Source organism: Enterobacter cloacae complex sp. IR5401, assembly GCF_049238425.1.
Lineage (GTDB): Bacteria > Pseudomonadota > Gammaproteobacteria > Enterobacterales > Enterobacteriaceae > Enterobacter > Enterobacter hormaechei_C.
This window is the reverse complement of record NZ_JBMKHN010000012.1, coordinates 55,476-112,474: the sequence shown is the minus strand read 5'-3', so window position 1 is coordinate 112,474 and position 56,999 is coordinate 55,476. Positions and strand designations below refer to the sequence as shown.

Genomic DNA, 56,999 nt, shown 5'->3' with positions numbered 1-56,999 from the left:
CTCGTAATCGCTTCGCAGATTAAATTTTTGCATCATCATATATTTATGGGTAAAGACCGTTTTTTCGCTCATCTCCAGCGCCTGAGCGGTCTGCACTACCGACAGCCCTCGGTAAAAATTGACCAGAATACGAATTTGTTGCCGGGATAACCCTTTATGCTGGCAGTCGAAACAGGTCTTTTTATTCCAGGTGTAACCCGGTAATTGCGTCGTGAACCACGCAATAAACAGAACGCCGCTTATACGATCAAGCGATGCCCGCCGAGGAAGAAAAATAATGTCCTGAAAGCAGGAAGGCAGCGTCGAAAAGCGCAGCTCATCGTCGACGAGACCTATCACAATTCCTTTTTGTCGGGCCAGTAACTCCGGAAAACAGGTCAGCGTTTCCCCCTGACATAATGAAAGAACAATAATATCGGCCTGGCTGACGTTTTCATTGGTCAGCGCCAGGTGAAAAGTGATGGAGCGATGAAAGTTATGCTTAAAAAAATCTTCGAAAAAGCTCTGTAGCCCAGCCTGAAAAAACAGATCCGTTTCCTGAATCAGAATATTTAACATAGTTCACACCAACGTCTTTAAAAAAGGCTTATTACCGGCATTCAGTTGTACTGCATCGTCATCACCACAACCGCACTGATGCTTCCCGGCGTGGCGCCCCCTGCCATGGATTTTACCGAGGCCAGCATAGCCAATGTCGCGGTTCTGTCCGCGGCAATGGTCTGGGTCATGCTGGAGCCTGTTCCTTTAAGCGCACCGGTTTGGGCATCGCGCATGGCTATCGCCACATGCGTGGCCGAACCGCTGTTCATAAAATAGTCCGCGCCCGCCTCGGGATCGGGGCTGCCGGTGAAAGCGACGGTCACACTCTGCGTTCCCGTTGGGCACTGGGTAAACAGCAGACTGAAAGGCACCGGATCCGATGTTGAGCCCGGCGTCGCCATATTGGTTGCCTGAATATTGCCCAGATTGACATCGAGGCTGTTATTGCCGCCATTAAATATGCACGGCGACGCCACGATATTTCCCGTCACACCGATATTGACGCTATCAGCGGAGCATACCTTCCCGCTGAGTAAGGCAAGTAACAGCAGTGTCCTGCATCTTATTTTCATCTTCTTACCTGCTACTGATAGGTCAAATTAAGGGTAGCGGAGGCATTCGCTGAACCTGACTCCACGCGGGTTAACGTCTGGTAATATCGGGCCGTTAATGGCAACGTCTCTTGCCCCCCGGCAGACTGTCGCAAAAACAGTCGGCTGTTCATCACCAGCGGTGCACCGTTATAGATAAGCTGCACCCCCACCCCTTTCGCAGTGCCGGCATTTCCCTGCCCGGTTAAGGCCATCACGCTGGTATTGGCGCTGTCCGGATTCTGTATTCCACTGAGCGAGACCGTAATATTGGTTCCGGCGGCGCAGGTCAGGCCCAGGTTTTGCGTGTTCTGTGCTCCCGCTGGCGTGGTGCCCACCGTGGAGCCGAACGCCGAAGCGGGAATATCCCCTATAGGAAACGTCAGCTGGGCCGTATTCACCGTGCACGCCAGAGCATTGATGGTGCCGGAGGTGAGCTGCGTGGTCAGACCGTCACGGTAGAGGCCGTCGCTTCCCTGAAGCGTCACGACGCCAATCACACCCGGCGTTAATGCCCCCGATGAGACCGGACCCGTCACCACCAGCTCAATCCTCCCGCCGTACCAGTCCACATAGGAGGTCTGCGCATTGTACGAGAACGTATTGCTCGGGTTTTCAAAATAACCGTTGGAAGAAAAGCGTATTCCTATCCCGCTGACGTTCGTGTTGTAGACATGGTTGCCGTAGCTGCTCAACGTGGCGCCGTTGTAGCGCATGCTGAATCCCAGCATCAGCGGATTCGTACACCCGGTAAGATAGGAGCCTGTGGCTGACGCCGCGCCGGAAAATACTACCGTGCCGACAGGCGCATCGCGCTGCACGTTGATCGTCCCCACGGACAGGGTGGAAAGCTGCGGGGTGATGGTGGTGCAGGTACCGGCCCGAGCCATATTTGCCGCCGCGAGCAAACAGAGCAGCAGCATCGTCTTAAGACATTTCATGTTAGCGTTCCTGACGGCAGGTGGCGCGTATATCAGCGATCCCACCGTACGTTGAGTGATTCGGCAGCGTGAAATCAGCGCGGCATTGCTGGCTGGCCTGACTTCCCCATGTGGCGACTAACGTTCCCTGCTCGCGCATCCCGGTTAAATAGACCTGACCGCGATCGCCGACAATAAAACTGCCGCTGTCATCACCCACAAGGGTGACCACCGCCCCAAACGGAACGGCGCGATCGTTGTCGGTCAGGGTCATCAGCACCCGGCGTCCTGACTTCGGCAGATAATCGGCTCTCACCACCGCTCCCCGCGTCGGCGTCACCGTGCGGGTGTTGATCTCCAGCTCGACATCGTCCGGCATATTTTCCGGGTCGAGGGTGAGATCGTTTTTCCGGTAGACAGAAAGGTTGCTCACGACCGTATATCCGCGAAAATCTGTCCGTACACCGGGCTGATTGCGGATATCCACGTCGTGGGCGCCAGGGGCTTTGATTAGGACGCTGGTCTCCCCCAGCGGCTGGGAAAGCGTGATGCCATCAGCATGGGCGAGAATGCCGCCTTGCAGCCCGTAATTCAGGCGTTCACTGTTTTTGTCATAACCATAACCTGCCGTGACTTCGCCATAGGTGCCTTTGTAATCCGCGTTCACGTTGCCGGTATAGCCCACGCCCTCTGTGCCGTATCCCTGCTGGACGTTCCAGTTCAGGGCACTATTCTCAAGCGCCACTCCGTTCAGGCCGACGTTATGCGTCGTCCCGTTATTGCTGCTGGCGTTCATGCCATAGTTAGCCCATGTCTGCGGCAAAAATTTATCCAGCGGAATGCTGACGTTGAACGCCAGAAGCTGGTCGTGGTCAGCGTTTTTTTGGCTGTCGCGGGTCTCGGACGCTGAGCGGACATTTTTGCTGTAGGTCCATGTCAGGCCATAGCTGATGTTGTGCCAGTAGTTGCTATAGCCGACGCTCCACGAAGCCATCGACTTACCGTCATTCCAGTAATCTTCCCGCGCCGCACTGAGGGTAAGCGCGCCCAGATTGTCCCCCAGCGTCTGGCTCATCGTCAGCTCGGCACGGTTACGCCGCCTGTCCTGAAGCGCGCTGCTGTCGCCGTACGAACCGAGGACGTCCTGCATCCCGTAATAGCCGCGGGTCGAGTAGCGATACCCGGCAATCGAAAAGTTCGTCCCGGTAGTGATAAAATTCTTGCTGTAACGGGCCCGCCACGACTGACCGCTTGTTTTCGCGGTATGTTCCGGCGTTGACCAGCCCTGAGTGACGTCTGCGGATACTGCCCCGAGATCGCCCATGTTCTTGCCCACCCCCAGAGCCGCTGACTGGTACTTATCTGCCCCCTGAACGCCGCCATAAAGCGTGATGCCGTGCGGGAGGCCGTAAATTCCGGTCAGTTGCCCGAAGGAGGTTTTCTCCACGCTACGGTTATACGAGCGATACTGCCCGGCGGTAAGGGCATATTTCAGGCGTCCCTCCCGTTGCAGGACCGGCAGCGAAGCGTACGGCAGGGTGAAATGTTGCTCACTGCCATCAGCTTCGACGATCGTCACATCAAGATCGCCCGCGCCGCCGGTGGGATACATGTCCGCGATCTCAAACGCGCCCGGTGCCACGTAGCTTTGGTAGATTTGATAGCCATTCTGACGCACCACGACCTGCGCGTTAGTTCGCGCAATACCGCGCACCACCGGCGCATAGCCTTTCAGGGAATCCGGCAGCATATCGTCGTCGGACGCCAGCTGGACGCCGCGAAACGGCATGCTGTCAAAGACATCGGCAGGCGCGGAACTGTCCCCGAGCGTAAGCTGGGCTTGCAGGGGAATAATCGCGCGCTGCATCAAGGTGTAGACGTTATCCCACTTATCCTGGCCGGACGCATCGCGGGACCAGGTGGTGTAGTTGCGTAACCGCCAGGGACCGACGTTGATCCCCGGCCGCAGGTTTGCATACTGGCTGTCGCTGCGGGTGCCTGGCCCGCTTCTTGCCCGGCTGTTCGCCCCGCTCAGGCTGTAGTTGAGCATGGCCGCGGTAATGCCTTCATCCCACATATCCGGCGGAACGTAACCTCTCGCTGGCAGGTCTATGGCCGCCTGTGGGATGCTGATCGCCAGACGCTGAGCGCCAAACTGGAAATCCGCGCTGGCCTGTGGAATCGCCCTGAGATCGGCACATTCACCTTCCCCGGCGGCGAGCTGCGGGAAAAGCGCCGTTTTCACGCCCCACGCTTTTAACTGCCCGATACTCAGGCACGGCTGCAACGTTTCACTGCCGTTAGCATCCTTCACTGCCATGAAACGAATATCCCGCGTTTCCAGCAGCCGATCGTCAAGAATAATATCAACATGGTATGTCCCGGGCGCCTGCGAGCCGGATTCAAAGGCAGATAAATCCGCTTTCCCCATTCCGGGATTATCCAGCTCTACCAGTTCCGTATTAAACGTCTCACTGGCATACAGTGTGGGAGAGACACCAGCAAGCGCGAGGGCAATAAATATTGCCAGGCGCGCAGGCTGCATTGTATTCAATGCCGTTGTCATGACGAGCACCTGATTAACGCGTAAGGATCACAAACTGGCCCGGTGTAATTCACCAGGGCTGCCATAATCGTTAATGACTTTAAACGTCAGCGTATTGCCACTGGTTCCATTCGGTAACGGGAAACGGGCTGTGCCCGAAGGCATCACATACGTGACATCGTCAAGTTTCTTATTACCCAACGTAATTTCATTGAAATTGATAACGTACGGCGTTGGATTATTAACCAGAAGGGTATTTCCCGCACGACGCCAGGTTAATTTATTGGCCTGCTCCTCGGGGGTAGACGCACGAAGAGCCTCTGGTCGATAAATTAATTTGATGCGCGTTTTGACGGCAATTTGCAGCGAGTTCATCTGCTTAGAGGCTGACGGAATAGCTTTGATGTTCAGCCAGAATAAACTCTCCTGCCCTTGAGGCAGAGAGCCTGTCATGACAATACGCTCGAGGTTTTTTTGTCCGCCGTCCAGCCGATACAGCGGAGGAGTAATAATAAAAGGCGCTTTACCCGATTGTTCATCCTGAACATCTATCCACGACTGAATTAAATAAGGACCGTTATCAGGATTCGTAATATTTATTGACGCTTCTTTTTTAGCCCCATCAAAAATAACACGGGTGCCGCCAATAATTACTCCTGCACTGGCGGATGTTAACGTCAGCGGTAACAGCGCCATAACCAGGCCCGTTGTGGTGATAAAACGCATTTTTTTACCTCATAAAACAAGGGGCCAGGCGGCCCCCTGCTAATTACTGCCATTGACTTAGTTGTACACCACAGAGAAGTTCGCGACCGAGTTAGCCGGGCCCGCGGTAACGGATGCCGCGGTGGAAATATACTGCGCGTAGAAGCTCAACGTATTATCAGCCGTACTGCTGAGTGCGTAGGTATAGCTGTTGCTGCCGTGCAGCGGCAGATCGGCTTTATCTGCCGTCATCAGGTTAATCGCCACCCCGGTAGCCGCTCCCGCCACGGACGTATCAATCGCCAGCAGGCTGGCGTTGGTTAAATCCGGCGTGCCATCAAAACGGACTTTTGCATTGGTGACCGTTACCGGACAGTTTTTCAAAATAATATTAAACTGCGTCGCAGCCGTTCTCGCCCCGGTTGTCGGGAATTCCGTTTTATAATAATCGCCCAATACCACCACCTGATTCTGGGATGCCACATCAACGTCGCATGCAGAATCCAGAATATTTCCGTTAAAATTAACGGTACCGGCCGCTGCCAATGCATTGGTCATAGTGAGTACAGAACCTGCCGCTAACATTGCCATCATCAATTTCTTATTCATAATTTTATATCCCGTATTACTCTATTTATTACCGACATTCAGTTGCAGAAATTAAACCCCTTCCGACGAGTCAAAATTTATACAACTCCTTTTCCGCATACAATCAATTTTGAGGTCTAGCTGTAGACCCTCTTTTAACAAATAAAAAACATATTCACTCGGGAATAGCTTAAGAATAATGTCCACAGTCTACTTTTAGACCTGAACAAAAAAAGTTGCAATTTCAATTAATTAACACTTAAAAAAAGATAAGTCTATAATTAGACTCGCTGCTAACATTCCCTGACCTGCTGTTTTTTAAGATAATTCTTTATGCCGATCAAAAAATGATCGCATCAGTCAGTGAGGTCTCAAATGAATACCCGATTCGCGCCTGAGTCAGAAATTGATAAATCAACAGTGCTCGGCGCTAAGCCTTTTAAGCACATTGAAAAAATAATCGATAATGTTTTGCCGCATGCGGAGAGAGGCATTATTGCCAGAGGAGAAATTATCCATTATTGCTCCGGCGATACCCGTCAATGCTTTTTACTGTTGCATGGCAGCGTGGCGTTGCACCGTCGCGGGGACGGTATCGTCTTAAATTCTGAATCTGCGCCATTTATACTCGGCGTGAGCAGCCAGTTATCGTCTGAGCACCTGTACGTCAGAGCGCTGGAAACCTCAGAGGTGGCCAGCGTTTCGCTGGCGCGTTTCAATCATGTTGTCGCACAACAGAATTTATGGGAGCACTTCTCAAACCTGCTGATCTATACCGCATCGCGCGTTTACGAACATTGCGCCCAGATATCGCAAATGTCGGCTTATGACATTATCCGCTTTCAGCTGGTTGAGTTGATGCAGGAGCCGGAAGCCATTAGACAAAACATTACCGCCGCAGCCTATATCAAAAGCCGCACCTATCTTTCACGCAGTGGCATTATGCGGATCCTCGCGGAGTTGCGGACGGGGAAATACATCACCATGGAGCGTGGCGTTCTAGTAGAGATCCATCACTTACCCCGTAAATACTGAGGCTGTATTTATCTCTGGAGAAGGTGGAAAAGAAGAGCGACACTATAGAGAGTACAGTCTCTTTCCAGGTTAACGCTATGTCTTCTGACAAACCATCGCATCGCGGATCTCCCTATGCTCAGGAACTGATTTCTCATTTACAGCCGCACTGCACCACGCATAAAACCGATCCCGGCGAGCAACTTAATCTCCAGGTAAACGGGCAGAGCATGTGTTATTTAATTCTTGACGGCACGGTCGCAATATACAGAAGAAGCGACGACATGATGCTTTCGACGGCGCGCAGTCCCGCCCTGTTTGGCCTCGCTAACCTGACGGACATCTATTTTACCGACTACCTTCGAACGGTAACGCCTTGCCTGGTTGGTGTGCTCACGACCGAGCGGGTGGCTGAAATTATCAAAGAGAAGGCGCTGTGGGGGCTGCTTTCTAATCATCTGATGTTTGTCTATAACCGGCTTTATCACAACGTCATGCCGAAAGGCGCGCCAACCGCGTACGAGATGATTCGCCAGCAGCTCGTGCTGCTGATGCAGGAAGATGACAGCTACCGACGTAGCGTGACGGCGGAAAGGTATATCAGGGATAAAACCCAGCTTTCCCGCAGCGGCGTAATGCGGATCCTGGCTGACCTGAAAACGGGCGGGTTCATCGAAATGGAAGAAGGCCGGCTGATTAAAATTAACAAACTGCCTGCCAGATACTGACTGTCAGACACAAAAAAGGCCGCGCTTGCGGCCTTTTCTTCACTGCTTAATGGACGTGAACGCCCAACCGCCAGGCAAAGTAGATCTCTTCTTTCAGTTCGTTTGAAGAGAGCGCCAGCAAATCCGTAAATTCCAGCTCAAGCTGTTTCAGCTTTTTCAGGTACTGCGCGGGAGACAGATTGCTTTTATCGCGACGTAAATATTCAATTGCCAGCTGTGTTGGGGTTATTTCAGTATCCATGATGTCCTCGCTTATGTTCAAAACGTGACCAGTATATCACAATCAGGCGGCTAATTTTTGACCAAAAGCAAGACATCCGGAAACTTTACACAACGGCCGTCGTCAGCCTTGATGAACAACACAGGCGATCCTGCTCGTCCAGGATATCAATCTGCCACACCTGATGGCGGCTTCCAGCATGCAGCGCCCGGCAGACGCCGCGCACGCGCCCGCTGCGAACGGAGCGGATGTGGTTGGCATTGACCTCCAGACCCACCACCTTCTGCTCTCCTTCCGTACACAGGTAGCCCGCCACCGATCCCAGCGTTTCGGCCAGCACGACGGACGCGCCGCCGTGTAACAGGCCAAACGGTTGATGAGTACGGCAGTCTACCGGCATCGTCGCTTCCAGTTCGTTGTCGCCAATGCGCGTGAACTGGATGTCCAGCAAACCGACCATGTTCTCCGCGCCCATGGCATTTAAGGCCTCCAGCGTGACCGCACGTTTCCAGATCATCCGATAATCTCCAGTAAAGCCTGCAATGGATGGCGGACGCCGTTACCTTCCACCCGTTTCACCTGGCTGCGGCAGGAGTAGCCCGTCGCCAGACAGCGGTTGCGTGGCAGGCGCTGCATCGCCTGATGCCATGACAGCTCGTAAATGCCGAGCGAATTAGCGTGGTTTTTGACTTCATGGCCGTAGGTTCCGGCCATACCGCAGCAGCCCACGTTGACGCTTTCCAGCTTCGCGCCAAACCGGGAGAAGATAGAAGCCCACTGGGCAGGCGCCGTCGGCAGCGCCGTCACTTCGGTGCAGTGCCCAAACAGGTACCAGGATTCTCCGCTGACCTCCTGAGGGGGCGTTTGCGTCAGCACCGCAGGCAGCCACTCGTGTACCAGTAAGACCTGAAAATCACCGCGCTTATCGCCGAGCGTCTGCTTATATTCGTCCCGGTAACAGAGCACCAGCGCCGGATCGACGCCCACCATCGGCATGCCGAGCTGCGCCACGCGATTCAGAAAATCTGAAGTTTTCTGCGCGGTTTTCGCAAAGCGGGTGAGGAAGCCTTTAATGTGCTGCGCCTTGCCGTTCGGCGAGAACGGCAGCACCACCGGCTGGTAGCCGATTTTCTCGGCCAGTCGGACAAAATCGGTCACCACCTGCGCATCGTAATAGCTGGTAAACGGATCCTGCACCACCAGCACCACCTTCGCTTTCTGCTCAGGGCTTAATGCTTCCAGTTGTTCCAGGGTCATATTCGCCGAGCGGTGCCCCACCAGCCGACGCTGGAGCGATGGCACCGACAGCAGCGGCAGATCCACCATGCCGATATGTTTTTCAGACAGTTTTCGCACCAGTGGCTGGTTGATAAAGAAGTTAAAGGTTTTTGGCGCACGGGCCATCAGCGGCGCGTAACTCTCCACCGTCGCTACCAGATGATCGCGCATCGGGCGTAGATAACGCGTGTGGTACAGCTGGAGGAAGCGGGAACGGAATTCCGGTACGTCAATTTTAATTGGGCACTGGGTTGAACACGCCTTACACGCCAGGCAGCCGGACATCGCCTCTTTCACCTCATGCGAGAAATCGTATTCGCCTTTGTTCGCATGCCAGCTGTTGCGGGTGCGTTCGATAAGCCCGCGCAGGCTGGCGCGTTTTTCCGGCAGCTCCTGTTCCAGCTTGAGCGGGTCAACGCCGCGGTCGGCCAGCAGGCGCAGCCATTCGCGCACCAGCGTGGCACGCCCTTTTGGGGAGTGGATGCGGTTGCTGGTGATTTTCATCGACGGACACATCGGGCTTTTCACATCGAAGTTAAAGCACAGCCCGTTGCCGTTACACTCCATCGCGCCGCGCCAGGAAGCGCGTACCGCAATCGGAATTTGGCGGTCATAGGTGCCGCGCTTAACGGCATCCACCTGCAACATCGGCGCATCAACGCCCTCCGGCGGGCAGATTTTTCCCGGATTGAGGCGGTTATCAGGATCGAACGCGGCCTTCACCTTACGCAGCTCGGCGTAGAGCTGTTCGCCAAAAAAGGCCGGGCTGTACTCGGCGCGGAACCCCTTGCCGTGCTCGCCCCACAGCAAACCGCCGTATTTGGCCGTCAGGGCCACAACCTCGTCGGAGATCTCCTTCATCAGGATCTCCTGCTGCGGATCGCACATGTCCAGCGCCGGGCGCACGTGCAGCACGCCCGCGTCAACGTGCCCGAACATGCCATAGCTCAGACCATGGCTGTCGAGCAGCGCGCGAAACTCCACGATATAATCCGCCAGATGTTCCGGTGGCACGCAGGTATCTTCCGCAAACGGAATCGGCTTCGCCGCCCCTTTCGCGTTGCCGAGCAGCCCCACCGCCTTTTTACGCATCGCGTAGATTCGCTCGATGCCGGAGAGATCGTTACACAGCTGCCAGCCAATGACGCCGCCTTCCCCCTGCGCAATCAGCTCGTCCAGACGCTGGCAGAGCGTGTTTACCTGGCTCTCAATCAGCTCTGCGTCATCCCCGGCGAACTCGACGATGTTCAGGCCGAGCATCTCTTTATCCGGCACGTCGGTAATCAGTTCGCTCACCGAATGCCAGACAATATCCTCCCGGGCCAGGTTCAGGACTTTTGAATCGACGGTTTCCACCGACAGCGCCCGCGCCTCCACCATAAACGGTGCATTACGCAGCGCGGAGTCAAAGGAGTTGTATTTGACGTTCACCAGACGGCGCACCTTTGGCAACCGGGTGATATCCAGACGCGCTTCGGTGATGAAGGCCAGCGTCCCTTCTGACCCGGTCAGTACGCGGGTAAGATCAAACTGGCTCATATCGTCATTGAAGACATGTCGCAGATCGTAGCCCGTCAGGAAGCGGTTTAGCTTCGGGAATTTGTCAAGGATCAGCTCGCGATTTTCGCGGCAGCGCTCCAGCACGGTGCGATAAATCCGTCCGCTGGTGGTGCTCTCTGCTGCCAGCGTTTCGGCCAGTTCGATCGGCATCGGTTGGGTATCGAGGATATCGCCCCCCAGCAGCACCGCCCGCACACCCATAACGTGGTCGGAGGTTTTGCCGTAGACCAGTGAGCCCTGCCCCGAGGCATCGGTGTTGATCATCCCGCCAATGGTCGCGCGGTTACTGGTGGAAAGCTCCGGCGCAAAAAAATAGCCGTAAGGTTTCAAAAACTGATTCAACTGATCTTTGATCACCCCCGCTTCCACACGCACCCACCCCTCTTCCGGGTTGATCTCAATGATGCGGTTCATATAGCGGGACATATCAATGATGATGCCCTGGTTCAGCGCCTGCCCATTGGTACCCGTCCCGCCGCCACGCGGGGTGAAGACCAGGGAGCTGAAACGCTCCTGCGATGCCAGACGGGCGATGAGCGCCACATCGGCGGTAGAGCGCGGGAAAACGACGGCATCGGGAAGAAGCTGGTAAATACTGTTATCGGTCGCCATCGTCAGCCTGTCGGCATAATCGGTAGCGGTGTCACCTGTAAAACCCTGTTGCTCCAGTGCCTGCAAAAAATTAAGCACCAGCTGAACGACGCCCGGTGCCTGAGAAATCTGTGGGATCATTGCTGTCGACCCTAATGAGAATAGTGTGAAATCGTTTGCGTTGTGTCTGGAAAGTTTTATCACATTTTTTTCTTATGTGCTTCGTAGAATTACGGGCAAAATCCGCCTGTCAAAAATCGCTGAAATCACTAATGATTAGAGAGATGCGGTTTATATTCCCATCAGCCTTGCTGGTGTTCATTTAAGGAAAGTTTCGTTTATGGTCAATCTTCGTCAGCCCAGGGATGTCGCGCAGATACTGCTGTCGGTGCTGTTCTTAGCCATTATGATTATTGCGTGTCTGTGGATCGTTCGTCCTTTCGTGCTCGGATTTGCCTGGGCCGCGACCGTCGTCGTCGCCACCTGGCCTTTACTCTTGCGTTTGCAGAAACTGCTGTTTGGTCGCCGCGGCCTGGCCGTGCTGGTGATGACGTTGCTGTTGTTCCTGCTGTTTATTATTCCCATTGCACTACTGGTTAACAGCCTGGTTGACAGTAGCGGCCCGGTTATTCGCGCGGTCACCAGCGGTGATATGACGCTGCCGGATCTCGCGTGGCTGAACAGTATTCCTGTTGTGGGCGCAAAACTGTACAGCGGCTGGCACAGCCTGCTGGAGATGGGCGGTAGCGCCCTGATGGCCAAAGTGCGTCCGTACATCGGCACAACCACCACCTGGTTTGTGGGGCAGGCTGCGCACATCGGTCGCTTCATGATGCACTGTACGTTGATGCTGGTCTTCAGCGCCCTGCTGTACTGGCGCGGCGAGCAGGTTGCGCTGGGGGTACGTCATTTCGCCACCCGACTGGCAGGTAAACGCGGCGATGCGGCCGTGCTGCTGGCAGCCCAGGCCGTCCGCGCGGTAGCGCTCGGTGTGGTGGTCACAGCGCTGGTGCAGGCTGTACTTGGCGGAATCGGGCTGGCGATTTCCGGCGTACCTTATGCCACCATTTTCACCGTTGTCATGCTGATGACCTGTCTGGCGCAGCTCGGTCCGCTGCTGGTGCTGGTTCCCTGCATTATCTGGCTTTACTGGACGGGGGATACGACCTGGGGCACGGTACTGCTGGTCTGGAGTTGCGTGGTGGGCACCATGGATAACGTGATCCGTCCCCTCCTCATCCGCATGGGCGCTGACCTGCCGCTGATTCTGATCCTGTCCGGGGTAATCGGAGGGTTAATTGCCTTCGGCATGATTGGCCTGTTCATCGGTCCGGTGCTGCTTGCGGTGACCTGGCGACTCTTCTCCGCCTGGGTGCATGAAGTACCGCCGCCGGGAACCGATCCGGACGTCATCTTAAGCGAACTTGAAGAGCTGGAAGATAAGAACGCGCAGTAAGAACGGATGCCGGGTGGCGCTAACGCTTACCCGGCCTACACTCTCCACAGCAATACTTAAACGTTGCTAAACTATTTATTCTCTGCACACTGGTCAGACCCGCCTTTTCCTGCCTAAAACCGTCATTCTCTTCAAGAAATCTTTACCTGCCTTTAACTATTGAGACGAATCCGATCGACTCAAAATCCTGGCATGCCTACTATTAAGACACGGTTATAAATCAACATCTTGATTTATAAGCATGGAAATCCCCTGAGTGAAACAACGAATTGCTGTGTGTAGTCTTTGCCCATCTCCCACGATGGGCTTTTTTTTATCCTTTTTACGCCAGTGTAATGTCACAGCGACTAAGCATCCGCCAATCCCCCGCCAGCACCCGCGTTTCCCCGGTCACCAGCACGTTCACCACCTCGCGAATATCCGCCGAGGACGCGCCAACCTGTAGCTCAAACTCCCCTGGCTCGACAATTCGCTTTCCGTCCCGGCGGGTGAAATTAAACATCTCCACCGGCAGGGTAAAGGTCAGCGTGGCGGTTTCTCCCGGTGAAAGCGTAACGCGCTGGAACGCTTTCAGCTCCTGAAGCGGACGCACCTGCGTGGCGACCTTATCGCGTACGTACACCTGTACCACTTCGCTGCCGCTGCGCTCGCCGGTGTTGGTGATATCGACGCTTAACGCCACCTCTCCGTCGATCGGGACGCGGCTTTCAGCCAGGCGGGCCGCGCCCCAGCGAAACTGCGTCCAGCCGAGACCGTAACCGAACGGGTAAAGTGCGCCGAAATGGAACGCAAACGGCGTGCCGCCGCTTTTCAGCTTGTGGTTATAGTAGTACGGCATCGCCCCGGCGTTTTTCGGCACGCTCACTACCAGCCTGCCCTGCGGCTCCGCGCGGCCGGTTAAGACATCTGCAATCGCCCAGCCCCCTTCCTGCCCCGGCGCCCAGGCCATCATCAGCGCGGCCACCTTCTCTTCCAGCCCCTGAAGGTTATAAGGACGCCCGCCCGTCATGACGACAATCACCGGCTTACCGGTTGCCACCAGCGCCTCCAGCAGCTGTTGCTGCACTCCTGGCAGATCCAGCGAGTCGGTATCAGATCCTTCCCCCACGGTGCCGCTCTGGAACAGCCCGGCAAGGTCGCCCACGCAGGCCACCACCACGTCACTCTCTTTTGCCGCGCTCACGGCGTCGGGGATCAGATCCATACGTTGTGAAACCGGCGATTGCTGCATCGGTTTACCGCCGCTGTCGCCCGGAAATACCGGCGCCCCCGCCATCCGTTTTTCGATAATGTGGCACCCTTTCGCGTAACGAACCTGCGATGCGCCAAGATACTGCTCCAGCGCCGCGCGCGGCGTCGTTACCTGTGAGGTCTCTTCAACCATATCGCTGATGATCAGGTGAACCGGGAAGCTGTAGCCGCTCAGCAGCGCCAGCGGATCGTCAGCCGTCGGCCCCACCACCGCTACACGGGGTTTTCCGCCGAGAGGTAATATGCCGTTGTTTTCCAGCAGCGTGATCGATTTTGTTGCCACCTCGCGCGCCACCTGCCGGGTCGCCTCACTCTGCAAATCGATGCCGTCTTCGGCGGCGTACGGTTTTTCAAACAGCCCGAGACGGAATTTTTCACTTAGCACGCGCGCCACAATCTCATCCACTTTCGCCATTGAGATAAGCCCACGCTCTACCGCTTCCGCCAGATTACGCGCGCAGTCATCCTTCGGCAATTCCACGTCCAGCCCGGCGTTAAACGCCAGCGCCGCCGATTCCGCTGGATCGTGAGAAATTCCGTGGTGCTGGTGCAGCAGGCTGACGCCGCCGTAATCCGCCACGATAATGCCGTCGAAGCCCCACTGTTCACGCAGCACGGTAGTGAGCAGGAAATGGTCGCTGTGCCCTGGCTGATTATCAATGTCGTGATAGGCTGGCATCACCGAACCGGCGTTGGCCAGCTTCACCGCCATCTCAAACGGCAGCAGGAAGGTATCGTTTAGCTCGCTGAAACCGAGATGGACCGGCGCATGGTTGCGCGCCCCTTCGCTGAAGGAGTGGCCGACGTAATGTTTCAGGGTCGCCAGCAGATCGCGCTTATCGCCCTGCAACCCCTTCACGTACGCCGTCGCCATCACCCCTACCAGCCAAGGATCTTCCCCAAATGTCTCTTCCGTCCGTCCCCAGCGCACATCGCGCGAGACATCCAGCACCGGGGCCAGCCCCTGCTGGCACCCGACGGATCGGGCCTCTTTGCCAATCTGCTCCGCTGCGCGCTGTACCAGCTCCGGGTCCCAGGTGGAACCGTAGTTTAGCGACGACGGGAACAGGGTTGCATCTTTGCACAGCAGCCCCACCAGACACTCCTCATGAAACAGCGCCGGAATGCCGAGCCGGGTCTCCTCCATCATCATGCGTTGCAGGCGGTTGGCGGCACGCACGCCGGTTTTTGCATTAACAATGTGCGTGCCGAGCGGACGGGTGATCTGCCCGACGCCGAGCTTCAGCCTTTCGTTGAGGGACGCCTGTTCGCTCACGCCAGCGAATTCATCGCTCAGATCGCTGCGCTCGCGGTGGTTGCCGTGTTCATCGAGGATCAGCCAGTACGCGTGCATCTGGGCAAATTTCTCTTCCGGCGTCATACGCGCCAGTAAATCAGCGACACGCTCGTGTACGGGACGTCCCGCGTCCTTGTAGATCGCAGTCATGGTTTACTCCTGTAGTGCGGATTGGGTTGCCGGGCTGAGCTGCCCCGCATCGTTTCGACTATCGCGTTTGCTGGCCAGCTCGCGGGCGATGCTGTCCACCAGCCGGCTGTTAAGTTTGTAGATGGCAAGGAGCGCCACCATGCAGAGGAACAGCGCGCAGGGGATCAGGGTGAACAGGGCATTGATGGTTGCAAGAACATGAGGCGCCTGGTTTGCCTGACCCGGAGCGTAATCCACCATGCCAAGCACCCAACCGACCACCGCCCCACCCAGCGCCAGCCCAAACTTGATGGCAAACAGGGCGGTTGAAAAGACCAGCCCGTCCAGGCGGCGGCCGCTACGGTGTTCTTCGTAGTCCACCACATCGGAGAACATGGTCCATTGCAGCGGCGTGGTCAGGTTCTGAATAAAGCTAAACACAATATTCAGACCGAATATCAGCCACACCTGCGAAGGCGGAATGAAGAAAATCAGCGCGCCAAAAATAACGAAAGAAATAATGGTCCACTGATAGGCACGCACCCGGTCAAATTTCCCCAGCAGGCGTTCAGATAATAATGCGCCGCTTAAGGAGGCCACCATGCCGGAAACAATAAAGGCAAAAACCAGTTCCGGACGTAACAGAACATAGTTAACGTAATACATGGTCGCAGAGCCACGCGTCACGACGGCGGTTAACAGTAAAATATTAAACAGAAAAACTATTCGCCACTGGCTATTGGCGGCCAGCAGTTTTAAATCCGTCAGCATCGAACCGGAGGTGTCATTGCGCGGCGAGTAACGCTCCCGGGTCATAAAGAAGCAGCAGAAGAATAAAACAATACCCAGCAGCCCCATCAGGCTCATGGCATAGAAATAGCCTTTTTGCACATTCCCCTGGCCTAATAATGAGACCAGCGGCAGCGCGATGACCGTTACAATCAACCCGCCGATAAACGACAGGCCAAAGCGCCAGGATTGCAGCGAGTGGCGTTCTCGCGGGTCGAGCGTCAGCGCGCCGGGCATGGCACAGTAAGGGACATTAATCGCGGAATAGATCAGGCTCAGGATGGCATAGGTTACGCAGGCATAGACAATTTTCGCCGTCTGCCCAGCATCCGGTACGTAGAAGGTAATCAGGCAGCTCACGCCAAACGGAATGGCAAACCAGAGCAGCCAGGGACGAAAACGACCGTGGCGGGTCTGAGTGCGGTCCACCAGCGCGCCAATGCACGGGTCGACAAACGCATCGACCACGCGCACCACTAAAAACATGGTGCCCATAATGGCGGCAGGCAAACCGAATACGTCCGTATAGAAATAAGCGAGAAATAAAGTTGCCGTTTGCCAGACCAGCGCGCTGGCCATATCGCCGAGGCCATAACCTATTTTATCTTTGGTACGTAATACAGAGGAGATTGTCATTGTTATTTGCCTTTTTATCAGGTTAAAACGTATTTCAACCAGTCGCGCATCATCCCGACGGATGTACGCGGTAAGGCTCAAGTATTAGCAACGCCCTGCCCGCTAACAATTGTCTAAATTAACAGATAAATTATGATATTTGGTTTTTTGCTTTATTTGTGATGGTGAGCATATTCGCAGGAAAATAAAAAAGGCGAGGACAGATATCCTCGCCTTTTTCAGATTATGCAGGTTTTACTTGTTCAGCTCTGCCAGGCTCAGCCAGGTCTGCACCACGGTGTCCGGGTTCAGGGAGAGGCTATCAATTCCCTCGTCCATCAGCCAGGCCGCAAAGTCTTCATGGTCAGAAGGACCCTGGCCGCAAATCCCGACATATTTACCCTGTTTCTTCGCCGCGCGGATGGCCATGGAGAGCAGCGCTTTCACCGCCTCGTTACGCTCATCGAACAGCTCAGAGACAACGCCGGAGTCGCGGTCCAGGCCGAGCGCCAGCTGCGTCATGTCATTCGAGCCAATGGAGAAGCCGTCGAAGTGCTCCAGGAACTGCTCTGCCAGCAGGGCGTTAGACGGAATTTCACACATCATGATGATCTTCAGCCCGTTCTCGCCGCGCTTCAGCCCCTGACGCGCCAGCTCATCTACCACCGCCTTCGCCTGATCCACGGTACGGACGAACGGGATCATGATTTCCACGTTGGTCAGCCCCATGTCGTTGCGCACGCGTTTTACCGCCTCGCACTCCAGCGCGAAGCAGTCGCGGAAGCTTTCCGACACGTAGCGTCCGGCGCCGCGGAAGCCCAGCATCGGGTTCTCTTCTTCCGGCTCGTAGCGTTCGCCGCCCACCAGGTTGGCGTATTCGTTGGACTTAAAGTCCGACAGACGCACGATCACGCGTTTCGGGTAGAAGGCCGCGCCGAGCGTGGCGATCCCTTCCGTCAGACGACCAACATAGAACTCTCTCGGCGAGTCGTAACCCTTCATCATCTCGCGGATTTCGTTTTGCAGTTTTGCGTCCTGGTCGTCGAACTCCAGCAGCGCACGCGGGTGCACCCCGATCATACGGTTAATAATAAATTCCAGACGCGCCAGGCCCACGCCTTCGTTCGGCAGGCAGGCGAAGTCAAACGCGCGGTCCGGGTTGCCGACGTTCATCATGATCTTCAGCGGCAGATCCGGCATGGTATCCACGCTGGAGCTTTTCACGCTGAAGTCGAGGATATCAGCATACACGTAACCGGTATCGCCTTCGGCACAGGAGACCGTCACGTTCTGGTCGTCCTTCATGCGTTCGGTCGCGTCACCACAGCCGACTACCGCCGGGATCCCCAGCTCACGGGCAATGATTGCCGCGTGACAGGTACGGCCACCGCGGTTGGTGACGATGGCAGCCGCTTTTTTCATGATCGGTTCCCAGTCCGGGTCGGTCATGTCGGTCACCAGCACGTCGCCTGGCTGAATGCGGTTCATCTCGCTAATGTCGTGGATCACTTTCACCGGACCGGCACCGATGCGGTGGCCGATTGCGCGGCCTTCCGCGACAATTTTGCCCTGCGCGTGCAGGGTGTAGCGCTCCATGACCTGACCGCGTGAACGGACGGTTTCCGGACGCGCCTGCACGATAAACAGCTTGCCGGTGTGTCCGTCTTTGGCCCACTCGATGTCCATCGGACGGCCATAGTGTTTTTCAATCTGCACCGCCTGCTTCGCCAGCTCTTCCACTTCGGCGTCGGTCAGGGAGAAGCGATCCCGCTGCTCCTGCGGCACATCTTCAATGGTGACCTGCTTGCCATGTTCTTGCGTCGGGGCATAGATCATGCGGATTTTTTTCGAGCCCATGGTGCGGCGTACCACTGCCGGACGGTTAGCCGCCAGCGTAGGCTTGTGCACATAGAATTCGTCAGGGTTCACCGCCCCCTGCACCACCATCTCGCCCAGACCCCATGCGGAGGTGATAAACACCACCTGGTCGAAGCCGGATTCAGTGTCGATAGAGAACATCACGCCGGAAGAGCCCACGTCGGAGCGCACCATGCGCTGTACGCCTGCGGAGAGCGCGACGCCGCGGTGGTCATAGCCCTGATGGACGCGATAGGAGATGGCGCGGTCGTTGAACAGGGAAGCAAACACATGCTTCACCGCCACCAGTACCGCCTCGTAACCCTGGACGTTGAGGAAGGTTTCCTGCTGCCCGGCGAAAGAGGCATCCGGCATATCTTCTGCGGTAGCGGAAGAGCGCACGGCAAAGGAGGCCTGCGCGTCGTCAGCGGAGAGCTGGTTGTAGGCGTCATGGATGGCTTTTTCCAGTTCCGGCTGGAAAGGTGTGTCGATAATCCACTGGCGGATTTGCGCGCCGGCTTTGGCAAGCTCGGTGACATCATCAATATCCGTTTTATCCAGCAGGTCGTAAATGCGCTGGTTTACACCGCTCTGGTCTAAAAACAGGTTAAACGCATCGGCGGTTGTGGCAAACCCGTTAGGTACGGAGACACCCATACCGGACAGATTTGTAATCATTTCACCCAGGGAGGCATTTTTGCCCCCAACTCTGTCTACATCATTCATGCCGAGTTGGTTATACCAAAGCACCAGCGGTGACGAGCCATTGTTGGACATCGAAACAATCCTTTTGTGATATTTGATCGGAGTAAGAAACACCTGACTACGTATTTATACTGGCATATTTATTTCCGCTAAAAAAACGGTGAATCGTGTAAGCAATTTAAATTTTCAACTTTTCGGACAGTTTCCCGCCATTCGCTAACCCGATGATTCCTATAGATTCCGGCAAAAACCTTAGAAATAAAGCCGCTAATCGAAAAATGAAATCCACTTTTCAGGAAAATCAAAAACACCATTTCATTTTAAATTCAGATAAGTTCTTTGCTGTGAAATTAACTTTTTTAATTTATGCTTTCAGGCAATTACGTACGCTATTCAGGGTGGATAAAATGGATAATGCTGTCGATCGCCACGTTTTTTATATTTCTGATGGGACGGCGATTACCGCCGAGGTGCTGGGACACGCGGTGATGTCGCAGTTTCCGGTATCGATAAACAGCATCACGCTGCCGTTCGTGGAAAATGAGAGCCGGGCCAAAGCGGTCAAGGATCAGATCGACGCCATTTACCAGCAGACCGGCGTTCGTCCGCTGGTGTTCTATTCCATTGTGATCCCTGAGATCCGCAATATCATTCTGCAAAGCGAGGGCTTCTGTCAGGACATCGTGCAGGCGCTGGTTGCCCCCTTGCAAAGCGAGCTGAAGCTCGATCCGACGCCGATCGCCCACCGTACCCACGGGCTGAACCCCGGTAACCTGACCAAATACGATGCGCGTATTGCCGCTATTGACTACACCCTGGCGCACGACGACGGGATCTCGCTGCGCAATCTCGACCAGGCGCAGGTGATTTTGCTCGGCGTGTCGCGCTGCGGTAAAACTCCCACCAGCCTATACCTGGCAATGCAGTTTGGCATTCGCGCCGCCAACTACCCCTTTATTGCCGATGATATGGATAACCTGGTGCTGCCCGCCGCGCTCAAGCCGCTCCAGCATAAGCTGTTTGGGCTGACCATCAACCCGGAACGACTGGCGGCGATCCGCGAAGAACGTCGCGAGAACAGCCGCTACGCCTCGATGCGCCAGTGCCGAATGGAAGTCTCTGAAGTCGAAGCGCTGTACCGGAAAAATCAAATTCCCTGGCTGAACAGTACCAACTATTCAGTAGAAGAAATTGCCACCAAGATCCTCGATATCATGGGGCTAAATCGCCGCATGTACTAATACGCTAGTGCATTAATTCAGTTTCAGTTATTATCATGCCATCCTCGGGGCGACGTGCCCCGAACTTGAAATCAGCAGGGATTGGTTTAAGGTGATGCCCATCACTTCCCGGTAGTCTGCCGATGAAGCAAAAAATTTCTGAGACATTCCATGAACAAAACCGACGAACTGCGCACCGCGCGCATTGATAGCCTGGTCACACCGGCTGAACTGGCCAGGCTGCATCCCGTTTCCGCCGAGGTGGCGGACCATGTGACGGCCTCCCGTCGCCGCATCGAAAAAATTCTCAATGGTGAAGACAAACGTCTTCTGGTGGTGATTGGCCCCTGCTCCATCCACGACCTGGACGCGGCAATGGATTATGCACAACGCCTTCAGACGCTGCGCGGCACGTATCAGGATCGCCTGGAGATCGTGATGCGTACCTACTTTGAAAAGCCGCGTACCGTCGTGGGCTGGAAAGGATTGATTTCCGATCCGGATCTGAACGGTAGCTACCGGGTGAATCACGGTATTGCGCTGGCGCGCAAGCTGCTGTTACAGGTTAACGAGCTGGGCGTGCCGACTGCCACCGAATTTCTGGATATGGTGACCGGACAGTTTATTGCCGACCTCATAAGCTGGGGCGCGATTGGCGCGCGTACCACCGAAAGTCAGATCCACCGTGAAATGGCGTCGGCGCTCTCCTGTCCGGTGGGCTTCAAAAACGGAACGGACGGTAATACCCGAATTGCCGTAGATGCCATCCGCGCGTCACGCGCCAGCCATATGTTCCTCTCGCCGGATAAAAATGGCCAGATGACCATCTACCAGACCAGCGGCAACCCGTTCGGACATATCATTATGCGTGGCGGTAAAAAACCGAATTACCATGCAGAAGATATTGCCGCCGCTTGCGAAACGCTGGCGGAATTTGACCTGCCGGAGCATCTGGTGGTGGATTTCAGCCACGGCAATTGTCAGAAACAGCACCGCCGCCAGCTGGACGTCTGCGAGGAAGTTTGCCAGCAGATCCGCAGCGGCTCGACCGCCATTGCAGGAATTATGGCGGAGAGCTTTATCAAAGAAGGCACGCAGAAGATCGTCGCCGGACAGCAAATGGTCTACGGCCAGTCAATCACCGACCCGTGCCTGAGCTGGGAAGACAGCGAACGGCTGCTGGAGATGCTGGCGTCTGCGGTAGATTCGCGCTTCTAACCCCTTGCCGGGTGGCGGCTTTGCCTTACCCGGCCTACGATTCGTGCCCTTCTCCCTCTCCCCGTGGGAGAGGGTCGGGGTGAGGGCGTCAGACCGCATCTCTCCCCCAAATTTGATCTCGTCACACAATTTTCACAAAAACGCTTGCTGTGAATTTGCAGTTTATTGATAATGATTATCATTGTTACATTGATTGTTATTTATAAACATTATGTCACCGACCGATAACAGCGCGGCAACGCCAACAAAAACACACACAGCGCCGTCCCCTGCTCCCACCGATCGCCGAATCGACAGTAAAAGCCTGTTGGGTGAGGAGGGACGGGTCATTATCGAGCATGACGGCCAGCACTACCTGCTGCGCCAGACCAATGCCGGAAAACTGATCCTGACTAAATAAACCAGACAACACATTCGCCAGCCACCCAGGTGATCCCCAGGCAGCCAGCGCTTTTCAATTCTTATGGAGAGTTGCTATGCCACACCTGCAATCCGCGTCTTTACGCCCGTCTCTTCTGGCGCTGGCGATTGTCAGCACCCTGCCGGGCGTTACGGTTGCCGCTGCAGACGAGATCACCGTCACCGCCACCGGCAATGCCCGCAGCGCCTTTGAAGCCCCCATGATGGTGAGCGTGATTGACGCCACCGCGCCGGAAAACCAGACCGCCAGCTCCGCTGCCGACCTGCTGCGCAAGGTGCCCGGTCTGACGCTGGACGGCACCGGGCGCACCAACGGTCAGGACGTTAACCTCCGTGGCTATGACCGCCGTGGCGTGCTGGTGCTGGTGGATGGCGTGCGCCAGGGCACCGATACCGGACACCTGAACAGCACGTTCCTCGATCCGGCACTGATCAAACGTATCGAAGTGGTACGTGGCCCTTCCGCCTTGCTGTACGGCAGCGGCGCGCTGGGCGGCGTAATTTCGTATGACACCGTCGACGCCAGCGATCTATTGGATGCAGGTAAAAACAGCGGCTATCGCGTATTTGCTACCGGTGCAACGGGCGATCACAGCATCGGGATGGGCGCCAGCGCCTATGGCCGCACCGATACCCTGGACGGCCTGGTCTCATGGTCCAGCCGCGATCGCGGCGACATTCGCCAGAGTGACGGCGCGAGGGCGCCAAACGACGAATCCATCAACAATATGCTGGCGAAAGGCAGCTGGAAAATCGATCCGGCGCAGACGCTGAGCGGCTCCCTGCGCTACTACAACAACGACGCGCAGGAGCCGAAAAATCCGCAGACCACGGATGCCAGCAGCAGTAACCCGATGACCGATCGTTCCACCATTCAGCGCGATGCCCAGCTTGGCTACCGCATTGCGCCAGCCGGAAACAACTGGCTGAACGCCGATGCGAAAATTTACTGGTCCGAAGCGAGGATCAACGCCCAGAACATCGACGCCAGCGGTGAGTTCCGTAAGCAGACCACCAAAGGCGGAAAAGTCGAAAACCGCACCCGCCTGTTCAGCGACTCCTTCGCCTCGCACCTGCTGACCTACGGCGGGGAATACTATCGTCAGGAGCAACACCCTGGCGGCGCGACCACCGGCTTCCCGGACGCTAAAATCGACTTCAGCTCCGGCTGGTTGCAGGATGAGATTACCCTGCGCGACCTGCCGGTAACGCTTCTCGGCGGGACGCGTTACGACAACTACCGCGGCAGCAGCAGCGGTTACGATGACGTGGATGCGGATAAGTGGTCATCACGCGCCGGGTTAACCGTGAGTCCAGCCGACTGGCTGATGCTGTTCGGCTCTTACGCCCAGGCCTTCCGCGCGCCAACGATGGGCGAGATGTATAACGACTCGAAGCACTTCTCTATCGGCAGCTTCTACACCAACTACTGGGTGCCGAACCCGAACCTGCGTCCGGAAACTAACGAAACCCAGGAGTTCGGTTTTGGGCTACGTTTTGACGATCTGCTGCTCGCCAACGACGCGCTGGAGTTCAAAGCCAGCTACTTCGACACCAAAGCGAAAGATTACATCTCCACTAACGTCGATTTTGCGGCGGCCACCACCATGTCCTATAACGTACCAAATGCCAAAATCTGGGGCTGGGACATGATGGCGACCTACGCGACCAGCCTGTTCAACCTGGACGTGGCCTACAACCGCACGCGCGGGAAAGATACCGACACGGGCGAATACATCTCCAGCATCAACCCGGACACCGTCACCAGCAAGCTGGATATCCCGGTGGCGCAAAGCGGATTCTCCGTGGGCTGGATCGGCACCTTCGTCGAACGTTCAACGCACATCAGCAGCAGCTACAGCGAGCAGCCTGGGTACGCAGTGAATGATTTCTACGTCAGCTATAAAGGTCAGCAGCAGTTCAAAGGCATCACCACCACCCTCGTGCTGGGGAACGCCTTCGACAAAGCCTACTGGTCACCGCAGGGCATCCCGCAGGATGGCCGCAACGGCAAGATCTTCGTCAGTTATCAATGGTAATTCCCTTCGGGGCAACGATTCAGAAGGATAAGATTATGGGTCACTACACACGCTGGCTTGAGCTTAAAGAAGAACATCCGGGTAAGTACGCCCGTGATATCGCCGGATTAATGCACATCAGCGAAGCAGAGCTGGCATTTGCGCGTGTTGGACACGACGCCTGGCGGCTGCGCGGTGAAATCCGTGAGATTCTGGCGGCGCTGGAGTCGGTGGGGGAAACCAAATGCATCTGCCGTAACGAATACGCCGTTCATGAACAGATCGGAGCGTTTACTAACCAGCACCTCGGCGGCCACGCCGGGCTGGTGCTAAATCCGCGTGCGCTGGATCTGCGTTTGTTCCTCAACCAGTGGGCGAGCGCGTTTCACATAAGTGAAACGACCTCCCGCGGCGAACGTCAGAGCATTCAGTTCTTCGATCATCAGGGCGACGCTTTACTTAAGGTCTACACCACGGATCACACCGACGTTGCCGCCTGGGGCGACGTGCTGACCCGTTTTATCATTGCCGATAACCCCGCTCTGGCGCTAAAGGCTGTCGAGTCCCCTGCGCATTCCGACGGTGCTGATGCAGGCTCGGTGGAGAAAGAGTGGCGCGCCATGACCGACGTGCATCAGTTCTTTAGCTTACTGAAGCGCCATAACCTGAGCCGCCAGCAGGCGTTTCGTCTGGTGAGTGACGATCTGGCCTGTAAGGTGGATAACAGCGCGCTGGCACAGCTGCTGGAGACGGCGCGACAGGACAGAAACGAAATCATGATCTTCGTCGGCAACCGCGGCTGCGTGCAGATTTTCACCGGTGTGGTGGAAAAACTGACGCCCATGAAAGGCTGGCTGAACATCTTCAACCCAACCTTTACCCTGCATCTGCTGGAGGAGACTATCGCCGAGACGTGGGTAACGCGTAAACCTACGGCGGACGGACACGTTACCAGCCTGGAGCTGTTTGCTGCGGATGGCACTCAGATCGCCCAGCTCTATGGGCAGCGTACCGAAGGCGAGCCTGAGCAGAGCCAGTGGCGTCGCCAGATTGACGCCCTGACGCCGGAAGGGCTGGCGGCATGAAAAACTGGTTTGCCCTGCTCTGTGCCCTGCCGCTGGTCGCCGTCGCCGCGCCGGAGAGAATTGTCGCCCTCGGCGGCGATGTGACGGAGATCGTCTACGCCCTCGGCGCGGAGTCTTCTCTGGTTGCGCGCGACAGTACCAGCCAGTGGCCGCAGGCGACAAACGCGCTGCCTGACGTGGGGTATCTTCGCCAGCTGAATGCGGAGGGGATTTTGTCCGTACGCCCGACGCTGGTGCTGGCAAGCGACCAGGCGCAGCCCTCTCTGGCGCTGAAGCAGGTTGAACAGAGCCACGTCCGGGTGGTTACCGTTCCCGGCACGCCTGACCTGCGCGCGATTGACGAAAAAGTACGGGTGATAGCTCAGGCGACGCATCATGAGGCGCAAGGGGAAACCCTGCGCAACTCGCTGCGTCAGGCGCTGGCGGCACTGCCCTCAACACCGCTCAACAAGCGGGTGCTGTTTATCCTCAGCCACGGCGGAATGACCGCAATGGCGGCCGGGCAACAGACCGGTGCGGATGCGGCAATACGCGCCGCCGGGTTGCAGAACGCCATGCAGGGCTTTACCCGCTATCAGCCGCTTTCCCAGGAGGGGGTGATGGCCAGCCAGCCGGATCTGGTGGTGATTTCGCAGGAGGGCCTTAACGCGCTGGGCGGCGAAGAAAATCTGTGGAAACTGCCCGGTCTGGCGCAAACGCCAGCGGGACGAAGCAAGCAGGTGCTGGCTATTGATGACATGGCCCTGCTGGGCTTCAGCGTCCGCACGCCGAAAGCCATACAACAGCTGCGTGCCAGAGCGGAGCAACTGCCCTGATGTCCCGGCGCATCACGTTATCGTTATGGCTTCTGGCGGGGTCGCTTATCGTCATGACGATCATGGCTACCGGTTTTGGGGCGTTACGCCTGCCGGTGAACGTGCTGTGGAGCGGCAGCGATGAGACGCTACGCCAGATCTGGCTCACCATCCGTCTGCCCCGCGTGCTGCTGGCGCTGGTGATTGGCGGGTCGCTGGCGCTCGCCGGCTGCGTCATGCAGGGGCTGTTCCGCAATTCGCTTGCCGACCCGGGCCTGCTCGGGATCAGCAGCGGTGCGGCGCTGGCCGTCGCCCTGTGGGTGGTGCTCCCGCTTGCGCTGCCCGCGCTGGTGATGCTTTACGCCCCTATGCTGGCGGCATTTTTTGGAGCGCTGGCAGCCACAGGCGTGATCTTCCTGCTCAGCAAGCAGCATGACACCTCTCTGTCACGTCTGTTGCTGGTGGGTATCGCCATCAATGCCCTGTGCGGTGCGGCAGTAGGTGTGCTTTCGTGGGTCAGCAATGACGCCCAGCTGCGTCAGCTTTCACTCTGGGGAATGGGAAGTCTTGGTCAGGCGCAGTGGTCCACGCTGCTCGCCGTGACCTCGCTGATGGTGCCTGCCGCTCTGGCGATCTGGCGCTGTGCCAGTGCGTTAAATTTACTGCAACTGGGTGAAGAGGAAGCGCATTACCTTGGCGTGGACGTTGCCCTTGTACAGCGAATATTACTGTTATGCAGCGCCCTGCTGGTCGCTGCGGCTGTCGCCGTCAGCGGCGTGATTGGCTTTGTCGGACTCGTGGTGCCGCACCTGATGCGCATGTGGTTGGGCGCCGATCACCGGGCAACCCTCCCCGGCACGGTACTCGCGGGCGCTTTACTGCTGCTGGTGGCGGATACGGTCGCGCGCACCCTGGTCGCCCCGGCAGAAATGCCGGTCGGCCTGCTCACCAGTATCCTTGGCGCTCCCTGGTTCTTATGGCTCATTTTTCGTCGTGGAGAACAGCATGGCTGAACGTTATACGGCTGAAAATCTGACTTTTACCCGGTCTGGCCGCACGCTGACAGATAATGTTTCGGTGTCACTGTCGCAGGGAGAGCTGGTTACATTGATCGGCCCCAACGGCGCGGGGAAATCCACGCTGCTGCGGCTGCTGACCGGCTATCTGAAACCCGACAGCGGAGGCTGTTCGCTGGCGGGAAAAGCGCTGGATGAATGGCATCCGCAGGTGCTGTCGCGCTATCGGGCGGTGATGCGCCAGCAATCTCAGCCTGAATTTGACTGGCAGGTGGAGGAGATCGTTGGAATGGGGCGTGCGCCCTGGACGCGTCACCCGGAACCGTCAATTGTGCGTGAGGTATTGCAGCTGACCGGTTGCCTGCCGCTGGCCGGCAGGCGCTATCATGCCCTCTCGGGGGGCGAGCAGCAGCGCGTCCAGCTCGCCCGCGCGCTCGCGCAGCTGTGGCGTGACGGAACGCCACGCGGCTGGCTGTTTCTCGACGAACCCACTTCCGCGCTGGATCTCTACCACCAGCAGCATCTGCTGCGCCTGTTGAAATCGCTGACCCGTCAGGGCCATCTTCACGCCTGCGTGGTGCTGCACGATCTCAATCTTGCCGCATTATGGTCGGACCGGATCCTACTGTTACACAACGGCAGGATTGTTTCTCAGGGCATACCGGAGACGGTTTTGCAGGCCGACGCGCTGGCACGCTGGTACGGTGCGCAGGTGCACGTCGGCAGACATCCGGCGCACGCCGCGCCGCAGGTTTTTCTCGCCCCTTAGCTTGAGCAGCTCACTTCCAGCCGCTTGCCCCAGTCCGGCGGGCGGCTGACATAGTCATCCTCCCGGTCGGCAAACGGCGTGCGCAGGGCGATATGTAGCCGATGCAGCTCGGTATAGTCCCCCTGCTCTGCCTGCTCAATGGCCCGCTGCGCCAGCCAGTTGCGCAATACCATCGCCGGGTTAACCGCCTTCATCCGCGCCTGGCGGGTATCGTCATCAATTTGTTCCTGCTGTAAACGCGCCCGGTAAGCGGCAAACCAGTCATCAAACGCCTGTCGATCGACGAACTCGTCGCGCAGCGGTGACGCGGCGCTCTGCTGCGCGGTCTGGCTCAGCATACGGAAGGTTCGGGTATAGTCGCTGCCTTCACGCGCCATGATGGCAAACAGCCCATTCAGCAGCGCGTTATCGCCTTTTTCCTGCGTCATCAGCCCCAGCCTGGTGCGCATTAACACACCGTATTCCCGCAGCAGGACCTCCTGATAGCTGTCCAGCGCATCGTTCAGGGCATCGACGTCGATAAACGGCGACAGGCTTTGTGCAAGCCGCTGAAGGTTCCACAGCCCCACCGCAGGCTGGTTGTCGAAACGGTAACGCCCCTGATAGTCCGAATGGTTACAGATGTAACCCGGCTGATAGTCATCAAGGAAGCCGTACGGACCGTAGTCAAACGTCAGCCCTAACAGGGACATGTTGTCGGTGTTCATCACCCCATGGGCAAAGCCGACGGCCTGCCAGCGGGCAATCATTGCGGCGGTGCGCGCAACAATATCACGGAACCAGAGAACATAGCGGTCCGGCTCGTTTTGCAGGTGCGGCCAGTGACGACGAAGAGCGTAATCGGCAAGCTGGCGGACTTTATCCGGCTCGCGGCGATAGTAGAAGTGTTCAAAATGACCGAAACGCAGATGGCTTTCCGCCACGCGGACCAGCATCGCTCCCTGCTCCATCGTTTCGCGGGCCACCGGCGTGTCGCTGGTGACAATGGACAGCGCACGTGAGGTAGGGATCCCCAGAGCGTGCATCGCCTCGGAAGCCAGACCTTCACGTATGGTTGAACGCAGCACCGCGCGGCCATCTCCCATGCGTGAGTATGGGGTTAGCCCTGCCCCTTTCAGGTGCCAGTCGAGCGTTTCGCCATTCGGCAGAACTTGTTCACCCAGCAGGATACCGCGGCCATCGCCGAGCTGTCCCGCCCAGACGCCAAACTGATGTCCGCTGTAGACCTGAGCCAGCGGCTTCATGCCCGGAAGCAGCGTTTCGCCGCCCCAGACGCCGGCGCCTTTTTCTGGCTGAAAAAGCGTCGAAGGGATGCCAAGCGAATCCGCTAATGCATCGTTATGCCAGATAAGACGCGCGTTTTGTAAAGGCGTTGGCTTAAGCGCGGTGTAAAAGCCGGGTAATTCATCGTGCCAGTGAGCAGTAAAAGACAGGGTCATAAGTCCTCCTGCTTTAAGTGTAGAGGGTTTCCCTGGACGTAAACACGGGCGAAGAAAGGGGTTATTGCTGTACGAGAGTCGTGACCCGCTCTGCCGGGACGGCAGGCCACAGGCTTCCCTGCATTGCACCAAAATTGAAGGGCAGCACGCGTTGTAAGATGCCGTGATCGTCAATTCCCGAGACCATGACCGACTGACAGTGCGGCGCGATCTGCCAGAGAATAGCGCGCATAAAAGGCTCAAACGAGAGTGCCGAGACACGCTGCTGGATAAAGTTTTTATCCAGAACCACCCGTTTGAACAGACCATCATAAACCGGCTTAAGGGACGCAGCCCCTGCACCGAAGTTAGCCAGCACTAGGGGGAAATGGATCGCCATTCTTGCCAGACAGGGATCGTCTTTCCCGTTATTTAAACCTGGATAGTTCTCATTAACAGTAAACTCAAGAAACGGATATCGTTCAAGGATTGAAACAGCGTTCTCATTAGTTAATAAAAACTCAACAATTGCAGGTGTAATATTGATCCATGCAATTAACTGATGCTGAATAAAAAATAGCTTACAGGTATCGAGTAATTGTAGTTTCTCCTGAAACAGCGCTAATTCATCTTCCTGAGAAAGATGTGGGATAACCAGTTCAGTCGGGATCCGTACGTCCGCACCCACGCCAGTAAAGTTAACCAAAATCTCTAAACCTTTAAGCAAACCTGCACTATCACGCGCCGGAAGGAGTAAAAGTTCAGACTGGTAAGCATTATCTAGCGTAATAATCATCGCGCTTGTCCTGCATTAAAGATGAGAGAGAACATCCTGGAGCAATTGCAGGCACAATTCCACTGTCTTGATTTTAATAAGGTTAATTTCATTCTTTCCGTATTAATTTTCAGATTTTTCCCTGAATCTTAATTAATTTTATCCTGGTTATTGAATAATAGCCAGTTTTAGATAAAACAGGCACATGCGGACATAAATAATTGGGCAAAAAATTTAACTTTAATCAACCCGCAAGAAAAGCCTGACGTCTATTTTCACCGCCAGGCCCTCCGCACTGCATTTTTATGCAGCGGTTAAATACGTCTGGCCTGCCAGAAGTTTTTACGCCAGTAAACATTATCCAGAGAGGAGCGCATCACGCCACGGCTGGTCGAGGCATGAATGAACTGATTATCGGTGTCATAAATGCCGACATGAAGGCCGCTTTCACCGGAGCCCGTTTTAAAAAAGACCAGATCGCCGGGCAGGAGTTCGTCTTTATCAATTTCAGTGCCGATTTTCGCCTGCATACGCGTTTCTCGCGGAAGCTGGAGGTCAAATTTATCGCGGAAGGTCATCAGCACGAATCCTGAGCAATCCACCCCGCCCCGGCTCATGCCGCCGTAGCGATAAGGGGTGCCGCGCCAGTTGCTGAGCTGATCGTTCAGGCTGGCAATGACCGTAATGGAATCGGAAAGCCGTGGGTTGGGCGGAGGTGCACGATGGCTGCTGCATCCTGCAAGAAATAGCGCCGCAACAAGGAGAAACCAGAATCGCATTTCAGACGAATCCTCTGCTTTTTTTGTTCTTTCGGTAATTTAGCGTGCATCTATGCGACTGTGCAAGAAAGGTTATTCCTGCGCCGTGGAAATGAGCATCTTGTGGCCTTCAATATCCAGCCTCCGGAACGACATGTGGTAAGCGCTCGCAAGATTGGCGGCCGTCAGCACGTTGTCGCGCGTTCCGCTGGCAATCAGTTTGCCACGCGCCAGCAACCACACCCGATGCGCGTGGCGCAACGTATGGTTTAAATCATGGCTGCTCATCACAATGGCGATCCCCTTGCGACATAGCGCGCTGAGCAGGGTATCCAGCGCTGCCTGTTGGGCAACGTCCAGCCCGCTCATCGGCTCGTCCAGCAGCAGCATCCGCCCGTGAGGATTTCCCGCCGGATGGATCTGAAGGATAACGGCGGCCAGACGCACGCGCTGCCACTCGCCGCCGGAAAGCTGATTTGCCTGCCGGGTGAGCTTATCGTCTAACCCGAGCGCCGCAGCAACCTCGTTGAGCAAGCCCACCTGATTTTTATCAGGCAGATGCAGCGTCAGGTAGTGCCAGACGGGCATCGCAAAGGGCGGAACCTGCTGCTGAACCAGGTAGCTTCGACGGGAGGCAAGTGTAGCGGGTAGCCAGTCGACGAGCGATTGCCCGAGAAAGGTTATCTCTCCTTCCCCGGTGGTCAGCCCCGCCATGCGAGCCAGCAGCGTGCTTTTTCCGGCGCCGTTTGGCCCAACCAGGTGAAGGATTTCACCTGCGTTGACTGCGGCAGTCACAGGCTCAAGACGTCCCTTCCCGGCAACGTCCGTGAGCTGCATCACCAGCGTCATTATTTCGCCAGCGCCAGCTTGATTGATTCCATCACGATAGGATCTTCAGGCGTCATGTCAGGCGAAAAACGCTGCACGACCTGACCGTCACGTCCAATCAGGAATTTTTCGAAGTTCCACAGAATATCGTCCGGATAGAGCGGCGCGCGGCCTTTACTCGCCATACGCTCATAGAAACCACTCTCTTCAGGCGCAACGGCGGTCGGCGCCGCGGCCACCAGTTTGGCATACAGCGGATGACGATTTTCCCCGTTCACGTCAATTTTGCTGAACATCGGGAACGTCACGCCATAGGTTGTGCTGCAAAAGGTCTTAATTTCCTCTTCGCTGCCCGGCTCCTGGCCCAGGAACTGGTTGCACGGGAAGCCGAGTACGGTAAAGCCGTCTTTTTCCCAGGCTTTATGAATGTTTTCCAGCTGTTCATACTGCGGCGTAAGGCCACATTTCGACGCCACGTTCACGATGAGCAGCACCTTGCCCTTGTAGCCTTCCAGCGTGGTTTTCTCGCCGTCAATGGTCGTCACTTCGGTATTCAGAATATCAGGCTGCATAGCATTCCCTCAGGTTGACTTACAGGTTGTGTTTTAACGTCCAGCTTTTAATAGTAGCCAGATAAAGACCGGCGCGCCCAGCGTTGCGGTCACCACGCCTATGGGCAACTCAGCGGCCGTCAGGGCGAGTCGGGCGATGATATCGGCAACCAGCAGCGTTGCCGCCCCGGCAACCGCCGAGGCCGGGAGCAGGGTTCGGTGGTCCGTCATGCCGCACAGACGCAGCATATGCGGGATCACCAGCCCAATAAAGCCAATCGCCCCCGCCAGCGCCACGCTTACGCCCACCATCCAGCCGATGGCGATAACCAGCACGTTGCGCCAGAATCCAATCGGCATCCCGAGCTGGCGAGCAGACGTTTCGCCCAGCGCGAGAATATTCAGCGGCTGCGCCTGGAAAACCATCCACAGGATAGCCGGGATCAGGAGCACCATCAGCCACCCCTGACGCCAGTCGACGCCACCAAATCCCCCCATCATCCAGTACATTAACTGGCGCAGATCGAAGGAGGTGGAGAAGTAGACGGCCCAGGTCATCAGCGCACTACAGATGATCCCCAACGCTACCCCGGCAAGTAGCAGCCGGCTGGTGGATAAATGGCGACGAGCAAAGCGCAGAAGGATAAGGGTTATCAACAGCGCGCCAAGGATGGCGCTGAGGCTAATCCCCCAGCCGGAGAGCTCGCCTCCCCCCAACATCACGGCGGCGATAAGCCCGACGCCTGCACCATTCGAGACCCCGAGAAGCCCGGGTTCCGCCAGAGGGTTTTCAAATAATGCCTGCATGATCGTACCGCACAGCGCCAGCGCAGCGCCGACTAAAAGGACAGCCAGCGTCCGCGGCAGGCGGATCTGCCAGACAAAGAGCTGCCCTTCAGGCGTAAACCAGCTTTCCGGCCCCAGCCACCGATCGCCCGCGCACAGGCTGACGGTGGTGGAGACAATCAACAGCACCCCGAGCAGACACAGGCGGCGGAGATCGGAGCGGTGCTGAAGACGGGCAAGATCAAGCATAGACGATAGGTTATCCGGTTGAGATATCATTGATTTTACGGCGGGTTTAGCAAATAGCGCAAAGAAAAAAGGCCGCGTGAGCGGCCTTTTTAGTTAGTTCATATTACTCTGCTTTGGGCGTTGCGTTTTCGACACGGCTTTTTAACTTCTGTCCGGGTCTGAAGGTCACCACGCGGCGGGCTGTAATGGGAATATCTTCCCCCGTCTTCGGGTTACGGCCCGGACGTTGGTTTTTGTCTCGCAAATCAAAATTGCCAAAGCCGGAGAGTTTAACCTGCTCACCATTTTCCAGAGCACGACGGATCTCTTCGAAAAACAGCTCTACCAGCTCTTTGGCATCCCGTTTGCTAAGCCCAAGCTTATCAAACAGATATTCTGACATTTCAGCTTTTGTAAGCGCCATAGGTTCAATCCCTCAATGATGCCTGGAATCGCTCTTTTAATGCCTCTACACATTTGGCGACGGTAGCGGCAATCTCCTCTTCTTCGAGTGTACGGCTGGTATCCTGAAGGATAAGGCTAATAGCGAGGCTCTTGAAACCTTCTGCTACGCCCTTGCCGCGGTACACGTCAAATAAGTTTACGCCAACTACCTGATTTACGCCAACTTTCTTACATTCGGCCAAAATATCTGCTGCGGGCACATTTTCAGCGACCACAACCGCGATATCACGGCGGTTTGCCGGGAAGCGTGAGACGTCCTGCGCCTGAGGAATGACGCGGTCTGCAACCGGGTTCCACTCCAGTTCGAATACGATGGTACGGCCATTCAGATCCAGCTTACGTTCCAGTTCCGGGTGAACAACCCCAATGAAACCAACACGTTTGCCGTCTAAATAGATCGCCGCACTCTGACCCGGATGCAGGGCTGGAATCGCTTCTGCGCGGAATTCAATTTCGGATAATTTACCGGTCAGATCGAGAATCGCTTCCAGATCGCCCTTCATATCGTAGAAATCAACCGTCCCTTTTGCCAGGTCCCAGTGCTCTTCATAGCGGTTACCGCTGATGGCGCCGGCCAGCATGAGATCCTGACGGATGCCTAAATTCGCCTGAGTATCCGGTACAAAGCGCAAACCGCTTTCGAAAATACGCACGCGGTTTTGCTGACGGTTCTGGTTATAAACGATAGTGCCCAGCAGTCCCGTCCACAGGGACAGACGCATCGCTGACATCTCGCTGGAAATCGGGCTTGGCAGGATCAGCACTTCCTGACCCGGGTGGATCAGCTGTTGCAGCTTAGGATCAACGAAGCTGTAGGTGATCACTTCCTGGTAGCCTTTGTCGTTCAGCATGGTTTTCACACGCTTCAGAGACAGATCGGCCTCGCGATGGCTGCCCATCACCAGACCCGCCTGCACCGGCTCGTCAGGGATGTTGTTGTAGCCGTAAACGCGGGCCACTTCTTCCACCAGATCTTCTTCGATCTCCATGTCGAAACGCCAGGATGGCGCAACGGCTTTCCACTCGTCCTGACCTTCTGTGACTTCGCAGCCCAGGCGCGTCAGAATGTCGGTCACCTGCGCATCGGCAACGTGGTGACCAATCAGGCGATCCAGCTTGCTGCGGCGCAGGGTAATGGTCGCACGCTTCGGCAGTGTCGCTTCGTTGGTCACATCAATTACCGGACCCGCTTCACCGCCGCAGATATCGATCAGCAGGCGAGTTGCACGCTCCATCGCTTTGTATTGCAGCGCAGGATCCACGCCACGCTCGTAGCGATGAGAAGCATCAGTGTGCAGACCGTGACGGCGTGCGCGGCCAGTGATGGAGAGCGGGCTGAAGAACGCGCATTCCAGCAGGACGTTTTGCGTCTCGTCGTTAACGCCAGAGTGCTCGCCGCCGAAGATACCGCCCATCGCCAGCGCTTTGTTGTGATCGGCAATCACAAGGGTGTCGGCGTTCAGTTTCGCTTCGCTGCCGTCCAGCAGAACCAGGGTTTCGCCCTCTTTCGCCATGCGCACGACGATCCCACCTTCGATACGATCTTTATCAAAGGCGTGCATTGGCTGGCCCAGCTCCAGCAGAACATAGTTGGTGACGTCAACCACGGCGTCGATAGAACGGATACCGCAGCGACGCAGTTTCTCTTTCATCCACAGCGGGGTTGGCGCTTTAACGTTAATACCTTTCACCACACGACCGAGGTAGCGTGGGCAGGCCTCAGGCGCGTCTACCTGAATCGGCAGCACGTCACTGATGGTTGCCTCAACCGGTGCGATCTCCGGCACGTTCAGTTCGGTCTGGTTTAGCACGGCCACGTCGCGGGCCACACCGATGATGCCTAAGCAGTCGGCACGGTTTGGCGTTACGCTGATTTCGATGGTGTTGTCATCAAGCTTCAGGTATTCGCGGATATCGGTACCGACTGGCGCATCCTGCGGCAGTTCAATAATGCCGGAGTGATCGTCGGAAATACCCAGTTCGGAGAAGGAGCACAGCATACCTTCAGACGGCTCACCGCGCAGCTTAGCCGCTTTGATTTTGAAATCGCCCGGCAGTACCGCACCGACGGTCGCCACGGCCACTTTCAGGCCCTGACGGCAGTTTGGCGCACCGCAGACGATATCCAGCAGACGATCACCGCCCACATTGACTTTTGTTACGCGCAGTTTGTCAGCGTTAGGGTGCTGACCGCATTCAACCACTTCGCCCACGACCACGCCGGTGAAGGCGCCAGAAACCGGCTCTACACCGTCAACTTCCAGACCCGCCATGGTGATCTGGTTGGAAAGCGCGTCGCTGTCCAGCGTGGTGTTCACCCATTCGCGTAACCACAGTTCACTGAATTTCATTGTTCTGTCCTGCCCTTATTTAAACTGTTTGAGGAAACGCAGATCGTTTTCGAAGAACGCACGTAAATCGGTTACGCCGTAGCGCAGCATGGTCAGACGCTCCATGCCCATACCGAACGCAAAGCCGGAATACACTTCTGGATCGATACCCACGTTGCGCAGCACGTTTGGATGCACCATGCCGCAGCCCAGCACTTCCAGCCATTTACCGTTTTTACCCATCACGTCAACTTCCGCAGACGGTTCGGTGAACGGGAAGTAGGACGGACGGAAGCGAACCTGCAAATCTTCCTCAAAAAAGTTGTTCAGGAAATCGTGCAGCGTGCCTTTCAGGTTGGTGAAGCTGATGTTTTTATCAACAATCAGACCTTCCATCTGGTGGAACATTGGGGTGTGGGTCTGATCGTAGTCGTTACGGTATACGCGACCCGGCGCGATGATGCGGATAGGCGGTTCCTGTTCCTTCATGGTACGGATCTGAACGCCGGAAGTCTGGGTACGCAGCAGACGGGTAGCGTCAAACCAGAAAGTGTCGTGGTCAGCACGTGCCGGATGATGGCCAGGAATGTTGAGGGCATCGAAGTTATGGTAATCATCTTCAATTTCCGGGCCAGTCGCCACGGTAAAGCCGAGCTCACCGAAGAAACTTTCAATACGATCGATAGTACGGGTAACCGGATGCAGACCGCCGTTTTCAATACGACGACCCGGCAGAGAAACGTCAATCGTTTCTGCCGCCAGACGCGCATTCAGTACTGCGCTTTCCAGCTCGGCTTTACGCGCGTTCAGCGCTTGCTGTACCTGCTCTTTGGCTTCGTTAATCACTGCACCGGCTGCAGGGCGCTCCTCTGCTGGCAGTTCACGCAGGGTAGTCATCTGAAGGGTCAAATGCCCTTTCTTGCCCAGATATTCGACGCGGACATTGTCTAACGCGGCAACATCTGAGGCCTGGTTAATGGCGGCCGTTGCACTGGCAACCAGCTCTGCGAGATGTGACATGGTTTTCCTCATTATGTCGGTGCAGACACCGAATTGTTGGACGTATTCTCTTAACTTCAGGCACAAAAAAAGCCTCCATCGGGAGGCTTATCTGGCGCTGTTTTTCGTTTCATCTTTCACGCGCTAGCCTCCTGAAGTCAGGTGCTAAAGTAAAAGAAGAAGCGGAAAATAGCAGCATTCATGCTTGCGTTACCTTGTAGGGTAAAAACCGTTAAGACCTTATTGAAAAGCCTGCACGGATAAATGTCAATCTTCTGATGGTGTTAAATGAAAAGAGGAGGCAAAGCCCCCTCTCTCAACTGGCTTATGCCAGTGCTGCTTTCGCTTTTTCGACCAGAGCGGTGAACGCTACTTTGTCGAATACTGCGATGTCAGCCAGGATCTTACGGTCGATTTCAACAGAGGCTTTTTTCAGGCCGTTGATGAATTTGCTGTAAGAAATACCGTTCTGACGTGCTGCTGCGTTGATACGCGCAATCCACAGTTGACGGAACTGACGCTTACGCTGACGACGGTCACGGTAAGCGTACTGACCTGCTTTGATAACAGCCTGGAAGGCAACGCGGTATACGCGTGAACGCGCACCGTAGTAGCCTTTAGCTTGTTTCAAAATTTTCTTGTGACGTGCACGTGCAATTACACCACGTTTTACGCGAGCCATGTGTGCTCTCCTGTATCTATTCTAAGTTAAAAAAGTTAAACGTTAACGACTTATGCGTACGGCAGGCACGCGATGACCAGGCCCAGATCGCCTTTAGAAACCATGGCTTTTGGACGCAGGTGACGTTTACGCTTGGTAGCTTTCTTAGTCAGAATGTGACGCAGGTTAGCGTGCTTGTGCTTAAAACCACCTTTACCGGTTTTTTTGAAGCGCTTAGCAGCACCGCGTACGGTCTTAATTTTTGGCATTTTAATAACTTCCACTTCGCATTGTTAAATAAACGAAACATAGGCGAACAAAACCTATGAAACCCGAAGGCTCCACAGATTTTGCTGCTTGAAGGCCTTACTGTTTCTTCTTAGGAGCGAGCACCATGATCATCTGGCGGCCTTCGATCTTCGTAGGGAAGGATTCGACTACTGCCAGTTCACTCAGATCGTCACGGACGCGGTTAAGCACTTCCATACCAATCTGTTGGTGGGCCATCTCACGACCGCGGAAACGCAGCGTGATCTTGGCCTTATCGCCATCTTCCAGAAAGCGAATCAGGCTGCGGAGTTTTACCTGATAATCGCCATCGTCGGTACCAGGACGGAATTTGATTTCCTTAACCTGGATAACTTTTTGCTTCTTCTTCTGTTCCTTAGAAGACTTACTCTTTTCATAAAGGAACTTGCCGTAGTCCATGATACGACAAACTGGCGGTTCGGCGTTAGGGCTGATTTCAACTAAATCTACTCCAGCTTCTTCAGCCTTTTCGATCGCTTCTCTCAGACTCACAATCCCCAGCTGCTCGCCTTCCAGACCTGTTAAGCGAACTTCCTGGGCGCGAATCTCGCCATTGATACGATTCGGACGTGCCGTTTGAACTCGTTTTCCGCCTTTAATACCTTATTCCTCCAGTTGTTGAAGACTGCGGCTGCGAATCTCTTGTTGCAGCTTCTCAATCACTTCACTTACGTCCAGGCTCCCCAGGTCTTTACCACGGCGGGTGCGAACGGCAACTTTGCCTGCTTCCACCTCTTTATCACCACAGACCAACATATACGGGACACGACGTAAAGTGTGCTCGCGGATTTTAAAGCCAATCTTCTCATTTCTCAAGTCTGCTTTTACGCGAATGCCCGCATTTTGTAGTTTCTGCGTCAATTCTTTAACGTAATCCGCCTGAGAATCGGTAATGTTCATCACCACGACCTGCACTGGCGCAAGCCAGGTTGGGAAGAAGCCTGCGAACTCTTCGGTCAGGATGCCGATGAAGCGCTCCAGTGAACCGAGAATCGCACGGTGAATCATAACCGGCACCTGACGCTCGTTGTCTTCGCCAACATAAGAGGCGCTTAAACGCTGCGGCAGGGAGAAGTCCAGCTGTACCGTTCCGCACTGCCATGCGCGATCGAGGCAGTCATACAGGGTAAATTCAATTTTCGGACCGTAGAATGCGCCCTCGCCCAGCTGGTATTCGAACGGAATACCGTTCTCTTCCAGCGCTACGGCGAGATCCGCCTCTGCGCGATCCCATGTCTCATCGCTGCCGATACGTTTTTCCGGACGCGTTGAGAGTTTGACCACGATCTTCTCGAAGCCAAAGGTGCTGTACATATCGTAGACCATACGAATACAGGCGTTAACTTCTTCACGGACCTGATCTTCAGTACAGAAGATATGCGCATCATCCTGAGTAAAGCCACGAACACGCATCAGACCGTGCAGCGCACCTGATGGCTCGTTACGGTGGCAGCTACCGAACTCCGCCATACGCAGCGGCAGATCGCGGTAGGATTTCAGACCCTGGTTGAAGATCTGAACGTGGCCCGGGCAGTTCATTGGCTTGATGCAGTATTCACGGTTCTCAGACGAAGTGGTGAACATCGCATCTTTGTAGTTGTCCCAGTGGCCGGTTTTTTCCCACAGCACACGGTCCATCATGAACGGGCCCTTCACTTCCTGATACTGGTACTCTTTCAGCTTGGAGCGCACGAACGTTTCCAGTTCACGGAAGATAGTCCAGCCGTCGTTATGCCAGAACACCATCCCCGGCGCTTCTTCCTGCATATGATACAGGTCAAGCTGCTTACCGATTTTACGGTGGTCACGCTTAGCCGCCTCTTCCAGGCGTTGCAGGTATGCGTTCAGGGCTTTCTTATCGGCCCACGCGGTACCATAGATACGCTGCAACATCTTGTTGTTGCTATCGCCACGCCAGTAAGCGCCTGCGATTTTCATCAGTTTGAAGTGATGACAGAAGCGCATATTCGGCACGTGCGGACCACGGCACATGTCGACGTATTCCTGGTGATGGTACAAGCCTGGCTTGTCATCATGAGCGATGTTTTCATCAAGAATCGAGACTTTGTAGCTCTCGCCGCGCTTCACGAAGGTTTCACGCGCTTCGTGCCAGCTGACTTTCTTCTTAATGACGTCATAGTTGGTTTCGGCGAGCTCGTGCATACGTTTTTCGAGCGCGTCGATATCTTCCTGGGTCAGGGTGTGGTCAAGGTCAACGTCGTAGTAGAAACCGTTGTCGATAACCGGGCCGATCGCCATTTTGGTGTTTGGCCACAGCTGCTTGATAGCATGGCCTAACAGGTGCGCGCAGGAGTGACGAATGATCTCCAGACCTTCTTCGTCTTTCGCGGTGATGATCGCAAGCGTTGCATCGCTTTCAATCAGATCGGACGCGTCTACCAGCTCGCCGTTTACGCGGCCTGCAACGGTTGCTTTTGCAAGTCCAGGACCGATATCCAGGGCAACATCCATTGGGCTAACAGCGTGGTCGAAATGGCGTTGGCTGCCATCAGGAAGAGTAATTACAGGCATTTTATATCCTTATTTGCAGTGATGCCCCACACATAAGAGCATATACAAAGAAAATAATCGTGATTAAACAGTAGATTACGAAACCATCTGACCAACAATCGTCAAATTGGTTCGTCATCATTCACCGGCCGATTTCAGAATAATGCGGGTTTACGACAGGCGACGTAATGGTAACACTATTGACAGGGCGAATGCACCTTCCAGCGACCGTTTTGAACCGCACATCCTGTTGTCTGCATTAATGAACTTTTGTTGACGGGTGCTCGCAATCCGAAAGTGCTGAGCTATTCTTGATCTGGTCCTTAAACATCGAAGGGGTATCACATGAACGTATCGAGTAGAACCGTTGTGATATTAAATCTACTTTCCGCTGCTGGCCTGGTATTGATTCTGGCTGACAGATTCCATTGGTTTTAAGCCGAACCGGTGTTCCGGCATAACCTGTTCTCCCTTGTTGAGCGCTTTCTGGCGCAGACTTTGGTAGACTAAGGGTATCAACTGACAAGGATTAGGTTATGCCAACAAAAAGATTTGCCGTGAAGCACTGGAAAATGGTCGTGGTGTTAATTGCTATTTGCGGCGCGATGTTGCTGCTGCGCTGGGCCGCTATGATCTGGGGCTGATATTTTGTCAGCGAAAACCTGCCGTGAATTTACTGAATAAATCTTAACTATCTTTACGATAATTTATGGTCCAAAACCGTTACGTCATAAGCCGGTTTTCGACAGGCTGTGGCAGCGTATATATTCCGTCACACGTGGCAGTTGAAATATCAGGACCACTCACCCGCCACCAGCTTATGTACATCAAATGCATCATTCATTGACTGGCCGGTAGACTGAGTGCCAGGGGCAATGTTGGAGCCTGCTTCTACATCAGAGGCTTTAGCGATCCCGATTGGGCTGTTAACGTCATTGGCAGGTTGCGTATTATCAGCAGCAAATACGCCAAATGAAAGTGCGGAAAGCACCATCGCTGCTGTAGCGGTTTTGATTTTTTTCATAAATTTATTCTCATACTTATTTAATGCGATATGCCTGAGGCAAGTTTTCCGCCTGTGCCGTAAGTGTAGATCTGGATCACATTCTTGCCTAGTCAAATTATTTATCAATTCGTGTCAAATAAACTGAATAAGCCCTGGCCAGCTAATTATGGAGAAATTATGAAGATGAAACCAGACACATTATTTTAAAACGCCGTTTAATATAAATAAGCACAGTTTCAGAAAATAAAAAACGGGCCGGGATTATTCTCGGCCCGACGATATTACATTTTATAACCTAATGAAATCGTGGTTCGGCGATCGGTATGTTCCGGTGCAGAATCAGGTGGGGATGAGTTCCAGGTTACGTTGTACGCCACCTTGAGTCCAAAGTGTTCATTGATCGCCACGTTCAACGCACTTTCTGAGTTCAGCGTTGTATCTTCAGCACCAAACACCGACACACCCTGGGTGAATTTTGCGTTGTCGGTCATCTGCCATGCATAGGTGCCCGATGCATAACCCAGCGGCTGGGTTTCATCTTCGCCGTTGGTGTACTCGTCGTAACGGACACCCGGACCGAATTCAAAACGCAGGCTGTGCACCGGCCCATTGAGGAACTGACGACCATAACCCGCAGTTACGACATCACGCTGGCGATAGCCGTTGTAGCGGTCAGTCAGCCAACTCGCCTGCCCGAACAGGTAGTCATAATCGGTCATGTTGTATCGGCTACGTCCGCCTACCGCGTATTTCTCCGATGAGCGTTGATCGTTAGCAGAGGTGTTGCTGGCATTTCCCCACAGCGACCAGGCCGTGGTGTTGCCGTACCAGGTCAGGGTGCTGTCTGCGGTCAGGGAGGAGCTTTTCGTATTACCGGATTGCGCCAGATACCCGGCATTCACGTTACCTTCAAAGGGTTTTTTGGCAGTGGAGGGATCGTCCATGACAGTAAAAACGGTATCATCGGCGGTTGCATTCAGTGACGCAAATACGCCACCCGCCAGCATCAGTGCTGCGGGTACTGTCTTCAAAAGCTTCATTTTATTTAAGGAGTCCGTACAACATAAAAAGAGACCGTCACGGTCTCGGAAACTTTCTTGCGGATCAATGACAAGGCGACCATAGAAAGGTAACAAATTATAAAAAGCCGCAAATAACATAGCAATATTTTCTTCTTTCATTTTTTGAATAAGAACGATCCCAAAACGCGTTTTATTTTATATGCCCGGCGCAGCTTATTTGTCAGCATTCATATTTAAAATCATACTGTTATTTACGTTGCCTTCCTGCCAAACGGTGCCAGGCTTAAAAGAACCCATGATAAAAGGAGGTCATGATGGCTTCGATTTATACGCTGACACTCTCCCCTTCCCTCGACTCCGCGACCATGACGCCGCAAATCTACCCGGAAGGTAAGCTGCGCTGTAGCGCGCCGGCGTTTGAGCCGGGCGGCGGCGGCATCAACGTGGCGCGCGCTATTACCCATCTCGGCGGAAAAGCCACCGCCATCTTCCCCGCTGGCGGCGCCACGGGAGAACATCTGGTGGCGTTGCTGGCAGATGAACAGGTGGCCGTAGACACCGTCGACGCTAAAGACTGGACCCGGCAGAATCTGCATGTCCATGTTGAATCCAGCGGCGAGCAATATCGCTTTGTGATGCCGGGGGCGATATTGACCGATGATGAGTTTCGTCAACTGGAAGAGAAAGTGCTGACCATTGAAAGCGGCTCATTACTGGTGATCAGCGGTAGCCTGCCGCCGGGCGTCAAAACAGAGAAACTGACGGCGCTGGTTCAGGCTGCGCTCCAGCGCGGCATCCGCTGCGTTGTCGATAGCTCGGGCGAAGCCCTGAAGGCGGCGTTAGAACCCGGACAACTTGAACTCGTTAAACCTAACCAGAAAGAGCTCAGTGCCCTGGTTAATCGAGAACTCAGCCAGCCTGATGACGTTCGTACTGCCGCAGAAGAGCTGGTACGTACGGGCAAAGCGCATCGCGTTGTTGTTTCTCTCGGTCCTCAGGGGGCGCTGGCCGTCGATAAGACGGGCTTTGTGCAGGTTGTGCCACCGCCGATGAAAAGCCAGAGCACCGTGGGTGCCGGTGACAGTATGGTTGGCGCGATGGTGCTGAAGCTGGCGCAGGGCGCTTCGCTTCTGGAGATGGCACGCTATGGCGTCGCGGCAGGGAGTGCAGCCACCATAAACCAGGGAACGCGTCTGTGTTCGCTTGCGGATACCCAGAAAATTGTCGATTACCTCGAGAGAAGCTGAACCTGCTTCCCCTTCCCATGGAAGGGGAAGTCGCTAAACAGAGCTTATCGACTATGCTAAGAAAACTTTCAGGATAACAACGAGGTGAATTATGAGCAGTGGTGATATCACCCGCTACGTCGTAACCGTGAATATTCATGAGGCGTCGCTGACCGAACTGAATGAACTCAACAACGCGTTCACGCGCGCCAATTTTCTGCTTACGCTGACGGACGATGAGGGCAATATTCACGATCTCGGCTCACTGGCATTTGGCCTGATAAGCCCGCTGAGTCAGGAAGAGGTGAAGGCGCTGGCCAGTAGCCTGGTGGAAAGCGTGACTGACAAAGCCACGGAAATTGATGTGGATAGCTGGGAAAACTGGCATAAAAAAGAACAATAAGTGCCCTGTATAAAATTAAACCGCTCAGTTGTGCGTTAGTTCCTGTTTTTTTATAGCCGTTTTGCGCTAACTTTATGATCTGGCAGACAACATGGGAGAGACATCATGTGGCAGGCTATCAGTCATCTTTTAAGTGAGCAGCTGGGTGAAGGTGAAATTGAACTGCGTAACGAACTGCCAGGCGGAGAGATCCATGCCGCATGGCATTTACGTTACGCCGGGCGCGATCTTTTCGTTAAATGTGATGAGCGCGAATTGCTCCCCATTTTTACTGCCGAAGCCGATCAGCTTGAGCTGTTATCGCGCAGTAAAACAGTCACCGTTCCGCAGGTTTTAGCCGTCGGCAGCGATCGTGACTATAGCTTTCTGGTGATGAACTATCTTCCCGCGCGTCCTCTGGATGCGCATAACGCCTTTATTCTCGGGCAACAGATCGCCCGTTTGCACCAGTGGAGCGATCAACCTCAGTTTGGGCTCGATTTCGATAACGACCTCTCCACCACCCCACAGCCAAACGCATGGCAGCGCCGCTGGTCGACTTTTTTCGCCGAACAGCGCATCGGCTGGCAGCTGGAGCTGGCCGCTGAAAAGGGATTAGCGTTCGGCAACATCGACGCGATTGTTGAACATATTCAGCAGCGTCTGGCTTCGCATCAGCCTCAGGCTTCCCTTCTGCACGGTGATTTATGGTCAAACAACTGCGCGCTTGGGCCTGATGGTCCCTATATATATGACCCGGCCTGCTACTGGGGCGACAGAGAGTGTGACCTCGCGATGCTGCCGTTGCACCCTGAACAGCCGCCGCAAATTTATGATGGCTATCAGTCTGTCTCGCCGTTACCTGCGGGTTTCCTTGATCGTCAGCCGGTTTATCAGCTGTACACCTTGCTAAACCGGGCTATTTTGTTTGGCGGGAGTCATCTGGTAAATGCCCAGCGGGCGCTGGACCGTATTCTGGCGGCATAGCGGGAAGGGGCAGCATCACGCCCCTTCCCTTAGGATTTACAGGAAGCCAAGCAGCGTAAAGAAGAAATACCCGGCCACAATGATGATGACCGGCAGGATGTAGAGCGGGAAAAACTGCACAAAAATGGTATGACGCGGAACGACAATGCGCGATTCGATCTGCTCGCGGCTCATCCCGTCAGGGCCTTTCGCCTTCTCAAGTATCAGCTGATCTTCCACCCCTTCGCGTAAAAAGCGGGTCTGGCGACTCATGCGCGCGCCGGAGGCCTGCAACGCCATCGCGATAAATATCAACGCATAGATTATCCAGAAACCGACATTCAGCTGGTGGTGAAAATCCGGCGTGGGGGAGTTGAACCAGAAGACGTTCAGGAACGGAGTGTTAAACCGCATCATCTCAATCATGACGTGGGCAAAATCAAGCATAACGGCATTGATGCCCGGCTGTTTTTCGCTGTGATCGTACATAAATTTGAGTACGGAGATCAGCGTTGAAATCAGGGCGGGAATAAAAATAACCCAACCAGCAACACGTTTTAAGACCGCGATGCGTCCAGCTTGTTGATACGTCATTAGTTCCTCTTCATAAAGACGCGTTATTTGTGCCTAAGTCTACCTGCTGTCGGTCAATTTCGCCCGCTCTTTGCATGCAATATGCTAAATTGCTTGTGCTTAGCACCGTTCGTCTTACCCCAAGATAAGGAGATGTTGTAATGTCGACACCGCGCCAGATACTTGCCGCTATTTTTGACATGGATGGATTGCTGATTGATTCCGAACCCCTGTGGGATCGGGCTGAACTGGACGTGATGGCCAGCCTCGGCGTCGATATCAGTCGTCGTAACGAGCTTCCCGATACCCTGGGGCTGCGCATCGATATGGTGGTTGACCTTTGGTATGCCCACCAGCCATGGGTTGGCCCGGATCGCGACGAAGTTACGGCGCGCATTATCAACCGCGCCATCTCCCTCGTAGAAGAGTATAAGCCTCTGTTACCGGGCGTACGCGACGCTATCGCCCTGTGCAAGGCGCAAGGGCTGAAAGTGGGACTGGCCTCCGCCTCACCGCTGCATATGCTGGAAAAAGTGCTGACGATGTTCGGGCTGCGCGACAGCTTCGACGCGCTGGCCTCGGCCGAAAAGCTTCCGTACAGCAAGCCACATCCGCAGGTGTATATGGACTGCGCCGCGAAACTGGGGCTGGATCCGCTTACCTGTGTGGCGCTGGAAGATTCGGTTAACGGCATGGTGGCGTCCAAAGCCGCACGTATGCGCTCCATCGTTGTGCCGGCTGAAGAAGGCCGACACGATCCCCGTTTTGCCCTGGCGGATGTCAGGCTGACGTCTCTTGAAGAATTGACTGCCCGCCATCTGCGTGGGGAGTAACGCTCTTTCAGGCAGCTTCGGCTGCCTGTCCCGCAAAATCAAAACAACGTTTTACTTTATTTGCTTTTCTCATTCCAGACTCCTATTCTTACGTGCAGAATGACAATAACCTGACTTCTGAGGCGCGTATGATACTGGATGCTTTTACTCTGGCAGGAAAAGTGGCGATGGTGACCGGGTGCGATACCGGTCTGGGGCAAGGCATGGCCATTGCCCTCGCCGAAGCAGGATGCGATATCGTGGGGGTTAACCGCAAGGTTCCTGACGAAACGGCAGCGCGCGTTACGGCGCTGGGACGACGCTTTATCGCGATTCGCGCCGATCTTGGCAAGCAGGAGAGTATTCAGAGCGTGGTGGATACCGCAGTCGCTGAGATGGGCCGCATCGATATTCTGGTTAACAATGCCGGCACCATCCGCCGTGCCGATGCGCTGGAATTTAGTGAGAAGGACTGGGACGAGGTCATCGATCTCAATCTGAAATCAGTCTTTTTCCTCTCTCAGGCAGTGGCGAAACAGTTTATCGCGCAGGGTCAGGGCGGCAAGATCATTAACATTGCTTCCATGCTCTCCTTCCAGGGCGGCATCCGGGTGCCCTCCTATACGGCGTCCAAAAGCGGCGTGCTGGGCCTCACCCGCCTGCTGGCGAACGAATGGGCGCCGCTAGGTATTAACGTGAACGCTATCGCGCCAGGTTATATGGCGACCAATAACACCCGGCAGCTTCGCGATGATGAGCAGCGTAGCCAGGCGATCCTCGACCGGATTCCGGCGGGCCGCTGGGGTCTCCCGAAGGATTTACAGGGTCCGGTGGTGTTTCTGGCTTCAAGAGCATCTGATTACGTTAACGGTCATACTCTCGCCGTAGACGGTGGCTGGCTGGCGCGCTAACCGCGCGTTTGTGACAAAGAGTTACACCGTCACCTCTTTCACACACTGTATAAAAACCCTATACTGTATGAATCGACAGTTTACTGGGTTTTATCATGACGGCGGAAGGCCACCTGCTTTTTTCACTTGCCTGTGCAGTGTTTGCCAAAAACGCTGAACTGACCCCTGTGCTGGCACAGGGGGACTGGTGGCATATTGTCCCTTCCGCCGTACTTACCTGCCTGCTGCCGGACATAGATCATCCAAAGTCATTCCTTGGCCAGCGGCTAAAGTGGATTTCAAAGCCCATCGCCAGAGCCTTTGGTCATCGCGGGTTTACCCACAGCCTGCTGGCCGTATTTGGCCTGCTTACACTCTTCTATTTAAAGGTTCCGGAGAGCTGGATCGTCCCGGCGGATGCCATTCAGGGCATGGTGCTTGGCTACTTAAGCCATATCCTCGCCGATATGCTGACGCCAGCGGGCGTACCGCTGCTCTGGCCCTGCCGCTGGCGTTTCCGCCTGCCAATCCTCGTGCCGCAAAAAGGCAACCAGCTGGAGCGCGTTCTGTGCATGGCGCTGTTTGCGTATGCCGTCTGGATGCCGCAGACATTGCCCGAAAATGGTGCAGTGCGCTGGTCATCGCAGATGATCAACTCGCTGCAATTTCAGTTCAATCGTTTTATTAATCACCAGATTGAACATTAAACCGACAATATAATCACTTTTGTCATAAACCATTCCATATGGATATAAGCGTGACATCACACTTCTGATAACCTTGCGCCAACAGGTTCGGTAAAAACCGACCGTATAATAAATCAGGAGAACGGGGATGAATTTTCCACTCATCGCGAACATTGTTGTGTTCGTCGTATTGCTATTGCTTCTCGCCCAGGCTCGCCACAAACAGTGGAGCCTGGCGAAAAAGGTACTGGTCGGTCTGGTCATGGGCGTGGTGTTTGGCCTGGCCTTACACGCTATTTACGGCTCCGACAGCCCGGTACTGAAAGACTCCATTCAGTGGTTCAACATTGTCGGTAACGGCTATGTACAGCTGCTGCAAATGATCGTTATGCCGCTGGTATTCGCCTCTATTCTGAGCGCCGTAGCCCGCCTGCACAATGCCTCTCAACTGGGTAAAATTAGCTTCCTGACCATTGGTACCCTGCTCTTCACCACGCTGATTGCGGCGCTGGTGGGTGTGCTGGTAACCAATCTGTTTGGCCTGACTGCTGAAGGTCTGGTGCAGGGTAGCGCTGAAACCGCGCGTCTGACGGCGATTGAGACCAACTACGTGGGTAAAGTGGCCGATCTGACCGTTCCGCAGATGGTGCTCTCCTTCATTCCGAAGAACCCGTTTGCTGACCTGACCGGCGCAAGCCCAACCTCCATTATCAGCGTGGTGATCTTCGCGGCATTCCTGGGCGTGGCTGCGCTGAAGCTGCTGAAGGACGATGCGCCGAAAGGCGAGCGCGTTCTGACGGCCATCGATACCCTGCAAAGCTGGGTGATGAAGCTGGTGCGTCTGGTCATGCAACTGACGCCGTACGGTGTCCTGGCTCTGATGACCAAAGTCGTTGCAGGTTCTAACCTGCAAGACATCATTAAGCTTGGCAGCTTTGTGATTGCCTCGTACCTCGGTCTGGGCATCATGTTTGTTGTGCACGGCATTCTGCTGGCGGTGAACGGCGTTGGCCCGCTGAAATACTTCCGTAAAGTCTGGCCGGTGCTGACCTTCGCCTTTACCAGCCGTTCCAGCGCGGCATCTATCCCGCTGAACGTGGAAGCACAGACCCGTCGTCTGGGCGTACCGGAGTCTATCGCCAGCTTCTCGGCCTCCTTTGGCGCCACCATCGGGCAGAACGGCTGTGCGGGTCTCTACCCGGCGATGCTGGCTGTGATGGTTGCCCCAACCGTGGGGATTAATCCGCTGGATCCGGTCTGGATTGCGACGCTGGTCGGTATCGTGACCATTAGCTCCGCCGGTGTTGCGGGCGTGGGCGGCGGCGCGACCTTCGCTGCGCTGATCGTTCTGCCTGCGCTTGGACTGCCGGTGACGCTGGTTGCCCTGCTGATCTCTGTTGAACCGCTGATCGACATGGGTCGTACCGCCCTGAACGTGAGTGGCTCAATGACCGCCGGTACCCTGACCAGCCAGTGGCTGAAGCAGACCGACAAAACAATTCTCGACAGTGAAGATGATGCCGAACTGGCCCATCGTTAATCACTGCCGAAATAAAAAAACCGCCTGAGGGCGGTTTTTTTATGGCTGTTATTCTTCAACCTCTTCATCCTGGCGGGTCTGCATAGCCCATCGCTGCGCCGATTCTGGCACAGTAAACGCAGGGGAGCGACGGAAGTGCTCGCCAATCAGCACGAAGGCAACGTATTTACCCCGTAACATCCAGACATCGCGAAAACCATCCACTTTCAGGGCATGGTCAGGCGGCGCGGGTTCAACGCGGGGCACATAGCTAATAACCTGGCGGTTTTGTTGACGAAGAGGTTTCATAAGCGACGGGTTCACTAAAGCAAATTCTTAAAGCAGGAAATTTCTATCATAGCCGATTCTCCCCCCACCCGTCGCGCCTGACATGTGGCAGATGGCTCCTTTCGCTAATCACTTCCTCTGAAAACGCTTAGTTCGCCTGCTAATTCATCACATTGTTCTATCCTTAATAGGGTTTTCAGGAACGAACAAAGGAGAATCGTGCAATGTCGAACAATGATAAACCCCATCAATCCCCTATTCATGGCACCGAAGAATCTCAACCGGGAATGGACTCACTCGCCCCTGCGGATGGCTCTCATAAACCGTCGCCGGGCCTCTCCGCGCCGGGCGAGCAACCTACTGCACCGGGAAGCATGAAGTCACCCGATGCGGACAACGAAAAGTTAAAATCTCTCGACCCGCACCGCAAAGGGGGTGAAGGCTATGCGCTGACCACCAATCAGGGCGTGCGCATCGCCGATGATCAGAACTCCTTGCGCGCCGGAACGCGCGGCCCAACGCTGCTGGAAGATTTCATCCTGCGGGAAAAAATCACCCATTTCGACCATGAGCGTATTCCTGAACGTATCGTTCACGCTCGCGGCTCTGCGGCGCACGGCTATTTCCAGCCGTACAAGAGCCTGAAGGAGATCACGAAGGCGGATTTCCTTTCCGATCCGAACAAAATTACACCGGTATTTGTGCGCTTCTCTACCGTACAGGGCGGCGCGGGTTCGGCCGACACGGTGCGTGATATCCGCGGCTTCGCCACCAAATTCTATACCGAAGAGGGCATTTTCGACCTCGTCGGGAATAACACCCCGGTTTTCTTCATTCAGGATGCGCATAAATTCCCTGACTTTGTCCATGCGGTAAAACCAGATCCACACTGGGCCATACCGCAGGGACAAAGTGCGCATGACACCTTCTGGGACTACGTCTCCCTGCAACCGGAAACCCTTCACAACGTGATGTGGGCGATGTCTGACCGGGGGATCCCACGCAGCTATCGCACCATGGAAGGCTTTGGTATTCATACCTTCCGTCTGATTAACGCTGAAGGTAAAGCGACGTTTGTGCGTTTCCACTGGAAACCGGTCGCGGGGAAAGCGTCCCTGGTGTGGGATGAAGCACAGAAGCTGACCGGGCGCGATCCGGACTTCCACCGTCGCGAACTGTGGGAATCCATTGAAGCCGGTGATTTCCCGGAATACGAGCTGGGGTTACAGCTGATCCCGGAAGAGGACGAGTTCAAATTCGACTTCGACCTGCTCGACCCGACCAAGCTTATTCCCGAAGAGCTGGTGCCGGTTCAGCTGGTGGGCAAAATGGTGCTTAATCGTAACCCGGATAACTTCTTCGCGGAGAATGAGCAGGCTGCGTTCCACCCGGGCCATATTGTGCCGGGGCTGGATTTCACCAACGATCCGCTGCTCCAGGGCCGTCTGTTCTCTTATACCGATACGCAGATCAGCCGTCTCGGCGGACCGAACTTCCACGAAATTCCTATCAACCGTCCGACCTGCCCGTACCATAATTTCCAGCGTGACGGGATGCATCGCCAGGATATCGATACCAACCCGGCGAACTACGAGCCAAACTCCATTAACGATAACTGGCCGCGTGAAACCCCGCCGGGGCCAAAACGTGGCGGATTCGAGTCGTATCAGGAGCGCGTGGACGGAACAAAAATTCGCGAGCGCAGCCCGTCATTCGGCGAATATTACGCTCAGCCTCGCCTGTTCTGGAACAGCCAGACCCCGATTGAACAGCAGCACATTATCGGCGGTTTCAGCTTTGAGCTGAGCAAAGTGGTGCGTACCTACATTCGCGAGCGCGTGGTCGACCATCTGGCGCATATTGATATCCAGCTTGCTCAGGGCGTGGCGAATAATCTCGGCATCACGCTCACCGATGAGCAATGCCATGCCGCACCGCCAAAAGACGTGAACGGGCTGAAGAAGGATCCGTCCCTGAGCCTGTACGCGGTACCTGGCGGGTCAATTAAAGGCCGCGTAGTGGCTATTCTGCTGAACGATAAACCGCGCGCCAGCGACGTACTGGGGATCATGCGGGCGCTCAAAACCCAGGGCGTACATGCCAAACTGCTCTACTCTCGCATGGGTGAAGTGACGGCCGATGATAGCTCCGTCCTGCCGATTGCCGCGACCTTCGCCGGAGCACCGTCGCTGACGGTTGATGCGGTGATTATGCCGTGCGGCGACGTTGAGAGCCTGCTCGGTAACGGTGATGCCGCCTATTATCTGCTGGAAGCCTATAAGCACCTGAAGCCAATCGCTCTGGCAGGCGATGCGCGGAAGTTTAAAACTCTGCTGAAGGTACCGGATCAAGGGGAAGAAGGCATTGTCGAAGGTGATAACGTCGATGATGCGTTTATGACCCGGTTGTTTGACCTGCTCGCCGCGCACCGCGTGTGGTCGCGCAGCAGTAAGATTGACCAGATACCGGCGTAAAAAACCTGAAGCCCTCACCCCGGCCCTCTCCCCTGGGAGAGGGAGAAAACAATAAAAACGGTAACCAAAAGGTTACCGTTTTGCTTTTACCTCGCCACCGGGCTTTGCCTCAAAGATCCCTGAACGTCCCCAGACGATACCCACGCTCGGCAATCGCATACTTTAACGACGCCGATGTCAGCACATCCAGTTCTGCCAGACGCGGCCAGCAGTAGGCGCTCTTACGTACTATCTCATCGACAAACGCCGGGTGCGCCATTACCTCAAGCGAGCGCTCCCCTTTTGCGGCGGAGTCATCCAGCACCTTCAGGAACAGCGCTTCGTCGATCTCGTCGCCATAAAATGCGCTGCTGAACCCCTCCGTTGACGTCACCGCGACGTCCGGCAACCCGCGCACCTCACGATCCACGCGCATCGCCACGCCTTTACGTTGCGCAAACTCTGCCACAAGCGGGAAAATCGCCGGGATCATATGCACATGATGATGGCTGTCAATATGGGTAGGTTCGCGGCCAAACACATCCACAAAGCGGTTAAACTGGCACTCCAGCTCGCGGGCAATCTCATCGAGCGGCAGAGCGTCCTGCTCCGCCATTTCCCAAATCCATTTCCCCAGTTGTCCCTCGCGCGTCAGACCCGGCATCGGTGAAAGGGGCAACCCAAGCGTCAGCACAAAGTGCATGCCCACGCCCAGCTCGGGCAGCTCACGGCTTAACTGCGCCGCATGTTCCACCGCCTCACCGTTGATGAGCGCTGTTGTAGAGGTCACGACGCCCCGGCGACAGGCTTCAATAATGCCGTAGTTCTGCCCTTTTGACAGGCCAAAATCATCGGCATTGACGATCAGCAGGTTTTCCATCGCGCCTCCTCTTAACGGTGTGTGAGTTTCAGTTTCTCAACCGTTGCAGCAAAGTTTGGTAGCCATTTTTCATGCGCCAGGATCATCTCACTCGCGAGTTTTTCAGCGTCACGGTCAGAATGCACCAGCGGGCTGAGATTCAGCGCCAGCAGCACGTCATTCAGTTCGCCGCTCAGGGCAGCATTGCTCGCCGCCACTTCAAAGCCTTTGATGGTGTGAATCAGCCCCATCACCTTATCGTCGAAGTGGGTAATGCGGGGATGCGGTTTTGCACCCTCGCGTCCAAGGATGCAGGTCATCTCAACGGCCCAGTCTGCCGGGATATTGTCGATGTGCCCGTGATGGGGAACGTTCACATAGTGCTCGGCCTGCTTGTCATTGTAAATGGCGTTAATCACTTCACACGCCGCATCCGAATAGTATGCCCCGCCGCGCTGCTCCAGCTCTTTCGGTTTGACGTTCAGGTTCGGATCTTTATACAAATCAAACAGCTGCTTCTCTACTTTCTGCACAACCTGAGCGCGTGCGCCACCTTTGTAGTATTCGCCCATTTCAATGGCCAGCATCTCTTTCTGCTTGAAGTAGTAAAGCAGATACGAGCACGGCAGCAGATTCAGGGAGCGGATCAGCCCTTCGCTGAACGGCAGATCGAAGATGTTTTTCACCGAGGCCGCAGTCAGGCGACCAGAGGCGACGCCGTCGAGCAGTTCCGCAAAGCGCGATTGCCCGTTCACAATCACATCTTTGATAAAGACCATGTGATTCAGGCCGAACAGGTCAATGGACAGATCATCGTGCTCGGTCAGTTCCAGTACATCGCGGATGAACATCTTCATGCCAATCGGAATATTGCAGACGCCGATAAAGCGTTTGAAACCGGTATGGCGATAGACTGCCTCGGTGACCATCCCGGCCGGGTTGGTAAAGTTGATCACCCAGGCGTTCGGGCAGATCTCCTCCACGTCTTTAATGATGTCAAAAATGACCGGAATAGTACGCAGGCCTTTAAACAGGCCACCTGCCCCGTTGGTTTCCTGGCCCAGATAACCGTGGCTCAGCGGAATGCGCTCGTCCAGCTCACGCGCCTTCAGCTGGCCGACGCGCAGCTGCGTGGTCACGAAGTCAGCATCTTTCAGTGCCAGGCGACGATCCAGCGTTTTATGCACGGTTAAGGGCACGCCCGCTTTTTCAACCATGCGTTTGCACAGTTCAAAAATAATATTCAGCTTCTCCTGACCTTCTTCAACATCCACCAGCCATAATTCGCTGACCGGTAATTCATGATACCGTTTCAGGAAACCTTCAAGTAATTCCGGGGTATAGCTGCTGCCGCCACCAATGGTTACGACTTTTAATTTCTGTTGCATAATATCTCCCTTAGCGTATCAGGTTAATCGCCTGCAAGGTATAGCGTGCTCTTCCCGCTATTTGGGCAAGCCATTACGTCACTGTTCCTGGCGGATAAACCGCCGAAAGTTAATTAATTACCGTTAAATTTTTGCGGTAACTGTTCGGTGTGAATGAAGTCAATTTTTTAAAGGTTTTAATAAACAGACTGGGACTGCTGTAACCCGATTCGTAAGCGATATCGGTGACAGAGTAATTAGTAATTTCCAGCTGTTTTTTGGCAAAGTTAATGCGGATTTCATTAATAATTTGCACAGGCGTTTTACGGTAATAACGCTGCGTGGCGCGCGTCAAATATTCCTGCGATTTACCCGACAGCGCCACCATATTCTCCAGGGCGTTATCGCTGAACTGTCCTTTGTCGTGCATCAGCTCCACGGTACTACGCAGCCACTGAGGAATATCATCCACCACCTGCTGTTCTTCACGGTGATGGCGGAGGCGATTCATGACGTAGAACGTCACGGTTTCAATAAATTCATCAAATTCATTGTCGCGGAAATTCAGCGAGGCGATAACCGTTTCAATCCAGGTCATAAACTCATTTTTAACGCGATACACCTGTGACGCCACAAAGCAGAACGGCACCAGCGGCAGATAATGCTTCTCGAAGAAACGCCTGCTCACGCCTACGTTCAGAATGCGCGTCGCACCAAACTCATAAAAGCTCTGGTGATAAGATCCCATCGGCAGGAAGACGAAATCGCCACGCTCAAGCAGGACGCGCTTACCGTTGATCTCCTGATAGTAGCGGCCGGTCAGAACAATCGTGAACTCGTAGTAGTCATGCTGGTGCAGACCGCTGGCGCTCTCCGTTTTGTTGTAAATCACCACGTGAAAATTCTTGCCATTAAACAGCTGCTGCTCATGTGCGGTTTTGATTTCCATCGTGCTGACCTCCTGCTACTTCATCCTGACTTATTGCATCTTCTCGTGAAGCTCGATGAGCTCCGCTACCAGCTCGCGTGCCAGCATGGAGGTCATCAGATGATCCTGCGCATGTTCCAGCACCAGACTCACTTTCATCTTCCCTTCGCCCTGGTCGCTTTCGATAAGCTTCGTCTGCACCAGATGCGCTTCGTTTAACGCCGTACGGGACTGCTCCATCATGGTTTTCGCGGCAACGAAGTCGCCCTGCTTAGCCTGCTTAAGCGCCGCATACGCCAGGCTGCGTGCCTGCCCGGAGTTGATGATGAGGCCCATCACCACCTCTTCCAGATCGTTCTCTGCGGTTTCTTCGGCAACGATACTCTCTAAATCTAACATTTTTTAAGCTCCTTTCCGCTGGCGCGGGTTGCCCCGCGCCGTGCAATTTTAGAATTTCAGTGCGAGGGCGATATCCTCTTCGCTCTCTTCTTCATCGATAACCGTTGCGGCCTTGTTCGCAATCGCCACGAACGGCATGTAGAGCAGGGTTGCAATCCCGAGGTTGAATATCGCCAGCAGGAAGGCGGCCACGCTACCATTGGTGTTGAAGAACGCGCCCAGACCAGCCGGCATCGTCCACGGCGCAATGTTGGTCACCGGCGGGATAATGCCCAGGTAGTACGCCGTCAGCGTAATCGCGGCCAGCAGCGGCTGAACCAGGATGAAGGGAATGAACATCACCGGGTTCATGATAATTGGCAGACCAAACAGGATCGGCTCGTTAATCTGAAAGATGCCTGACGGCAGGGCCAACTTCGCAACCTGACGATGGTCAGCGCGGCGAGAGACAATAAAGACCGCGATGATCAGACCCAACGTCGCCCCGGTACCGCCCAGGAAGATATAGGAGTCAAGCATCGGCTTCGCCCACACATGGAAGGTTTTACCGGCCGCCAGCGCCGCATCGACGGAGCCGTACTGCTGGTAAAGCGCGACGTTTTCCAGTGCCCATGGGGTCATAATACCGCTGTCCAGCGCCGCCAGTGCCAGTGAACCATGCACGCCGAAGAACCACAGCAGGGAGGTAAAGATGACATACGCCCAACCGACCACGCTACCCATCGACGCCAGCGGCGTTGAGATAGAGTCCATAATGATCTGGTGGAAGTTAGTTCCCCAGTGAGAGAGCGCCCAGGCAATAATCCCCATGATGGAGAGAATAATGAAGCCCGGAATCAACGCGGAAAATGAACGAGAAACAGAGGCCGGAACGCTATCCGGCAAGCGGATAACCCAGTTACGGCGAATAATGAAGGTGAACATTTCGGCCACCACCAGCCCGATAATAATACCGGAAATGATGTTTGCCCCACCCAGCCAGTTGGCGCCAACGGCATAAGCGTCGCCCACGCTGTACGGTGTGACGGTCATGAACGCGGCAATGGACAGTAAGCCTGCCGCCAGCGGATCCACTTTACGCTCTTC

Annotated in this window: 56 protein-coding genes, 1 other RNA gene and 1 other annotated feature (2 of these 58 cut by a window edge); of the genes, 22 read left to right on the top strand and 35 right to left on the bottom strand. The window is 55.1% G+C overall.

The window, feature by feature from the left end; all coding sequences use genetic code 11:
* The 6 genes in view from ACOTX1_RS17285 to ACOTX1_RS17260 are tightly spaced (at most 57 nt apart) and all read right to left on the bottom strand, a layout consistent with a single transcriptional unit that may run on beyond the window.
* A protein-coding gene (locus ACOTX1_RS17285; protein WP_023315943.1) for a helix-turn-helix transcriptional regulator crosses the window boundary here: on the bottom strand, nt 1–558 show its 5' portion. The gene continues 96 nt to the left of window position 1, outside the view; only the first 558 of its 654 coding nucleotides appear in the window; the start codon lies at nt 556–558; the stop codon falls past the left edge of the window.
* 41 nt (nt 559–599) lie between these two features.
* Entirely contained in the window at nt 600–1,112 is a 513-nt protein-coding gene (locus ACOTX1_RS17280) for a fimbrial protein (protein ID WP_023315942.1), read from the bottom strand.
* Nucleotides 1,113–1,123: 11 nt separating this feature from the next.
* Nucleotides 1,124–2,071, bottom strand: a complete 948-nt coding sequence (locus ACOTX1_RS17275) for a fimbrial protein (RefSeq protein ID WP_023315941.1) — start codon at nt 2,069–2,071, stop codon at nt 1,124–1,126.
* A 1-nt stretch (nt 2,072) separates the two neighbouring features.
* Nucleotides 2,073–4,616: a fimbria/pilus outer membrane usher protein gene (locus ACOTX1_RS17270; protein WP_263522437.1), complete on the bottom strand. Its 2,544-nt coding sequence runs from the start codon at nt 4,614–4,616 to the stop codon at nt 2,073–2,075.
* Between the two features lie 27 nt (nt 4,617–4,643).
* The gene (locus tag ACOTX1_RS17265) at nt 4,644–5,321 is read right to left on the bottom strand and encodes a fimbrial biogenesis chaperone (RefSeq protein WP_023315939.1); all 678 of its coding nucleotides are present in this window, start codon (nt 5,319–5,321) and stop codon (nt 4,644–4,646) included.
* A gap of 57 nt (nt 5,322–5,378) precedes the next feature.
* Nucleotides 5,379–5,909, bottom strand: a complete 531-nt coding sequence (locus tag ACOTX1_RS17260; RefSeq protein ID WP_022650915.1) for a fimbrial protein — start codon at nt 5,907–5,909, stop codon at nt 5,379–5,381.
* Nucleotides 5,910–6,263: 354 nt separating this feature from the next.
* On the opposite strand from ACOTX1_RS17260, the gene ACOTX1_RS17255 reads away from it, so the two are divergent.
* Together ACOTX1_RS17255 and ACOTX1_RS17250 are read left to right on the top strand one after the other, a co-directional pair.
* A complete protein-coding gene (locus tag ACOTX1_RS17255; RefSeq protein WP_003857763.1) occupies nt 6,264–6,923 on the top strand; it encodes a winged helix-turn-helix transcriptional regulator in 660 nt (219 codons plus the stop codon).
* A 77-nt stretch (nt 6,924–7,000) separates the two neighbouring features.
* On the top strand, nt 7,001–7,630 hold the full coding sequence (locus ACOTX1_RS17250; RefSeq protein ID WP_023315938.1) for a helix-turn-helix domain-containing protein: 630 nt from the start codon (nt 7,001–7,003) through the stop codon (nt 7,628–7,630).
* Nucleotides 7,631–7,676: 46 nt separating this feature from the next.
* Here the strand turns inward: ACOTX1_RS17250 and ACOTX1_RS17245 are convergent, their stop codons facing one another.
* The 3 genes from ACOTX1_RS17245 to ydiJ all read right to left on the bottom strand — a co-directional run bounded on the left by ACOTX1_RS17245 (nt 7,677) and on the right by ydiJ (nt 11,420).
* Complete coding sequence (locus ACOTX1_RS17245) at nt 7,677–7,871, bottom strand: YdiH family protein (protein WP_003857766.1); 195 nt, start codon at nt 7,869–7,871, stop codon at nt 7,677–7,679.
* A gap of 85 nt (nt 7,872–7,956) precedes the next feature.
* Entirely contained in the window at nt 7,957–8,367 is a 411-nt protein-coding gene (gene menI, locus ACOTX1_RS17240) for a 1,4-dihydroxy-2-naphthoyl-CoA hydrolase (protein ID WP_003857767.1), read from the bottom strand.
* Complete coding sequence (ydiJ, locus tag ACOTX1_RS17235; RefSeq protein ID WP_023315937.1) at nt 8,364–11,420, bottom strand: D-2-hydroxyglutarate dehydrogenase YdiJ; 3,057 nt, start codon at nt 11,418–11,420, stop codon at nt 8,364–8,366. Before ydiJ ends, menI begins: the two co-directional genes overlap by 4 nt.
* 199 nt (nt 11,421–11,619) lie before the next feature.
* Here ydiJ and ydiK point away from each other — a divergent pair, with 199 nt between their 5' ends.
* Both ydiK and rprA read left to right on the top strand, forming a co-directional pair.
* Nucleotides 11,620–12,735 (top strand): AI-2E family transporter YdiK, encoded by a 1,116-nt coding sequence (gene ydiK, locus ACOTX1_RS17230; RefSeq protein WP_015570721.1) that lies wholly within the window; start codon nt 11,620–11,622, stop codon nt 12,733–12,735.
* 209 nt (nt 12,736–12,944) lie between these two features.
* Nucleotides 12,945–13,052, top strand: an RNA gene (rprA, locus tag ACOTX1_RS17225) — antisense sRNA RprA.
* A gap of 5 nt (nt 13,053–13,057) precedes the next feature.
* Here the strand turns inward: rprA and ACOTX1_RS17220 are convergent.
* The 3 genes from ACOTX1_RS17220 to ppsA form a co-directional block, all read right to left on the bottom strand.
* Nucleotides 13,058–15,433 (bottom strand): glycoside hydrolase family 3 N-terminal domain-containing protein, encoded by a 2,376-nt coding sequence (locus tag ACOTX1_RS17220; protein WP_023315936.1) that lies wholly within the window; start codon nt 15,431–15,433, stop codon nt 13,058–13,060.
* 3 nt (nt 15,434–15,436) lie between these two features.
* Nucleotides 15,437–16,837 (bottom strand): MFS transporter, encoded by a 1,401-nt coding sequence (locus ACOTX1_RS17215; RefSeq protein ID WP_003857776.1) that lies wholly within the window; start codon nt 16,835–16,837, stop codon nt 15,437–15,439.
* Nucleotides 16,838–17,071: 234 nt separating this feature from the next.
* Nucleotides 17,072–19,450: a phosphoenolpyruvate synthase gene (gene ppsA / locus ACOTX1_RS17210; protein WP_023305974.1), complete on the bottom strand. Its 2,379-nt coding sequence runs from the start codon at nt 19,448–19,450 to the stop codon at nt 17,072–17,074.
* Between the two features lie 335 nt (nt 19,451–19,785).
* Between ppsA and ppsR the strand changes: the two genes are divergently transcribed.
* The 8 genes from ppsR to ACOTX1_RS17170 all read left to right on the top strand — a co-directional run bounded on the left by ppsR (nt 19,786) and on the right by ACOTX1_RS17170 (nt 27,918).
* On the top strand, nt 19,786–20,619 hold the full coding sequence (gene ppsR, locus ACOTX1_RS17205; protein WP_017384644.1) for a posphoenolpyruvate synthetase regulatory kinase/phosphorylase PpsR: 834 nt from the start codon (nt 19,786–19,788) through the stop codon (nt 20,617–20,619).
* A 150-nt stretch (nt 20,620–20,769) separates the two neighbouring features.
* Complete coding sequence (gene aroH, locus ACOTX1_RS17200) at nt 20,770–21,816, top strand: 3-deoxy-7-phosphoheptulonate synthase AroH (protein WP_023315935.1); 1,047 nt, start codon at nt 20,770–20,772, stop codon at nt 21,814–21,816.
* A 211-nt stretch (nt 21,817–22,027) separates the two neighbouring features.
* Nucleotides 22,028–22,216: a hemin uptake protein HemP gene (hemP, locus tag ACOTX1_RS17195; RefSeq protein ID WP_015570723.1), complete on the top strand. Its 189-nt coding sequence runs from the start codon at nt 22,028–22,030 to the stop codon at nt 22,214–22,216.
* A gap of 76 nt (nt 22,217–22,292) precedes the next feature.
* Nucleotides 22,293–24,275, top strand: a complete 1,983-nt coding sequence (locus ACOTX1_RS17190; protein ID WP_032667093.1) for a TonB-dependent hemoglobin/transferrin/lactoferrin family receptor — start codon at nt 22,293–22,295, stop codon at nt 24,273–24,275.
* A gap of 35 nt (nt 24,276–24,310) precedes the next feature.
* Complete coding sequence (gene chuS, locus ACOTX1_RS17185) at nt 24,311–25,339, top strand: hematinate-forming heme oxygenase ChuS (protein ID WP_023315933.1); 1,029 nt, start codon at nt 24,311–24,313, stop codon at nt 25,337–25,339.
* On the top strand, nt 25,336–26,154 hold the full coding sequence (locus ACOTX1_RS17180; protein WP_003857788.1) for a heme/hemin ABC transporter substrate-binding protein: 819 nt from the start codon (nt 25,336–25,338) through the stop codon (nt 26,152–26,154). Before chuS ends, ACOTX1_RS17180 begins: the two co-directional genes overlap by 4 nt.
* Entirely contained in the window at nt 26,154–27,146 is a 993-nt protein-coding gene (locus ACOTX1_RS17175) for a FecCD family ABC transporter permease (RefSeq protein WP_032658176.1), read from the top strand. The genes ACOTX1_RS17180 and ACOTX1_RS17175 overlap by 1 nt, the downstream gene beginning before the upstream one ends.
* Nucleotides 27,139–27,918, top strand: coding sequence for a heme ABC transporter ATP-binding protein (locus ACOTX1_RS17170; protein WP_023315931.1), 780 nt, complete (start codon nt 27,139–27,141; stop codon nt 27,916–27,918). Before ACOTX1_RS17175 ends, ACOTX1_RS17170 begins: the two co-directional genes overlap by 8 nt.
* Here the strand turns inward: ACOTX1_RS17170 and selO are convergent.
* The 14 genes from selO to thrS form a co-directional block, all read right to left on the bottom strand.
* Nucleotides 27,915–29,357, bottom strand: a complete 1,443-nt coding sequence (selO, locus tag ACOTX1_RS17165; RefSeq protein ID WP_003857792.1) for a protein adenylyltransferase SelO — start codon at nt 29,355–29,357, stop codon at nt 27,915–27,917. The genes ACOTX1_RS17170 and selO overlap by 4 nt on opposite strands.
* 61 nt (nt 29,358–29,418) lie before the next feature.
* Nucleotides 29,419–30,132: an EAL domain-containing protein gene (locus ACOTX1_RS17160; protein ID WP_003857794.1), complete on the bottom strand. Its 714-nt coding sequence runs from the start codon at nt 30,130–30,132 to the stop codon at nt 29,419–29,421.
* 293 nt (nt 30,133–30,425) lie between these two features.
* Nucleotides 30,426–30,890, bottom strand: coding sequence for an NlpC/P60 family protein (locus tag ACOTX1_RS17155; protein ID WP_015570730.1), 465 nt, complete (start codon nt 30,888–30,890; stop codon nt 30,426–30,428).
* A 72-nt stretch (nt 30,891–30,962) separates the two neighbouring features.
* Nucleotides 30,963–31,718, bottom strand: coding sequence for a vitamin B12 ABC transporter ATP-binding protein BtuD (btuD, locus tag ACOTX1_RS17150; RefSeq protein WP_023315930.1), 756 nt, complete (start codon nt 31,716–31,718; stop codon nt 30,963–30,965).
* Nucleotides 31,718–32,269: a glutathione peroxidase gene (locus ACOTX1_RS17145; protein WP_023315929.1), complete on the bottom strand. Its 552-nt coding sequence runs from the start codon at nt 32,267–32,269 to the stop codon at nt 31,718–31,720. The genes btuD and ACOTX1_RS17145 overlap by 1 nt, the downstream gene beginning before the upstream one ends.
* Nucleotides 32,270–32,302: 33 nt before the next feature.
* Entirely contained in the window at nt 32,303–33,283 is a 981-nt protein-coding gene (btuC, locus tag ACOTX1_RS17140; protein ID WP_023315928.1) for a vitamin B12 ABC transporter permease BtuC, read from the bottom strand.
* Between the two features lie 103 nt (nt 33,284–33,386).
* On the bottom strand, nt 33,387–33,686 hold the full coding sequence (gene ihfA / locus ACOTX1_RS17135) for an integration host factor subunit alpha (RefSeq protein ID WP_003857805.1): 300 nt from the start codon (nt 33,684–33,686) through the stop codon (nt 33,387–33,389).
* 4 nt (nt 33,687–33,690) lie between these two features.
* Complete coding sequence (gene pheT / locus ACOTX1_RS17130) at nt 33,691–36,078, bottom strand: phenylalanine--tRNA ligase subunit beta (protein WP_032667094.1); 2,388 nt, start codon at nt 36,076–36,078, stop codon at nt 33,691–33,693.
* A gap of 15 nt (nt 36,079–36,093) precedes the next feature.
* Nucleotides 36,094–37,077: a phenylalanine--tRNA ligase subunit alpha gene (gene pheS / locus ACOTX1_RS17125; RefSeq protein WP_003857809.1), complete on the bottom strand. Its 984-nt coding sequence runs from the start codon at nt 37,075–37,077 to the stop codon at nt 36,094–36,096.
* Between the two features lie 62 nt (nt 37,078–37,139).
* Nucleotides 37,140–37,264: a sequence feature (Phe leader region), on the bottom strand.
* Complete coding sequence (pheM, locus tag ACOTX1_RS17120; RefSeq protein WP_001386830.1) at nt 37,215–37,259, bottom strand: pheST operon leader peptide PheM; 45 nt, start codon at nt 37,257–37,259, stop codon at nt 37,215–37,217. (Overlaps the previous feature by 45 nt.)
* Nucleotides 37,265–37,381: 117 nt before the next feature.
* Entirely contained in the window at nt 37,382–37,738 is a 357-nt protein-coding gene (gene rplT / locus ACOTX1_RS17115; protein WP_000124850.1) for a 50S ribosomal protein L20, read from the bottom strand.
* Nucleotides 37,739–37,788: 50 nt separating this feature from the next.
* On the bottom strand, nt 37,789–37,986 hold the full coding sequence (rpmI, locus tag ACOTX1_RS17110) for a 50S ribosomal protein L35 (RefSeq protein WP_001124225.1): 198 nt from the start codon (nt 37,984–37,986) through the stop codon (nt 37,789–37,791).
* Nucleotides 37,987–38,083: 97 nt separating this feature from the next.
* Nucleotides 38,084–38,626, bottom strand: coding sequence for a translation initiation factor IF-3 (gene infC, locus ACOTX1_RS17105; protein ID WP_023616141.1), 543 nt, complete (start codon nt 38,624–38,626; stop codon nt 38,084–38,086).
* A 3-nt stretch (nt 38,627–38,629) separates the two neighbouring features.
* Complete coding sequence (gene thrS, locus ACOTX1_RS17100; protein ID WP_263522448.1) at nt 38,630–40,558, bottom strand: threonine--tRNA ligase; 1,929 nt, start codon at nt 40,556–40,558, stop codon at nt 38,630–38,632.
* A gap of 324 nt (nt 40,559–40,882) precedes the next feature.
* Here thrS and yncL point away from each other — a divergent pair, with 324 nt between their 5' ends.
* On the top strand, nt 40,883–40,975 hold the full coding sequence (gene yncL / locus ACOTX1_RS17095; RefSeq protein WP_071785204.1) for a stress response membrane protein YncL: 93 nt from the start codon (nt 40,883–40,885) through the stop codon (nt 40,973–40,975).
* A 98-nt stretch (nt 40,976–41,073) separates the two neighbouring features.
* Nucleotides 41,074–41,181: a small membrane protein YniD gene (gene yniD, locus ACOTX1_RS17090; protein ID WP_003857815.1), complete on the top strand. Its 108-nt coding sequence runs from the start codon at nt 41,074–41,076 to the stop codon at nt 41,179–41,181.
* Nucleotides 41,182–41,330: 149 nt separating this feature from the next.
* On the opposite strand, the gene ACOTX1_RS17085 is transcribed toward yniD, so the two are convergent.
* A complete protein-coding gene (locus ACOTX1_RS17085; protein ID WP_003857817.1) occupies nt 41,331–41,561 on the bottom strand; it encodes a hypothetical protein in 231 nt (76 codons plus the stop codon).
* Nucleotides 41,562–41,824: 263 nt separating this feature from the next.
* Nucleotides 41,825–42,583 (bottom strand): DUF481 domain-containing protein, encoded by a 759-nt coding sequence (locus tag ACOTX1_RS17080; RefSeq protein WP_026080717.1) that lies wholly within the window; start codon nt 42,581–42,583, stop codon nt 41,825–41,827.
* A gap of 296 nt (nt 42,584–42,879) precedes the next feature.
* Between ACOTX1_RS17080 and pfkB the strand changes: the two genes are divergently transcribed.
* From pfkB to ACOTX1_RS17065, 3 genes are all read left to right on the top strand, one after another.
* Nucleotides 42,880–43,812 (top strand): 6-phosphofructokinase II, encoded by a 933-nt coding sequence (gene pfkB, locus ACOTX1_RS17075; RefSeq protein WP_263522467.1) that lies wholly within the window; start codon nt 42,880–42,882, stop codon nt 43,810–43,812.
* 91 nt (nt 43,813–43,903) lie between these two features.
* Nucleotides 43,904–44,194: a type V toxin-antitoxin system endoribonuclease antitoxin GhoS gene (gene ghoS / locus ACOTX1_RS17070; protein ID WP_003857822.1), complete on the top strand. Its 291-nt coding sequence runs from the start codon at nt 43,904–43,906 to the stop codon at nt 44,192–44,194.
* Nucleotides 44,195–44,299: 105 nt separating this feature from the next.
* Nucleotides 44,300–45,160 (top strand): fructosamine kinase family protein, encoded by an 861-nt coding sequence (locus ACOTX1_RS17065; RefSeq protein ID WP_022650899.1) that lies wholly within the window; start codon nt 44,300–44,302, stop codon nt 45,158–45,160.
* Between the two features lie 36 nt (nt 45,161–45,196).
* Here the strand turns inward: ACOTX1_RS17065 and ACOTX1_RS17060 are convergent, their stop codons facing one another.
* Nucleotides 45,197–45,733, bottom strand: a complete 537-nt coding sequence (locus tag ACOTX1_RS17060; RefSeq protein ID WP_003857823.1) for a YniB family protein — start codon at nt 45,731–45,733, stop codon at nt 45,197–45,199.
* Between the two features lie 140 nt (nt 45,734–45,873).
* Here ACOTX1_RS17060 and hxpB point away from each other — a divergent pair, with 140 nt between their 5' ends.
* From hxpB to tcyP, 4 genes are all read left to right on the top strand, one after another.
* Complete coding sequence (gene hxpB, locus ACOTX1_RS17055; protein ID WP_003857825.1) at nt 45,874–46,545, top strand: hexitol phosphatase HxpB; 672 nt, start codon at nt 45,874–45,876, stop codon at nt 46,543–46,545.
* A 128-nt stretch (nt 46,546–46,673) separates the two neighbouring features.
* Nucleotides 46,674–47,435, top strand: a complete 762-nt coding sequence (gene kduD, locus ACOTX1_RS17050; RefSeq protein ID WP_022650898.1) for a 2-dehydro-3-deoxy-D-gluconate 5-dehydrogenase KduD — start codon at nt 46,674–46,676, stop codon at nt 47,433–47,435.
* Between the two features lie 95 nt (nt 47,436–47,530).
* Nucleotides 47,531–48,121 (top strand): metal-dependent hydrolase, encoded by a 591-nt coding sequence (locus ACOTX1_RS17045; RefSeq protein ID WP_015570742.1) that lies wholly within the window; start codon nt 47,531–47,533, stop codon nt 48,119–48,121.
* 127 nt (nt 48,122–48,248) lie between these two features.
* Nucleotides 48,249–49,640, top strand: a complete 1,392-nt coding sequence (tcyP, locus tag ACOTX1_RS17040; protein ID WP_022647826.1) for a cystine/sulfocysteine:cation symporter — start codon at nt 48,249–48,251, stop codon at nt 49,638–49,640.
* Between the two features lie 48 nt (nt 49,641–49,688).
* On the opposite strand, the gene cedA is transcribed toward tcyP, so the two are convergent.
* Complete coding sequence (cedA, locus tag ACOTX1_RS17035) at nt 49,689–49,943, bottom strand: cell division activator CedA (protein WP_071785203.1); 255 nt, start codon at nt 49,941–49,943, stop codon at nt 49,689–49,691.
* 188 nt (nt 49,944–50,131) lie between these two features.
* Here cedA and katE point away from each other — a divergent pair, with 188 nt between their 5' ends.
* Nucleotides 50,132–52,381, top strand: coding sequence for a catalase HPII (gene katE, locus ACOTX1_RS17030; RefSeq protein ID WP_126502112.1), 2,250 nt, complete (start codon nt 50,132–50,134; stop codon nt 52,379–52,381).
* Between the two features lie 109 nt (nt 52,382–52,490).
* On the opposite strand, the gene chbG is transcribed toward katE, so the two are convergent.
* The 5 genes from chbG to chbC form a co-directional block, all read right to left on the bottom strand.
* Nucleotides 52,491–53,240 (bottom strand): chitin disaccharide deacetylase, encoded by a 750-nt coding sequence (chbG, locus tag ACOTX1_RS17025; protein WP_032609029.1) that lies wholly within the window; start codon nt 53,238–53,240, stop codon nt 52,491–52,493.
* Between the two features lie 11 nt (nt 53,241–53,251).
* Entirely contained in the window at nt 53,252–54,607 is a 1,356-nt protein-coding gene (locus ACOTX1_RS17020; protein ID WP_022650894.1) for a 6-phospho-beta-glucosidase, read from the bottom strand.
* 109 nt (nt 54,608–54,716) lie between these two features.
* Nucleotides 54,717–55,535: a transcriptional regulator ChbR gene (chbR, locus tag ACOTX1_RS17015; protein ID WP_017384663.1), complete on the bottom strand. Its 819-nt coding sequence runs from the start codon at nt 55,533–55,535 to the stop codon at nt 54,717–54,719.
* 30 nt (nt 55,536–55,565) lie between these two features.
* Nucleotides 55,566–55,913 (bottom strand): PTS N,N'-diacetylchitobiose transporter subunit IIA, encoded by a 348-nt coding sequence (chbA, locus tag ACOTX1_RS17010; protein WP_263522455.1) that lies wholly within the window; start codon nt 55,911–55,913, stop codon nt 55,566–55,568.
* A 48-nt stretch (nt 55,914–55,961) separates the two neighbouring features.
* Nucleotides 55,962–56,999 carry the 3' portion of a PTS N,N'-diacetylchitobiose transporter subunit IIC gene (chbC, locus tag ACOTX1_RS17005; protein WP_023315923.1) on the bottom strand. The gene runs 321 nt beyond the window's last position, so only the last 1,038 of its 1,359 coding nucleotides appear in the window; its start codon lies beyond the right edge, outside the window; it ends in the stop codon at nt 55,962–55,964.

Coding starts and splice junctions, on each gene's coding strand:
- pheS (WP_003857809.1), bottom strand. CDS start 37,077: ATGTCACATCTCGCAGAGCTGGTTGCCAGTGCAACGGCCGCCATTAAC.
- ACOTX1_RS17065 (WP_022650899.1), top strand. CDS start 44,300: ATGTGGCAGGCTATCAGTCATCTTTTAAGTGAGCAGCTGGGTGAAGGT.
- ihfA (WP_003857805.1), bottom strand. CDS start 33,686: ATGGCGCTTACAAAAGCTGAAATGTCAGAATATCTGTTTGATAAGCTT.
- selO (WP_003857792.1), bottom strand. CDS start 29,357: ATGACCCTGTCTTTTACTGCTCACTGGCACGATGAATTACCCGGCTTT.
- pheT (WP_032667094.1), bottom strand. CDS start 36,078: ATGAAATTCAGTGAACTGTGGTTACGCGAATGGGTGAACACCACGCTG.
- menI (WP_003857767.1), bottom strand. CDS start 8,367: ATGATCTGGAAACGTGCGGTCACGCTGGAGGCCTTAAATGCCATGGGC.
- ACOTX1_RS17275 (WP_023315941.1), bottom strand. CDS start 2,071: ATGAAATGTCTTAAGACGATGCTGCTGCTCTGTTTGCTCGCGGCGGCA.
- ACOTX1_RS17250 (WP_023315938.1), top strand. CDS start 7,001: ATGTCTTCTGACAAACCATCGCATCGCGGATCTCCCTATGCTCAGGAA.
- thrS (WP_263522448.1), bottom strand. CDS start 40,558: ATGCCTGTAATTACTCTTCCTGATGGCAGCCAACGCCATTTCGACCAC.
- ACOTX1_RS17060 (WP_003857823.1), bottom strand. CDS start 45,733: ATGACGTATCAACAAGCTGGACGCATCGCGGTCTTAAAACGTGTTGCT.
- katE (WP_126502112.1), top strand. CDS start 50,132: ATGTCGAACAATGATAAACCCCATCAATCCCCTATTCATGGCACCGAA.
- ACOTX1_RS17255 (WP_003857763.1), top strand. CDS start 6,264: ATGAATACCCGATTCGCGCCTGAGTCAGAAATTGATAAATCAACAGTG.
- chbA (WP_263522455.1), bottom strand. CDS start 55,913: ATGTTAGATTTAGAGAGTATCGTTGCCGAAGAAACCGCAGAGAACGAT.
- btuC (WP_023315928.1), bottom strand. CDS start 33,283: ATGCTTGATCTTGCCCGTCTTCAGCACCGCTCCGATCTCCGCCGCCTG.
- aroH (WP_023315935.1), top strand. CDS start 20,770: ATGAACAAAACCGACGAACTGCGCACCGCGCGCATTGATAGCCTGGTC.
- rplT (WP_000124850.1), bottom strand. CDS start 37,738: ATGGCTCGCGTAAAACGTGGTGTAATTGCACGTGCACGTCACAAGAAA.
- ydiJ (WP_023315937.1), bottom strand. CDS start 11,420: ATGATCCCACAGATTTCTCAGGCACCGGGCGTCGTTCAGCTGGTGCTT.
- btuD (WP_023315930.1), bottom strand. CDS start 31,718: ATGACGCTGGTGATGCAGCTCACGGACGTTGCCGGGAAGGGACGTCTT.
- ACOTX1_RS17265 (WP_023315939.1), bottom strand. CDS start 5,321: ATGCGTTTTATCACCACAACGGGCCTGGTTATGGCGCTGTTACCGCTG.
- ACOTX1_RS17245 (WP_003857766.1), bottom strand. CDS start 7,871: ATGGATACTGAAATAACCCCAACACAGCTGGCAATTGAATATTTACGT.
- ACOTX1_RS17180 (WP_003857788.1), top strand. CDS start 25,336: ATGAAAAACTGGTTTGCCCTGCTCTGTGCCCTGCCGCTGGTCGCCGTC.
- ACOTX1_RS17085 (WP_003857817.1), bottom strand. CDS start 41,561: ATGAAAAAAATCAAAACCGCTACAGCAGCGATGGTGCTTTCCGCACTT.
- tcyP (WP_022647826.1), top strand. CDS start 48,249: ATGAATTTTCCACTCATCGCGAACATTGTTGTGTTCGTCGTATTGCTA.
- ACOTX1_RS17220 (WP_023315936.1), bottom strand. CDS start 15,433: ATGACTGCGATCTACAAGGACGCGGGACGTCCCGTACACGAGCGTGTC.
- pfkB (WP_263522467.1), top strand. CDS start 42,880: ATGGCTTCGATTTATACGCTGACACTCTCCCCTTCCCTCGACTCCGCG.
- ACOTX1_RS17155 (WP_015570730.1), bottom strand. CDS start 30,890: ATGCGATTCTGGTTTCTCCTTGTTGCGGCGCTATTTCTTGCAGGATGC.
- hxpB (WP_003857825.1), top strand. CDS start 45,874: ATGTCGACACCGCGCCAGATACTTGCCGCTATTTTTGACATGGATGGA.
- ACOTX1_RS17080 (WP_026080717.1), bottom strand. CDS start 42,583: ATGAAGCTTTTGAAGACAGTACCCGCAGCACTGATGCTGGCGGGTGGC.
- ACOTX1_RS17045 (WP_015570742.1), top strand. CDS start 47,531: ATGACGGCGGAAGGCCACCTGCTTTTTTCACTTGCCTGTGCAGTGTTT.
- ACOTX1_RS17175 (WP_032658176.1), top strand. CDS start 26,154: ATGTCCCGGCGCATCACGTTATCGTTATGGCTTCTGGCGGGGTCGCTT.
- yniD (WP_003857815.1), top strand. CDS start 41,074: ATGCCAACAAAAAGATTTGCCGTGAAGCACTGGAAAATGGTCGTGGTG.
- yncL (WP_071785204.1), top strand. CDS start 40,883: ATGAACGTATCGAGTAGAACCGTTGTGATATTAAATCTACTTTCCGCT.
- ACOTX1_RS17160 (WP_003857794.1), bottom strand. CDS start 30,132: ATGATTATTACGCTAGATAATGCTTACCAGTCTGAACTTTTACTCCTT.
- chbG (WP_032609029.1), bottom strand. CDS start 53,240: ATGGAAAACCTGCTGATCGTCAATGCCGATGATTTTGGCCTGTCAAAA.
- chbR (WP_017384663.1), bottom strand. CDS start 55,535: ATGGAAATCAAAACCGCACATGAGCAGCAGCTGTTTAATGGCAAGAAT.
- ACOTX1_RS17270 (WP_263522437.1), bottom strand. CDS start 4,616: ATGACAACGGCATTGAATACAATGCAGCCTGCGCGCCTGGCAATATTT.
- ACOTX1_RS17020 (WP_022650894.1), bottom strand. CDS start 54,607: ATGCAACAGAAATTAAAAGTCGTAACCATTGGTGGCGGCAGCAGCTAT.
- ydiK (WP_015570721.1), top strand. CDS start 11,620: ATGGTCAATCTTCGTCAGCCCAGGGATGTCGCGCAGATACTGCTGTCG.
- ACOTX1_RS17260 (WP_022650915.1), bottom strand. CDS start 5,909: ATGAATAAGAAATTGATGATGGCAATGTTAGCGGCAGGTTCTGTACTC.
- ACOTX1_RS17145 (WP_023315929.1), bottom strand. CDS start 32,269: ATGCAGCCTGATATTCTGAATACCGAAGTGACGACCATTGACGGCGAG.
- kduD (WP_022650898.1), top strand. CDS start 46,674: ATGATACTGGATGCTTTTACTCTGGCAGGAAAAGTGGCGATGGTGACC.
- ghoS (WP_003857822.1), top strand. CDS start 43,904: ATGAGCAGTGGTGATATCACCCGCTACGTCGTAACCGTGAATATTCAT.
- ppsA (WP_023305974.1), bottom strand. CDS start 19,450: ATGTCCAACAATGGCTCGTCACCGCTGGTGCTTTGGTATAACCAACTC.
- rpmI (WP_001124225.1), bottom strand. CDS start 37,986: ATGCCAAAAATTAAGACCGTACGCGGTGCTGCTAAGCGCTTCAAAAAA.
- chuS (WP_023315933.1), top strand. CDS start 24,311: ATGGGTCACTACACACGCTGGCTTGAGCTTAAAGAAGAACATCCGGGT.
- ppsR (WP_017384644.1), top strand. CDS start 19,786: ATGGATAATGCTGTCGATCGCCACGTTTTTTATATTTCTGATGGGACG.
- ACOTX1_RS17215 (WP_003857776.1), bottom strand. CDS start 16,837: ATGACAATCTCCTCTGTATTACGTACCAAAGATAAAATAGGTTATGGC.
- hemP (WP_015570723.1), top strand. CDS start 22,028: ATGTCACCGACCGATAACAGCGCGGCAACGCCAACAAAAACACACACA.
- ACOTX1_RS17170 (WP_023315931.1), top strand. CDS start 27,139: ATGGCTGAACGTTATACGGCTGAAAATCTGACTTTTACCCGGTCTGGC.
- ACOTX1_RS17280 (WP_023315942.1), bottom strand. CDS start 1,112: ATGAAAATAAGATGCAGGACACTGCTGTTACTTGCCTTACTCAGCGGG.
- ACOTX1_RS17190 (WP_032667093.1), top strand. CDS start 22,293: ATGCCACACCTGCAATCCGCGTCTTTACGCCCGTCTCTTCTGGCGCTG.